Genomic DNA, 54,915 nt, shown 5'->3' with positions numbered 1-54,915 from the left:
CCGCAGCTTGCCGTGGCCATCGACCGCGAGCGTGCCTCCGACCTCGGCATCGACATCACCGGGCTGGCCAACACCTTGCAGGCCATGCTCGACGGCAATGACGTCGTCGACGTCTACATCGCCGACCGCAGCTATGGCGTGAAGCTGGTCTCGACCACCAACCCGATCAACGATCCGACCGACCTGGAAAACATCTTCCTGAAGACCGCAGATGGTCGCTTCGTGCCGATGTCGACCATCGCCACACTGACCGAGCGTGCCGTGCCGCCGTCGCTGTCGCGCGAGCAGCAGCAACCGTCGGTGGCCATCACCTCCAACCTCAATGGCGACTTCGCGCTTGGCGATGCGCTCACCCGCGCCGAGGAGATCGCCACGCCACTGCTGCCCGCGGGCAGCCGCATCCTGCCATTGGCCGAGGCGGCGACACTGGGCGAGACCAACAGCGCCATGGTGACCATCTTCGGTTTCGCGCTGGTCATCATCCTTTTGGTGCTTGCCGCCCAGTTCGAAAGTTTCGTCAGCGCCGTCATCATCATGGCAACGGTGCCGCTCGGCCTCGCCTGCGCCATCTTTGCCTTGCTGCTCTCGGGTACCAGCCTCAACGCCTACAGCCAGATCGGCCTGGTGCTGCTGGTCGGCGTCATGGCCAAGAACGGCATCCTGATCGTCGAATTCGCCAACCAGCTGCGCGATCGCGGGCTTGGCGTGCGCGAGGCGATAGAGCAGGCCTCGATCATCCGCGTGCGGCCGGTGATGATGACGATGATCTGCACCGTGCTCGGCGGCGTGCCGCTGGTGCTGGCGAGCGGCGCCGGCGCCGAGGCGCGCGTCGCGCTCGGCTGGGTCATCGTCGGCGGGCTGGGCCTTGCCACCGTCTCGACGCTGTTCCTGACGCCGGTTGCCTATCTCCTGCTTGGCCGCTTCGTCACGCCGACGACCCATGAGGAGGCCCGGCTGAAGCGCGAACTCGAGGAAGCCGCCTACACCAATGTGGAGCCGGCGGAGTAGAGAGAAATTCCAGGAAAAGTGTGAGCGGTTTTCCGTCCGGAATTTCGTAAGAGCATCTACGGCCTATTTCAGCAAGCGGCCTTCGATCGACCAGCGTGCGGCGAGGAAATTCAGCACCGCAGCCACCACGACACCGCCGATCTTTGCCGGCCACACCCCGACGATACCGGCGAACAGCGCGATCGAAAGGCTGGAGACGCCGAGCGAAATCAGCCCCCCGAGCGAGGCGAAACGAAGGAACGCATCACGCAGCCGGATGGCTTGATTGCGTTCGAACGACCAGAAGCCGTTCGCCACGAAAGAGAAGGTGACGGCGATGAACCAGGCGGCGATGTTGGCGGGCAGCGGCGGCATCTGCAGCTTGAGCAGCAGGAAGAAGCTGGCAAGGTCGATGGCTGTGTTGGCAAGTCCGACAATGGCAAAGCGGACGATCTTGTTGCCCGTCGAACGCCGGGGTTGGTCCGCGCCGCTCATCCCTTGCCATCCATGATTGCGACACCGGCGCGGACCAGGCTGGCGCCGAAATCATCCGATGCGAGGACCGCGAATTCGACCTCGCGCACGGTTTGCATCGGGTCACGCGCGCGCAGCGTCTCGTCGACATGGCCGGGGTGGCACATGAACAGCCCTCGTTCCGGCAATGCCTCGACGGCGGCCTGCAGAACCGAAGCGAACTTCTCGGGTTGCCGCCAGTCGTAGATGCCGGCGAGCGGCTCGAAAATGGTGAAGCCGGCATGCTGCATCGACCGGTTGAAGCCGGCGGCGAGCGCAGCGATCGCGGCAACTTTTGGCGCCGACGCGAATGTGCCCGCCAGTGCCGGAGCGCCGCGCAGCGCCGGCCTGTCGGCTCCTTCATGCAGACGTGCGCGCAGCCATCTGCGCACGACGGGAAGGAAATGCACATGCTGATGCCCGTCGACGAAGTCGGGGCGGCGCCCCAGTGCTTCGACGAAGCGGCCGTACTGAGCGTCGAGTTCTGCATGGACATCGCGATCGTCGACGCGGCCGCGCAGAACAGGCAAGGCCAGCGAGCGGAGCGGCGGCAGCCGGCCTTCCGGCGCCAGGCTCGACCGGCCGGTGATGGCTGGCTGGTCGGTCAAGGTTAGATGCAGCCCGACCGCGACACGGCCGCACAGAGGCTTTATGCGCGCCGCTGCCTCCGCCCATTCCGGAAAGCCGGTCATGCAGCCGGTGCCGGTCAGGCGTCCGTGATCGAGCAGGTCGAGGATCGCGGCGGAAACGCCGGGCGCCAAGCCGTAGTCGTCGGCGATCAGGCGGATGCGCCGCGTCATGCGTCGGGGGCGCCCGGTGCCGGGCTTTCGGAAGCGGTGTCGCTGCGCACGACATCGCGCACGATATAGACCGGCCGATCCTTGCTTTCGCTGAGCGTGACCCAGACATATTCGCCGATCAGGCCGAGAAGGGTCAGGTTGAGGCCGCCGAGCAGGACGACGGCGACCAGGAGGCTGGGATAGCCGGGGACGGCAATGCCGTAGAAGATCACCTCGAAGAACACCTTGGCGCCGTAGACCGCGCCGGCAAACGCGGCAAGCAGCCCGCTGAGGCTGATGAGACGCAGGGGAATGACGGAAAACGAGGTGAAACCTTCCAGCGAGAAGGCGATCAGGTTGAGCCGGCTCCATTTCGATGTGCCGCTGGCGCGACCCTCGGGCGAATAGGGCAACGCCTTCTGGCGGAAGCCGGCCCAGGCAAACAGGCCCTTGTTGAAGCGACGCTTGTCACGCAGGCTGGTCAGCGCGCGCGCCACGGCACCGCGCATGACACGAAAGTCGCCGGCATTTTCGGGAATGTCGAAACGCTGGCTGCTGTTGATCAGGCTGTAGAAAAGCCGAGCCAGCTGGCTGCGCCGCCAGCTGGCCTCGCGCCGGTCGTTCTGTGCGTAGACGACGTCGATGTCCGGATGTTCCACCAGCTCGGCGATCAGCTTCAGGCTGATGTCCATCGAATGCTGGAGGTCGGCGTCCATGATCAGCACCATGTCGCCGCGCGACTGATCGAGGCCGGCGAGCACGGCGACCTCCTTGCCGAAATTGCGGCTGAGGCGGACGATCTGCCACGACCCCGTCAGCACCTGCGAAAACCGTTTGGCGCCATCGTCGCGGCTGCCGTCATCGACCAGGATCTTGTGCACGGTCATGCCGAAGCGCTGTGCCACCGCCGCCTCGAGCGCGGCTAGCAATTCGGCGAACGCCGATGCCGATGGCGCCTCGTTGAAGAACGGCGCGACGATATCGAGTGTCGGCCGCGACTCAGCCATTTGCGACCCCCGCATTCACCACCTTTTCCCGTGCCTTGGCCCAGAACCACCAGATCAGCGAACTAGCGATGAAAGCAACCGCTATCGGCCGGAACCAAGGGTAGAGGAAATCGTGGACATGCTGCTCGACGCCGCTCAGCCCGGTCAGAAACAGCGCCGTCGACAGCACAGAGGCCAGCACGCCGCCTCGTTCCTCGCGCCACAGCAGGGCGATGGCGAGACCGGCAGGCACGGCGATCATCGCATAGGTGTTGGGCTCGACGCGCGGGTTGAAGACGCACATGTAGAAAGCGGCCGTCAGGAAGATCGCCAGCCCCGCCGTCCCCCGCTCGAGCTTGCGGTCGAACCAGAGCACGATCGAGAGCGTCAACAGGCCGACCACGAAGCGCACCACAGTGGCGCCGGATTCCGCGATGGGTATCCCTGCCGTCGCAAAAGGCGCTGTGAAATCGGCGGCAACAAAGTGGGTTGTCTTGTCGACCGCCATCGAGGTCAGCATGCCGGCGAAATCACGATACTGGTCGTTCAGATAACCGGCTGGCGCGAAAGCGTAGGGTAAAGCGAGCACGAACAGCACCGCCAGCACCAGCATCGGGATCAGCCGCGGTCGCAGCGCTCCTGCCAGGAGCAGCATGATGATCGCGGTCGGCTTGGCAATGATGGCAAGCGAAGCCCAGAAGAAAGTTTCGGCACGCCGCCCTTCCAGCGCCGACAAAGTGAGAAGCCAGCAGGCGCCGGTCAGCAAGATGGTCGACTGGCCGTTGCGGATCGCGCCGAGCGCAATGGGCAGTGCGAGGAAGAGACCGAACGAAAGCAGCCAGGTCAGTTCCTGACCGCCGAGTTTGCGCACCTGCCGCATTGCAGCGAAGGTCAACACCGCGAAGCCGAGGACATGCCACACCAGGCCGCCGAGATGCGGGCCAAGCTTCAGCAACGGAACATAGAGCGCGGCAAAGGCGGGTGCGTAGAGATAACCCATCTCGGACTGAAGGTCGTAGAGCGGCCGTCCAGCCAGAAGGTTCTCGCTGCCAAATCTATAGGCCAGCAACACAGTACGCGTGTCGGGCGACCACAGGACCAAGGCAAGAACGACCAGGAACGCTCCGATCCACAGGCCAAACCCCAAACGGTCGAAAACCGGCTTGGAAATCGTCATCTAGTCATCCTACACCCACCCGGAACGGCCCTTGCCTGGACCGCCCGGCATTCGATGGCGGCGGCATATCACGGACGAAGCGGCGTGGCATAGGGGGCTGAAAGACGCGGATGTCCGCCCGACGGGCTGGCGGCAGTCGGACACCAGGATCTTTTTTGGCATCGAGAGCCTGTGATTGCGCATTCGAACGTCTGGCACCTTCATGCTACGGCCGAATGAACACCTTGCCGTTGGGCCTGGCCAGTTCCGTCGGCACCCGCGCCATTGCCTCGGCGAGCGGCACCACCGCCGTCACATCGGTCGACCAGCGCCCATCGGAAAAACGCTTCTGCGCTTCCATGATCGCCGGGCCGCGGCGGTCGCGAAACTGGCGCATCCACTCGCTCAGCCAAAAACCTTCGATATGCTTGTGCTGGAAGATCAGTTGGCCGGGTTCACGGATGATCGTGGCTTCGGGATCGAGCCGCCCGTAGATGATCCAGCGCGAGCGCTTCGGCATGGCGTCGAAGGTGGCGGAAGCCAGCGGCCCGGTGACCGCGTCGAGGAAGATGCGCGGCTGTTCGGCCCTCATCGCCTCGCGCAGCGTCGCCTTGAAATCCGGCGCCTTTTCGTTGAGGACATGCGCCGCGCCAAGCGCTTTGAGCAGCGCGATCTGATCGTCGCGGCGCACGGTGACGATGGGTCGGAAACCCTCTTCCTTAGCCAGGCCGATGATCAGTTTGCACAGCTGGCTGGCGCCGGCGGTCATGACGAACGCCTTTTCGCCTTCCTGTTTGACGATGTCGAACATGGCGAGCGCGGTGAGCGGGTTGACGATCATCGCCGCACCATCCTCGTCGCGGACAGTGTCGAGCAATGGGATGCAGACCACCGCCTCGGCGACGGCATATTCGGCCCATGAGCCCCAGTTGGTGACGCCGGTGGCGAAAGCTACACGCTTGCCGGTCAGGCTTTTGGGATAGGGCTCGTCGCCACTGGCGACGACGGTGCCGACCCCCTCGAAACCGGCCGGCTGACCTTTGGCGCGCGGCTGGCCGTACTGGCCTTTGACGAACATGACATCGGACGGATTGATCGAGGCCAGGCTGACCTTGATCAGCACCTGCGTTGGCCCGGGTGTCGGCACCGCGATGCTGCCCTCCTCGAGATAGGGCTCCATCGCCTCCAGCACGCTGCCGCTCGGCGTCCTGGTGTAGCCGTCGCCGACAAGCAGCAGCGCCTTCATTTTGGAGGGGACGGTCATCGGAACACTCCCTGCTTGGACCGGTCGGCGTCGCCGGATGACGAATGCCGGCGCTCAGACCTTATCCTGCGTGTATTTCTTCAGCTCCGTCCGCGCCACCTGGCGGCGATGCACGGCGTCCGGTCCGTCGGCAAGGCGCAATGTCCGTAGATGCGTCCATGAGCGCGCCAGCGGCGTGTCCTGGCTGATGCCTTGCGCGCCGAACATCTGCACCGCCTCGTCGGTGACCTTGAGCGCGACGCGCGGCGCGATCACCTTGATCTGGCTGATCCAGGGGGCTGCGGCGCGCGGGTCGCCCTGGTCGATCATCCACGCCGCCTTGAGGCAGAGCAGCCGGGCCATCTCGATCTCCATGCGGCATTCGGCGATGATGTCGAAGTTGGCGCCGAGCTTGGCCAGGGGCTGACCGAAGGCCTCGCGGCGCACGGAACGCTGGCACAGCATCTCCAGCGCCATTTCGGCCTGGCCGATGGCGCGCATGCAGTGGTGGATGCGGCCGGGGCCGAGCCGCCCTTGCGCGATCTCGAAACCCCTGCCCTCGCCGAGGATCAGGTTCGCTGCGGGCACACGCACATTGTCGAAGCGAAGATGCATGTGGCCATGCGGGGCGTCGTCCTCGCCATAGACCTGCATGGCCCGGACCTTGGTCACGCCTTTTGTGTCGGAAGGCACCAGGATCATCGAATGCCGCCGATGTGTCGGCTCTTCATCGCGACCGGTCCTGACCATGACGATGTAGATGGCGCAGCGCGGATCGCCGGCGCCGGACGCCCACCATTTCTCGCCGTTGAGCACATAGTCGTCGTCCTGGCGCTCACAGCGCATCGCAATGTTGGTGGCGTCGGACGAGGCGACATCCGGCTCGGTCATCAGATAGGCCGAGCGGATCTTGCCGTCGAGCAGCGGCTCGAGCCACGCCTGCTTGTGGTCAGCCGAACCGTAGCGCTCCAGCACCTCCATGTTGCCGGTGTCGGGCGCCGAGCAGTTGAAGGTCTCGGCGCCGAGATGCGCCTTGCCCATCTCCTCGGCCAGATAGGCGTATTCGACGGTGGAAAGGCCGTAGCCGCGCTCCGAGCCGGTCAGCCAGAAATTCCACAGGCCGCGCTCCCATGCGGTCCTCTTCAGCCCTTCGAGGATCTCGCTCTGGCGCGCGCTATAGACCCAGCGGTCGCCTTGCTTGCCCACTTCGCCCAGGAATTCCCTGTCGAGCGGCATGATCTCGTCGCGCACCATGGCGGCGACGCGCGCATGGATCGGCTTCAGCCGCTCGGTCATGCCGAGATTCATCTCCGTCATCGGTCGCTAACCCTTCATGCACGCCAGGCATTTTACCCGTGGCAAGGATGACCGTACTTCGGATAGCCTTGTCAACGCGAACTGTTTTGCCCTGATGCCGAGGCAAGGCGCGGAGGGTTGTGATGAGCTATCTGGACGAGCTGTTTTCGGTGACCGGCAAGACCGCGCTGGTGACGGGAGCGGCGACCGGCATCGGCCGCATGGCGGCCACCGCGCTGGTGAAGGCGGGCGCCAGCGTGATGATCGCCTCGCGCAAGGGCGAGGATTGCATCAAGGTCGCAGCTGAACTGAACGGGCTTGGTGTACCAGGCCGAGCCGAGGGCTTTGCTGGCGATGTCTCCAGCGAAGCCGGCATTGCGGCACTCGTCGCCGAGGTCAAGGCGCGTACCGACCACCTGAACATCCTGATCAACAACGCAGGCGTGTCCTGGGGCGCGCCGCTGGAGAGCTTCCCCTATTCGGCATGGGCCAAGGTGCTTGGCGTCAATGTCACCGCGGTCTTCCATCTGACGCGCGAATTGCTGCCGTTGCTCGATGCCGGCGCCAGCGATGCCGATCCGGCCCGGGTGATCAATCTGGGTTCGGTGATGGGCACGCAGCCGCTGGCCGACGACGCCTATTCCTACACGGCGTCGAAGGCCGCGGTCCATCATCTGACGCGCACCTTGGCGCTCGAGTTCGCCGCCCGCCGCATCACCGTCAACGCCTTCGCTCCCGGCCCCTTCCAGAGCCGCATGACGGCATTTGCCACCGGCACGCAGGAACAGGCCAGACATGTCGGCAGCCATGTTCCGATCGGCCGTATCGGCGCACCGGATGACATTGCCGGCGCAACACTCTATTTGTGCAGCCGTGCAGGCAGCTATGTCACCGGCGCCATCCTGCCGATCGACGGCGGGCAGTCGGTGCAGCATGGACTGACCTTGTTCAAGGAATGACATTTTCCGGCCAGAGAAGCCGGGGGTGAACTGGAGGACATCCGCGTGGAACCGATCAGTCTCGATTTGCTTCTGGCCAGTGTCGGCAAGGAGGTTGGCGTGTCGCCGTGGCGTGTGGTCACGCAGCGTATGATCGACCAGTTCGCCGACGCCACCGACGACCACCAGTTCATCCACTGCGACCCGGAGCGGGCCATGCGCGAGACGCCGTTCGGCGGCACCATCGCACACGGCTTCCTGTCGCTGTCGCTGTTGTCGGCGATGACCTTCGAGACCATGCCGCCGCTGGAAAACGGCAAGATGGGCGTCAACCACGGCTTCGATTCGCTGCGCTTCCTGGCGCCGGTGAAGACCGGCGCGCGCATCCGCACCCGTTTCGTGCTGGCCGACGTCAAGGTCAGGCCGTCGGGCTGGGTGCAGACCGCGCATGACGTGACGATCGAGATCGAAGGCTCCAAGAAACCGGCGCTGACCGCGCGCTGGCTGACGCTGACCTTGATCGAACGCCAGCCCGAGACGGCATGAGCGATCCGAACGTTCTCGACCAGGCAGCGCTTGCGCCTTACCTCGAGGCGAACATATCAGGCTTTTCCGGGCTCCTCTCCATCGAGAAATTCAAATCCGGGCAATCGAACCCGACATATCTGCTAACGGCGGCAAGCGGCCGCTACGTGCTGCGCGCCAAGCCGCCCGGGCAATTGCTGAAATCGGCGCATCAGGTCGACCGTGAATTCACCGTGATGAAGGCACTTGCCGGCAGCGCCGTGCCCGTGCCGCGGATGCTGCATCTGTCGATGGAGTTTTCGCCGATCGGCCGCATGTTCTACGTCATGGATTTCCTCGACGGCCGCATCTTCTGGGATCCGGCGCTGCCGGAATCTCGCGACAATGAAGAACGCGCCGCCATCTACGATGCCATGAATGCGACGCTTGTGGCCCTGCACGATATCGATGTCGCGGCCGCGGGTCTCGGCGATTTCGGCCGACCGGGCAACTATTTCGAGCGCCAGCTGGCGCGCTGGACCAGCCAGTACCGTGCCTCGGAGACCGGCACCGTTGCCGACATGGACCGGCTGATTGCCTGGCTGGAGACGCACGGGCCTGCCGATGACGGCCGCGTCTCGCTGGTGCATGGCGACTACCGGCTGGACAATCTGATCTTCGCGCCTGATCGGCCTCAAGTGCTGGCGGTGCTCGACTGGGAACTCTCGACGCTCGGCCACCCCTTTGCCGACATCGCCTATCAGTGCATGCAGTGGCGCCTGCCGCACGCCTCGGGCTTTCGCGGCCTGGGTGGCGTCGATCGTCGCGCGCTCGGCCTGCCCTCGGAAGCGGATTATGTCGCCGCCTACTGCCGGCGGCGCGGACTGGACGGCATAGGCAACTGGAGCTTCTTCCTGGCCTTCTCCTTCTTCCGGCTGGCGGCGATCTGCCAGGGCGTCTTCAGGCGGGCGCTGGACGGCAACGCCTCCAATCCGGAAAAGGCCAAAACCTATGGCGAGGCAGTGAAACTGCTTTCGCATCTTGCCGTGAAACTGATCGACAAGGAGACATGATGGGCCGCTTTGAGGGGGCAACCGTGTTGATCACCGGTGCTGCCGGTGGGCTTGGCCGGGGTGCGGCGAAAGGCTTTGCCACCGAGGGCGCGCGGCTGGTTCTGTCGGACATCGATGAAAAGGCGCTGGCCGGTCTCGCAGACACGCTGCAGGCCGAAACGGCGATCCTCGCCGGCAACATCGCCGACGAAAAACTGTCCGAGGACCTGGTCCGGCTGGCGGTCGAGAAATTCGGCCGCCTGGATGTCGCCATCAACAATGCCGGCATCGTCCAGAGCTTCGTGCGCTTGCCGCAAGTCCCCTCGGACGAGGCGCGCCGCGTGCTGGAGGTCGATCTGCTCGGTGTGTTCTATGCCATGAAGCATCAGATCCCGCAGATGGAGCGGCAGTTCAAGGCGACCGGCAAGGGCGGCGCCATCGTCAACATCGCCTCGGCCGCCGGCCTGTCGGGCGCGCCGAAACTTTCGGTCTATGCCGCCGCCAAGCACGGCGTAATCGGCCTGACCCGCTCGGCGGCGGTCGAATACGCCACCAAGGGCCTGCGCATCAACGCCATCTGCCCAGCCCACACGAGGACGGCCATGGTCGACGGCTTCGTGCGCGTCTCCGGCGCGCCGGAAACAGAGGCTTTGGCCGAACTGACGCGTGGCGTGCCGATGAAGCGGGTGGCCGAAGTCGACGAAATCACCACAGCCATCCTGTTCGCCGCCGACCCGGCCAATTCCTTCATGACCGGCCATGCGCTGGCCATAGACGGCGGCGTCGGCGCGATCTGATGCATGCCGTTTGGGAACCTGTCGCGCCCTTGTTCGTTTTCGTACAGCGTATATAATTTAGCCAGGCACCAACCCAACGAAGGCACGAGATCTTGCCGCCGAGCGTCCAGAAACGCCGCGAGAAACAGAAAGCCGAACTGCGCTCCGAACTGGTCGAGGCCGCGCACAAGCTCGTCCAGGAAGAAGGCTATGAAGGCCTGACCATCCGCAAATTGGCCAAGCGGGTCGGCTACGCGCCGATGTCGGTCTATTCGTACTTCGCCGACAAGCAGGACATCCTGTTCGCGCTGGCCGAGGATGCGTTCGAGACGCTTGCCCGCCGCATAGAAGAGCATACCTCCGACGATCCGATCGAGGCATTGCAGGCGGTCATGACCGAATATGCCGCTTTCGGGCTCGGCAATCCCAACGAATACCGCACCGTGTTCATGACCGAGAAGACCAAGCTGCCGGAAGGCAGGAGGTACGAGGACATGGAAGCGAGCAACCCGGCAATGAATGCGCTGATCAGCAGGGTCGAGGCCTGCGTCGCCGCCGGCAAGTTGCAGGGCGACCCGCGCGCCATCGCCACCATGCTGTGGGCGGTCGGCCACGGCACGATCTCGCTGCTGATCACCTTTCCGTTCTATCCCTTCGGCGACGCGCAGGCCTTCGTGAAGCGGATGTGCGATTTCACGCTTGCCACGCTGAGTACGCAGAATGTGCCGCCTCTGACCGAGACGCCAGTCAACTGCTGAGCGACACACTCACGGGCTCTTATCACCACGACCAACGACCGATTGGAGCGCTCGGCTGTGCCAGAACGTCGCGATTTTCGGCGTTCAATAAAAGTTCAATAAAATTTATTGTACATGTACGTTTTCTGACTTGAACGCCGGCATCTCCGCTCGTATATGTACACCGTATCGTACATGTACGAAGAAAATTCAACCGTCGAAATCGGAGACTGACGATGAAAAAGACGCTCCTCACCATCGCCGCCGTGCTGACGCTTTCGGGCTCGGCCTTCGCCGCCAGTGCCACCCAGCCGGTCAAGCAGGCCCCGGCCGCGACCTGCGTCGACACCAGGACCCATGTGAAGCTCGATTGCACTTCGACCGGCTCGGTCGAAAAGAAGGGCTCCACGGAAAACACCGCTGAAGGCAAAGGCCCGCGCCTCGGCATCAGCATCAATCCGTGGATCGTGCCCAGCACATTCTGAGACCGGATAACACGCGCCCGGGGTTTCCCCGGGCACGGATGGGTGTCTACCCCCGACTTCGAGCGGCATATTGGGTTGGCGCACAGCCGACTTTGCCGCTGAAGGCAGTGCTGAAGGCACTGGCCGATTGATAGCCGACATCGGCCGCGATCTGGCTGAGCGGCTTCTGGCTGTGCACAAGCGCGTCCTTGGCAAGCGCCATGCGCCATGCCAGCAGATATTCCACAGGTGCCGCCCCGACGATGTCGACGAAGCGCCGAGCAAATCGCGACCGCGACATGCCAGCACTCTTTGCCAGTTCGCCAATCGTCCACGCCCTGCCGACATCGGAATGAATATGCGCCAAGGCCCTGGCCAATTGCGGGTCGGCAAGGCCGCCAAGCAGGCCTCGGGGCTGTGACGCGCGCCGCGCTCCGTCGCGACGCAGCGTTTCGATCAGCATCACCTCGATCAGCCGCGACAGCACCATGTCCCTTGCCGGCCTGGCGGCACGCGTTTCGTCGACGATGATCCGCATCAGGCTTCCGAGCCTTTCCCCGACATCTTCCGCTGCCCGGATATGCGTGAAGCGTGGCAGCAGGCCGAACAGCAGGTCGGCATTTGCCGGATCGCAGATGATCAGACCGCCGAGAATGCGCGTCGTCGGACCACCTTCGATGCCGTCGCCGACCCTGAGTTCGTTATTGACTGTATTACGTTCCTTGAATGCGGCGTCGGACAGGACGAGCCTGGCGCCGGGGCTGCTGACGAAGCACGGCGAAGATGGCTGCGCGGCCAGAAGGTAGTCCCCCGTGCACAGCCGCACCGCATCGCCGTCATCGGGCTGAAACCAGCATTCGCCCTCGGTCACCAGATAGAAGGTGGGATCGCTCTGATGGGGCGAACGGATGCCCCACGCGCCGGTCGCGGCAAGGTTGCCGAGCAGGAGCGTCCTCGGGCGCAACAGGGTGATGATGTCGGTCAAAGGGTCCAAATGAGACGATCCGTAATCAATTTGGTAGTTTTCATTATAGATCAGACCAATCGTTTTGCCTAGATCAGTCACCTGACCCTCAAGGAGTTATGTGAATGACCAAGACCGTCCTCATCACCGGCTGTTCGTCCGGGCTCGGCAAGACCACGGCAAGGCATTTCGCCGCCGAGGGCTGGAATGTCGTCGCGACGATGCGAAAGCCGGATCCAAGCCTCGCCTCCGACTATGCCGATCAAATGCTTGTCCTGCCTCTCGACGTCACCGACCCCGCAAGCATCGAGACCGCGATTGCCGCCGGCGTCGAGCGCTTCGGCCGCATAGACACCGTCGTCAACAATGCCGGCATCAGTGTGGTCTCGATCTTCGAAGCCACCGCTAAGGAGACGATCCGCGGAATTTTCGAAACCAATGTCTTCGGCATCATGAATGTCGTGCAGGCGATCATTCCGCATTTGCGCAATCACGGTGGCGGAACGATCGTCAACATCAGCTCCGGCGTCGGGCTGGCCGCCGTACCGCTTCTGGCGCTGTACACCGCGACCAAGCATGCCGTCGAAGGCCTCGCGGAATCGCTGTCCTACGAGCTCGAATCGCAAAATATCCTCGTCAAGCTTGTGGAGCCCGGCGCCATGCGCACCACCAACTTCACCTCCAACACCATGGCGGCGTCACAGGCCGTTTCCGTTCCGGGATCGTACAGGCCGTACTTCGATCACATGATGCAGTCGATGATGAATTATCCATTCCCTGATGCCGACGAAGATCAGGTCGTCGCGACGATCTATGCGGCGGCGACCGATCCGTCGCACAGGCTGCGTTACCTCGCCGGCCCTGATACGGAGGAAATGGCAAGGCTGCGCTGGTCGACTTCGGAAGACGAATACCTGACCACCATGAACCGCCTGATGGGTCAAACCGCTTGGCGTGACAGGTGGTCCAACTGATCTCAGGCCCCCATTGAACCAGGCCCCATTAGCTCAAACCCTTGTCGCCATCGGCATGCAGGCGCAGCCCTTTCTGGACGATCTTCTCTTTGGCGGCATCCGTCGGCACGTTCGGCGCATTGGTGATGCCGGACCAGGCCGGCGCCGGGTTGTGCGCCCAGTGCACGGCGTTGCGCAGCACCTGCTGCACGCCCTCATTGTGGTAGATCGGATAGGTCTCGTGGCCGGGCGAAAAGTAGAAGATCCTGCCGGCGCCGCGCTGATAGGTCAGCCCCGACCGGAACACCTCGCCGCCCTCGTACCAGGAGACGAACACCGTCTCGAGCGGTTCCGGCACGGCGAACGGCTCGCCATACATTTCCGTCTCGCCGATCTCCAGGCACTCGCCGATGCCTTGAGCGATCGGGTGGCTGCGGTTGATCGCCCAGACACGCTCGCGCTCGCCCGCCTCACGCCATTTCAACGAACAGGGCGTGCCCATCAGCCGCTTGAAAATCTTCGAGTAGTGGCCGGAATGGAGCACGATCAGCCCCATGCCTTCCCACACCCGCTTCTGCACCCGCTCGACGATCTCGTCCTTGACCTCGCCATGCGCCGCATGGCCCCACCACAGCAGCACGTCGGTGGCGGCCAGACGCTTCTCGCTCAAGCCATGATCGCGCTCTTGCAAGGTGGCGGTGGTCGCCTCGATAGCCTTGTCCTGGTTGAGCGCAGCGGCAATGGTGCCATGCATGCCCTTGGGGTAAAGGCCGCGAACGGCGGCATTGGTCTGCTCGTGGACGTTCTCGCCCCAAACGATGGCTTTTGTCGGCATTTTTCTCTCCCAAAGCGCTTTAAATAGCATGCCCCATGAGATTGAGAAGATCCGATCCGGCCTGGTCCGATGGAAACTACGTCGTGCGCTTCTTGCGCCCTTGCACGGTCTTGGCCTTGCCCGGCTTCGCGGGACCGCCGGAGATGGACGTTCCGGTTATCGACACCGGATCGCTGGCCGGAAAGGTATCCTCGAGGCCTTCCTCGAGTTCCTCTTCGGCGCTCGACTCTTCGTGTTGCTCGTGTTCGAGCGAGCGAACGGCAGCGCTCTTTTTGACCGGCGACTTCGGCGCGGAATTCGACGGCATCGGCATTCTCCCTCGGCGTGCGAATGCAGAACGAGCGCGCCCTGCAAATCGTTCCAAGTTCAGACCGCTGCGTCCCGCGATCCCTCGGACAGGAAAGTAAAGACATAGTCCGAGAAGGAACGCCAGCACTCGACCCGGAAGGCGTCAGGGCCGTTGCGCAGCAGCACGATCTCGGCCTTGCCCAGGATGGTGCGCGAAGCCGCCCCGACCGGGAAGACTTCGAGCGACAGATCCTGCGGGCAGCCCGAATTGATCGTCGCCGCCGCCCCAGCACCCGTAACGGCAATCGCGATGTTGCGATGCGAAATGCCGACCGCCGAATGCAGCAAAGTAACCTTGGTGCAATCGGCGAGCGGATCGCTGCCGGCTTCATCGATGACCAGCCATTCGTCGGGGCCGAGCCACAATGCGGTGCGGCCTGCCTTCGTGGCCGAGGTCTTCGGCTTTGTCGGCAAGGTCACGCCGAGCGCCTTCGACAGTGCTGCCACCGAAGCCTCCGGCGCGCGCAGCGAGATGCGATCGGCAGGCGGCAGAACCTCGACCTTGACGCCGGTGGCGATGGTGGTGCGCCCGGCCAGCGCCGGGCGGCGCTCGACCGATGGCGCGGCAACAGCAGTTTTCTTCGCAGCAGCCTTAGCCATTGAGGCGCCCTCCCGTCTCGTCGAAGAACACCATGCCGGTAACCTCCACTTCGATCACCCCGTTCGGCATCGGCACATAGAGGGTGTCGCCCATCCGGTCGCGACCGCCGGCAACCAGCGCCAGCGCGATCGACCGGCCGCAATTTTCCGACCAGTAGCTGGAAGTGACGTGGCCGATCATCTTCATCGGGATCGCCTGCTTGGGGTCCTCGACGATCTGTGCGCCCTCTTCCAGAACCACCTTCGGGTCCTTGGTCTTGAGACCGACCAGCTGCTTGCGGCCCTTGGCGACCAGATCCGGCCGCGCCATGCCGCGAATGCCGACGAAGTCGGCCTTCTTCTTGCCGACCGCCCAGTCGAGACCGGCGTCGTTCGGCGTCACCGTGCCGTCGGTGTCCTGGCCGACGATGATGTAGCCCTTTTCGGCGCGCAGCACATGCATCGCCTCGGTGCCGTAGGCGGCGGCACCGTGCTTCTGGCCCTCGGCCCAAAGCGCTTCCCAGACGGCCTGGCCGTAGTCGGCCGGCACGTTGACCTCGAAGCCACGTTCGCCGGTGAACGACATGCGGAACAGTCGGGTCGGCACGCCGCAGATCTTGCCTTCGCGCACAGACATATGCGGCAGCGCCTCGTCGGACATGTCGATGCCTTCGACCAGGGGCGCGATGATGTCGCGCGACTTCGGTCCCTGCACGGCGATGACCGCCCACTGCTCGGTGATTGAGGTCAGCCAGACATTGAGATGCGGGAACTCGGTCTGGAGATAATCCTCCATGTGGTTCATGACGCGCGGCGCGCCGCCTGTCGTCGTCGTCACATGGAAGCGGTCGGGCGCCAGCCGGCCCACGACGCCGTCATCATAGATGAAACCATCCTCGCGCAGCATGATGCCATAGCGGCAGCGGCCCGGCTCCAGCTTCTCCCACGGGTTGGTGTAGAGCAGCTCCATGAACTTGGCCGCATCCGGCCCGACCACTTCGATCTTGCCCAGCGTCGAGGCATCGAACAGGCCGGCCGTCTTGCGCACCGCGACGCATTCGCGGTCGACCGCGGCGTGCATGTCTTCGCCGGCCTTGGGGAAATACCAGGCGCGCTTCCACTGCCCGACATCCTCGAACACGGCACCCTGGGCTTCGGCCCACGGATGGATCGCCGTCTTGCGAGTCGGGTCGAACAGCGGACCGCGCGCATGACTGACGATCGCGCCGAAGGTCACCGGCGTATAGGGCGCCCGGAACGTGGTCAGGCCGACCTCCGGGATCGGCTTTCCAAGCGTCTCGGCGGCAATCGCCAGGCCGTGCATGTTGGAGGTCTTGCCCTGGTCGGTCGCCATGCCGTTGGTGGTGAAGCGCTTGACGTGTTCGATCGAGCGCATGCCTTCATGCACCGCCTGGCGGATATCCTTGGCAGTGACATCGTTCTGGAAATCGACGAAGGCCTTGACCGTCGTGTCCGGCCCGGCGCCGGGGGCAGCGCCCAGCATGCCGCGCGACCAGCTCTCCGAGGCGTCGACCTTCGGCTTGTTGCCCTTGGCGGTTTTCGCGCCGGCATCCTTGGCCGCCTTGGCGCCCGCCGCATAGGCTTCGTCGATCGTCGCCGACAGTCCGTCGGTGCCGTTGCAGGCGCCGACCGAGACGCAATCCTGCGCATAGGTGCCCGGCACGAAGCGCTTGGTCTCGTCGTTGAAGGCGACCTTGCCGCGCGACTGCGAGAACAGATGCACGGACGGCGTCCAGCCGGCCGACATCAGGATCGCATCGACCGGGATGGTGCGTTCGCCGCCGCCATTCTTCGGCTGCACGGTCATCGACGACACCCTGAGCTTGCCCCCGGCGCGGATCACCGCGCGGCCGAAATTGACCTCGATGCCGAGCGCCCTCGCCTCATCGATCACCGGCCCTGTCGGATGGTCGCGCAGGTCGACGATCGCCGCCACGTCGACGCCGGCCTTCTTCAGGTCGATCGCCGCCGCATAGGCGGAATCATTGGCGGTGTAGACGCCGACATTTTTGCCGACCGCAACGCCATAGTGGTTGAGATAGGTCCGCGCAGCGCCTGCGAGCATGATGCCCGGCCGGTCATTGTCGGCGAACACCATGTGGCGCTCGATGGCGCCGGAGGCCAGCACCACGCGCTTGGCGCGAACCTGCCACAGCCGCTCACGCGCCAGATCGTGGCCGGGGGTTGCGAGATGATCGCTGACACGTTCGACCAGGCCGACGAAATTCTGTGCGTAATAGCCGAAGGCCGTCGTGCGCGAGAGCACGCGGACATTGTCCATGCCTTGCAGCCTGGCAATCGCCGCCTGTGCCCAGGCAAAGCCGTCCTGGCCATCGATCCCAGCTCCGGTCTCGAAACGTAGGCTGCCGCCGAATTCGGCCTGTTCATCGGCGAGGATGACGCGCACCCCGCTCTCGGCCGCGGCAAGTGCGGCCGCAATGCCGGCCGCACCGCCGCCCAGCACCAGCACGTCGCAATGCGCATAGCGCGACGAATAATGGTCGGGATCCGGCTGATCGGGGGAAACGCCAAGCCCGGCCGCAGCGCGGATCTTCGGCTCGTAGAGGCTCTTCCACGCCGCCTTCGGCCACATGAAGGTCTTGTAGTAGAAGCCGGCCGAAAACATCGGCGAAGCGATGTCGTTGACCGCGCCGACGTCAAACGACAGCGACGGCCAGCGGTTCTGCGACTGCGCGGCAAGCCCGTCATAGAGCTCCTGCACGGTGGCCCGCACATTCGGCGTCTTGCGCGCCGCGTCGCGCCTGATCTCAACCAGCGCGTTCGGCTCTTCCGCGCCCGCCGACAGAATGCCGCGCGGACGGTGATACTTGAACGAGCGGCCGACGAGATGAACGCCATTGGCAAGCAGTGCCGAGGCCAGCGTATCGCCCTCGATGCCGGCGTAGGACTGGCCATCGAAGCTGAACCGCGCGGTTTTCGCCTGTTTGAGGCGACCGGCGCCGGGAATGCGGAACGCGCCGCTCATTTGGCAACTCCAGGCAGCTTAGACGGCTTCGGTTCGCCGGCCTTGTAGGTCATGACGAACTTGTCGGTGACGGTGTCGCGCACCGCATTGAAGAAGCGGGCGCAGCCATGCATGTGCCGCCAGCGCTCATGGATGATCCCTTTGGGATTCGAGCGGATGAAGAAGAACTTTTCGAAATCGTCGTCGGTCTCGCCAGCGATGTTGGCCGAGCGTGCGATATGCGCCTCGCCGGCATTGCGGAACTCGAGCTCCGGGCGCTCTTCCTCGCAATAGGGGCAGCGGATGAGAAGCATCTGGTTCGTTCCTACAATTCGCCGTGGCCGACGTGAGCGCCGGCGGGTTGGTCGCAAAGCTTTTGGCCCATGGTTGCAAAAGGCGCGACGAGCCTGATGCGCTCCTCCACGCTTGCAGCCGGACGAAACAGGTCGCGATACGCCATGTTGCCGATCGTGAGTTGCATCGGATCGGTCGTGACGATGACGCGGCGCGGCTCGAAAATGTCGTCCTCGTCAAGATCGGAAGGCCTGTTCTCGAGGAACATGACCACCTTCTGGCCGCCGCTCCACACGCAGGCCAGCGTGCCGTCGTCGACGGAAAACGGCCATCCGGCCTCGTTCCCGGCGCGGCTGATCGGCTGCGTGCGCACTTCGTCCGCCGAGGGAAAATGGAACATGCCCTGTTCCCCCGCCAGCATCAGCGGCATGGCGACAGCCATCTGCGCCATCATCAGTGCGCCACCGCCGCCGCTGCCGCCTCGTCGATGAGCCGGCCGGTGCGGAAGCGTTCGATGGTGAAGGGCGCGTTGATCGGATGCGGATCGTCCCTGGCGATGGTGTGGGCAAAGACATGGCCCGAGCCCGGCGTCGCCTTGAAGCCGCCCGTGCCCCAGCCGCAATTGACATAGAGGCCGGGCACCGGCGTCTTGGCCAGGATCGGCGAGCGATCCGGCGTGACGTCGACGATGCCGCCCCACGAGCGCAGCATCTTCATGCGCGTGAAGATCGGGAACATCTCGCAGATGGCGTCGAGCGTGTGCTGCAGGATGTGCAGGCCGCCGGTCTGCGAATAGGAGACATACTGGTCGGTGCCGGCGCCGATCACCAGTTCGCCCTTGTCGGACTGCGAGATGTAGGCGTGCACCGTGTTCGACATCACCACGCACGGCACCACCGGCTTGACCGGCTCCGACACCAGCGCCTGCAACGGATAGCTTTCCAGCGGCATGCGCACGCCGGCCATGTTCATGATGACCGAGGAATGGCCGGCGGCAACGACACCGACCTTCTTGGCGCCGATGAAGCCGCGCGTCGTGTCGACGCCCATGACCGCGCCGTTCGGCGCCCGCTTGACGCCCGTGACCTCGCAGTTCTGGATGATGTGGACGCCGCGCGCCGAAGCGCCGCGCGCATAGCCCCAGGCGACGGCATCGTGGCGCGCCGTGCCGCCGCGGCGCTGCAAGGCAGCGCCGACCACCGGATAGCGCGCATCCCTGGAGATGTTGAGCGGCGGGCAGAACTCCTTCGCCTGCTCCGGCGTCAGCCATTCATTGTCGATGCCGTTCAGCCGGTTGGCGTGGACATGGCGCTTCAGCACCTGGATGTCGTGCACATTGTGGGCCAGCATCATGACGCCGCGCGCCGAATACATGACGTTGTAGTTGAGTTCCTGGCTCAGCCCGTCCCACAGCTTCAGCGCATGGTCGTAGATGCCGGCGCTCTCGTCATAGAGATAGTTGGAGCGGATGATGGTGGTGTTGCGGCCGGTGTTGCCACCGCCGAGCCAGCCCTTTTCCAGCACCGCGACATTGGTGATGCCGTGCACCGTGGCGAGATAATAGGCGGTGGCCAGACCATGGCCGCCGGCGCCGACGATGATGACGTCGTACTCCTTCTTCGGCGCAGGCGAGGACCATTGCTCCTCCCAGCCCTTATGGCCGCGCATTGCCTCGCGGGCGATGGCGAATACCGAATATTTCTTCAACGTTCCAGCCTCGCAAATGGCGGCAGGGCGTTCACTCGGCCCCGGCGCGCGAGGTGTATCACTAGCGAAACGCAGCTTCCACCCTTGCGCTGTTTGCGACGGCGCTTGCCGTTTTGCGCCGCGCCGAAAAAGACGCATGCGATCTGGCCGCCATGGCCGCCTTCGGTCACATTGCCCGTCGCGGGATTCAAGGAGCCGACCATGGGCAAAGCCTGGTGGAATTTGACATTGCGGTTCCTGCTGGAGCTTGCCGCCTTGCTTGGCCTCGGTCTGGCGGGATGGGGTCTCTCCGACGGATGGTGGCGTTGGATCCTGGCTCCGGCCCTGCCGCTCATTGCGGCCGTCTTGTGGGGAACCTTTGCCGTGCTCAACGATCCAAGCCGGTCGGGCCGTGCCCCCGTGCCAGTTCAGGGCGCGGTGCGGCTGGTGCTGGAATTGGCGATCCTGTTTGGTGGGCCGCCGGATTCTACGTGGCCGGCTACACGACCACGGGCATCATCGTCGCTCTGCTGATCGTCATCAGCTACGCATTTTCGCTCGACCGCCTGGGATGGCTGTTGCGGCAATAATTCGCCCAACCGCCTCGCTGTTTCGCGAGTGGCGAGCTGGCTCGCCTCGACCGGCGGCAAGATCCAACTGCGCAGGTATCGGGTGTCGGCGGAAGGCATGGCCTGCGATCAAGGGGCCTCGTTGCCGGCACCAGTCGGCCAGACAGGACCGACAGAAGGACGACATCCATGCTCGCACTCGCCAACAAGATCGCCATCGTCACCGGCGCCAGTTCCGGCATCGGCCGCGCCACCGCGAAACTTTTTGCAGAGCAAGGCGCCAAGGTCGTCGTCGCGGCCCGCCGCCAGGCCGAGCTTGATGCGCTTGTCGCCGAAATCGAGGATGCCGACGGAACGGCCGTCGCCCTTGCCGGCGATGTCCGCGACGAAGCCTATGCAAAAGCCCTTGTCGATCTGGCGGTCGAAGAATTCGGCGGCCTCGACATCGCCTTCAACAATGCCGGCGCCGTCGGCCAGATGGGGCCGATTTCGGACCTGTCGCTGGAGGGATGGCGAGAGACGCTGGACACCAACCTGACCAGCGCGTTTCTCGGCGCGAAATACCAGGTGCCGGCCATGATCGAGCGGGGCGGCGGATCGCTGATCTTCACCTCCACCTTCGTCGGTCACACCGTCGGCATGCCCGGCATGACCAGCTATGCCGCGAGCAAGGCCGGGCTGATCGGGCTGACGCAGGTGCTTGCGGCCGAATATGGCCCGAAAGGCGTGCGGGTCAACGCGCTGCTGCCCGGCGGCACCGACACGCCGGCGGCGACCTTCAAGACCCCTGAATCGCGGGCTTTCGTGGAAAACCTGCACGCCTTGAAGCGTGTCGCGGGTCCGGAGGAGATCGCCCGCTCGGCGCTCTACCTCGCCTCCGACGCCTCGAGTTTCACCACCGGAGCGGCATTGCTTGCCGATGGCGGCGTGTCGATCAACCGGACGTGATGGGTTTTCGCGGCCAGGACGCATGTTCATGGCCGCAACATGGGCGTCCGGTCTTGCTTTTTCGCCGCGATTTGGCGATGCCGTTTCGTGTCGAAACGCCAAAACGGGTCCTGGAACCATGATGCTGATCAGAACCTATGTGGCTGCGAGCGCAATCGAGGGCGTTGGCGTGTTCGCCGCCGAGCCGATCAGGAAGGGCGCCTCGATCTGGCGGCTGGATCCGGATTTCGACCGGTTGATCCCGATGGAGAAGTACAAGGCAGCATCGCCGCATCTCAGGGAATTGCTCGACCGCTACGCCTATCCAAGCCCGGACCGGCCAGGCTTCATGGTCTATGAAGTCGACAATGGGCGCTTCATGAATCACGCAGAACGGCCAAATACGGATTTTTCGCAGTATGGCGGCGCGACCGCGACGCGCGACATAGCGGCCGGCGAGGAGATCACCTGCGACTACGGCGAGTTCTTCGAGGATTTCGAGCGGCTGCACCTCGCCACAGCGTAGTCGGCTCCTTGCCTTGCGGCAAACCGGCTGCGGTTTGGCCGCTGATCTTCATTTCGGCTGTGGACAGCGCGGCCTGATTCTGCTATCAGCCGCCACAATTCGTGGTGTAAATCGCCGCGGAGGCTTGTGGCTATGGCCGCTTGCCTGTTGATATCAAACCCGAAAGACAGGATTGCCCGTGCAGGTACTCGTCCGCGACAATAACGTTGATCAGGCGCTTCGCGCTCTCAAGAAGAAGATGCAGCGCGAAGGCATTTTCCGCGAAATGAAGATGCGCGGACATTACGAGAAGCCTTCCGAGAAGCGCGCCCGTGAAAAGGCCGAAGCCGTCCGCCGCGCCCGCAAGCTGGCCCGCAAGCGTGCCCAGCGCGAAGGCCTGCTGCCGATGACGCCGCGTCCGGTTGCTGCTGGCGCCGCCGGCGGTGCAGGTGGTGCTCCGCGTCCGCCGCGGTTCTAACGCCAATTTTTCGTCCTTTTCGAAGGATACTAGAGGTGGCGCGATGCGGAATCGCCGCCACCTTTTTGTTTAGAGCAGCGTGCGCCCACCCGGATGCACAAAGGGCGCTCTAACAATTTGCGACAATTTTTGACCCGGCCCGGAGGGGGGACCCGGACCTGAGTGACGCGGCTGAAGTGAGGACAGGGCAGACATGAACGCAATCAGCGTGGAGCGCAGAACCCCATTGCGCGGTTTCGCCCTGACGGCCGCCCTGCTTTCCGGGCTGGCGCTTGCCGGCTGCCAGACGGCCGGCCCTACAGGCGAATTCAACAACATCGACAAGGCGCAGGGGTCGACCGAGAACATTTCCTCGCTGTCGGCAGTGATCCAGCGCAATCCCCAGGATCCCGAAGGCTACAATGTGCGCGGCTCCGCTTATGGCCGGGGCGGCCAGTACCAGGCGGCGCTCAAGGATTTCAACACCGCCATCGAGCTCAACCCGAATTTCTTCCAGGCCTATTCGAACCGCGCGCTCATCCAGCGCTTCCTCGGCAATCAGAAGGCCGCGCTCGACGACTACAACCGTTCGATCCAGATCAATACCAATTATGACGCCGCCTATATCGGCCGCGGCAATCTCTACCGCAAGGCGGGTCGCACCCAGGACGCCTTCAACGACTTCCAGAAGGCAATCCAGCTCGACACGACCGATGCTCGCGCTTACCACAATCGCGGCCTGATCTATCAGAGCCAGGGCCAGCACAAGTTCGCCATCGAGGATTTCTCGACCGCCATCTCGCTGGCGCCGGACGCCGCCGAGCCCTACAACGGCCGCGGCCTTTCCTATCTGGCTACCAACGACGAAGACAACGCCTTCGCCGACTTCAACATGGCGATCAAGCTCGACGGCAAGAACGCCGAGGCCTGGGCCAATCAGGCGCTGATCTACGAGCGGCGCGGCGACAAGGTCAAGGCCGGGAAATCCTACCGCGAAGCCGTGCATCTTGATCCGACCTACCAGCCGGCCAAGGATGGCCTCGCCCGCGTCAGCGGTGCGACTTAAAGCGCCGCGTCGAAGCGGATTCATGCGACGCGCTTTGAGTCTATGGTTCTATGCATGTCATAGCCTCAAAACCGGGGCCACTTTTGAGTGACGTGCATTAGGCGCGACTCAAAGCGCTGCCCGTTGTGCGCCCAAAAGGGCGCACGGCGCCTCAAACCCGTCAATCCAGCAACCGTGCGTTAACCCCTGCAGCAAGGTTCTGACCCGTGCCTTGTTCGCGCCAAGTTTTCGGGGGAACGGTCTGGCCACCCAAGCCGTTACCCCAGGCAATTTGCGAAAGGACCTCCCATGATCAAGAAACTCGCCTGCGCCGCTGCCCTCGCAACGACGGTGTTCGCCGTCGCCCCTGCCAGCGCCGGCAAGCTGCAGCTCGGCACGCTCGACTGCACCATCGACGGCGGCACCGCTTACATCGTCGCCTCCAACAAGGGCGTCGACTGCACCTTCCGTCCCTATCATCACGGGCCTTCTGAGCACTATACTGGCGTCATCTCCAAGATCGGCGTCGATCTCGGCCAGACGCATCAGGGCCAGCTGGTCTGGGCCGTGCTGGCGGCGACGCGCGACCGTGAGGCTGGCGATCTCGCCGGCGGCTATTACGGCGTCAACGCAGAGGCCAGCGTGGTGACCGGCGGCGGCGCCAATCTGCTGGTCGGTGGCTTCGGCAGCGCCTTCATGCTGGAGCCGCTCAGCGTGCAGGCACAGACCGGCGTCAACCTCGCGGTCGCCGTGACCTCGCTCGAGCTTATTCACTCGTTCAAGTGAGTGCAGGAGCCTTTCAGCTCCGGGCTGAAGGCTCCGTTTCAACGTGACAGCGAGCTTTGTACGTCCGAATCGACGTACGTCGCTCCAAGGTCTCTCTACCTGCGGCGCGGAACCGGATAGGGTGTTCCGCGCCGTATGATTTTGCATCAAACAAAAGAGACAGAGCGGTTCTGCGTTTCCGTGAAATGATGAGCCGTTCGGGGGGACCGCCATGCTCAAGACAGCCATCGCTGCTGCCATCCTCGCCACCGCGCTTGCCGGGACGGCGCATGCGCAGGACAGGGGCGTCGAACTCGGCGTGCTGGATTGCGCCATCGGCGGCGGCACCGGCTTCATCTTCGGCTCGAGCAAGGATCTGAGCTGCACCTTCAACCCCGCCGACAAGAGCTTCGCGCCGGAAGCCTATTTTGGCGCCGTCAACAAATACGGCCTCGACATCGGCACCACCAAGCAGACGGTGATGCAATGGATCGTGCTGTCGCCACTGAAGAACATCTACGCGCCGGGTGCGCTGGCCGGAGACTATCTCGGCGCCAGCGCGGAGGTGACCGCCACTGTCGGCGCCGGTGCCAATCTGCTGGTCGGCGGCTCCTCGCAGGCCTTCACGTTGCAACCGCTCAGCCTGCAGACGCAGACCGGCATCAACCTCGCGATCGGCGTCAGCCAGTTCCAGTTGCGCAGCACCGAGAATTGATCGCTCGGGCACCTGCCGTAATATCCCGAAAAAATTCGCTTGAGCTCAACCCCGGTTGAGGTTTTACAAGCCTGCCCCGGCTGCAGCAGCGCCATCGATGTGGCGCAATGCACGCTCCTGCCTGCGCATGGTCCTGCCGGAAACCCACACTGGCTTCTGGCGCCATGCGCTGGCATCGAGATATGGAAGGCAAGGGGTGGAAATGACCGAAATCAGCACAAACAGGGTCGACTGGCGAGCTTTGTGGGCGAGCGGCGACCTGGCGCGTTTCTGCTTCATCAGCCTCGGCATCCTGCTGCACGCCACCAACGAGACGATGGTGGCGACGGTGATGCCGGCCATGGTCGGCGAACTGGCCGGGGTGCAGCTCGTCGGCTGGTCGCTGGCGATCTATGAACTCGGCGCCATCGTTGCCGGCGCGGCGGCCGGACGGCTGGTGAGTTATGTCCCGCTGCGCACCAACATGGTGGTTGCGGCCCTCCTCTATGCCGCCGGGGCGCTGATCTGCGCCGCCTCGCCTTCCATGCAATTGTTCCTTGCCGGCCGCCTGATCGAGGGGCTTGGCGGCGGCGCCCTGGTGTCGCTGGCCTTCGTCTCGGTCGAGCGGCTGTTCTCGCGCGCCATCTGGCCGCAGCTTTTCGGCATCATGTCGGCGATCTGGGGCGTTGCCGCCTTCAGCGGCCCGATGCTCGGCGCGATCATGACCGAGCTTTTTTCGTGGCGCTGGGCCTTCGGCATCTTCACCTTCGGCGGCACCGCCATGGCGCTGGCAAGCTTCATCGTGCTCAACACACCGGAGGCGACGCAACCCGTCACCAGCGCGGGCAAGCCACCGCCCTTCCCGTTCACGGCACTGGGCTGCCTAGCCGTCGCCGTGGTGCTGATCGCCTCGGCCGGCGTCGACATCGCCTTGCTGCGTTCCTCGCTGCTGATGGTCCTCGGCCTTATCGGCCTGGTGCTGTTCTTCTACATCGACGCGCTGAAGCCGCGCTCCCGGCTTTTTCCGGCACGGCTGTTCTCGTGGCGCACGCCGGTCGGCGCCGGCATGACCATGGTCGCCGCCTTTTCGGTGGCGACCTGTTCCTTCGGCGTCTATGGACCCCTGCTGCTGACCAGCCTGCACGACATCCCGCTGCTCACCACCGGCTACATCATCGCTGCCGAATCGATCGCCTGGTCGATCCTGTCGATCCTGGTCGCCAATGCGCCACCGCAACGCGAGCGGCTAATCATCATTGGCGGCGCGGTGATGATCGCGGCAGGCATCGCCGGCTTTGCCTACACGATACCGCTGGGCTCCATTCCGCTGATCCTGATCTGCGCCCTGTTGCAAGGCGGCGGCTTCGGCATCGCCTGGCCGTTTTTGACGCGCGTCATCGTCGCCTCCGCCCCGGAAGGCGAGCAGACCATCGCCTCGGCGGCGGTGCCGACTATGCAGCGCATTGGTTATGCCGTGGGTGCCGCTCTTGCCGGCATCGTTGCCAATGCCAGCGGCTTTTCGGAAGGATTGAACCATGACGCGGCGGCGAATGTCGCGTCCTGGCTGTTCCTCGCCTTCGTGCCGCTCGGCGTTGTCGGCTGTCTGGCTGCCTTGTGGGCATCGTCGACGGCTAACCGTCTGCAGGAGGCTGTTGGTTAGAGCGTCAAGTCGAACGGCCCTCGCTCTACTCGACCTCGCGCAGGCGATAGCCGACACCCGTCTCGGTGGTGATGTAGCGCGGCTGGTCCGGGGTCTTCTCGATCTTCTGCCTGAGCTGCCGGACATAGACCCTGAGATACTGCACGTCGGTCGAATCGCCCCAGACCTGCTTCAAAAGGAAATGATGGGTCAGCACCTTGCCGGCGTGCTGCACCAGGATGCGCAGGATGTCGTATTCCTTCGGCGACAGTTTTACGTCCTTGCCTTCGACCTTGACGATGCGTTTGACCAGATCGACGGACAGGTCGCCGGTGTGGAACACCGGCTTCTCGCCCTGCTGCTGGAACTTGTGGCGCAGCGCCACGCGGATGCGTGCCACCAGCTCGTTCATGCCGAACGGCTTGGTGACATAGTCATCGGCACCAAGTTCCAGAGCCTGGACGATGCCGGCCTCGTCGGTGCGGCTGGAAAGGATGACCACCGGAATGTCGAGACCGTCGTCACGCCATTTGCGCAACAGTTCATGGCCGCTCATGCCGGGCAGGCCGAGGTCGAGCAGGACGAGGTCCGGCTTCTCCGCCTCCATCAGCTCGATCGCCACCCTGGCGTTCGGCGCCTCGCTGATCGCGTAGCCCTGGCTGCCGAGACCGACGCGCAGCAGCTTGCGGATCGGCGGCTCGTCATCGACAACCAGTATCCTGACGTTCGAGTTTGTCATGCCAAGTCACTCACATCGTCGTCGTCCGTCGAGGCGTCGAGGTCGGGCGGATTCGCCGGCTTCGGCATCTTGATGGTGAAAACCGCGCCCGAATGGTCGGTTCGGTTTGCCGCCGAGATCGTGCCACCCATCGCCTCGATGAAGCCACGGCAGATCGACAGCCCAAGCCCGGTGCCGGCGCGGACCTGATCGCGCTTGCGCACCCGATAGAACGTGTCGAAAATCCGTTCCAGATCGCCGGGGGGAATCCCCGGCCCCTCATCCATGATCTGCAGGATGACGGACCCATTGTCGGTCCAGCCCTGCACCCGGATTGTCGAGCCGGGCGGCGCGTATTTCGCGGCATTGTCGAGAAGATTGAACAGCGCCTGCTCGAACAGGACCGGGTCGACCTTCAACATCGGCAGATCCCGGGGGATGTCGATCTCGGTCTTGTGCTCGCTGATGATTTTCCTGGCTCTCTGCAGCGCGGAGCCGACGACGTCGCCGACATAGTGGAAAGCGTAGTTCGGCTCCATCGCGCCGGACTCGATTTTGGTCATGTCGAGCAGATTGGCGATGAAGCGGTTCAGGCGCTCGGATTCGTCGAGCACGGTCGTCAAGAGCTCCGCCCGGTCCTGTTCGGGAAGTGCCGGCGCGAATTCCCTCAGCGTGCCGGCGGCACCCATGATGGCGGCGAGCGGCGTCTTCAGATCATGCGAGATGGAGGTGAGAAGGGCCGAGCGCAGCCTGTCCGCCTCGGCGGCGAGCTTGGCGCGGTCGACGTCGGCGACAAGCTGGATGCGCTCGATGGCGACCGCCGCCTGGTCGACCAGCGCATCGAGCAGGCGCTGCTGCTCGGGCGTCAGCAGCGGGCCCTGCTTGTCGTTGTCGAGGCCGACGACGCCGATGGCCGTGCGCCCGGTCCGCAAGGGAAGATAAAGGCGCTTGGCGCCCGGAAGCGTGTCGGCGCCGCGCCCCGCGGCTCGGTTGTGCTCCCAGGCCCAACGGGCGGCTGCGATGTCGGCCTCGGCCAGCGTGTCGTCGGGCGGATAGCCGGCCTTGACGGTGATCGTTCCGTCTTCCGGCAGCAGCAGCACGACCCGCAGCTTCAGCATTGAGGCGATCTGGAAAGCGGTGGCCCAGAGAACGTCGTCGAGCGTGCCGGCACCGGCGAGCTTCTTTGAGAAGAGGTAGATGTCCTCCGTAGCCCGCGCCCGTGAGCGGGCGGCGATCGCCTGACGCTGCACGCGCACCGTCAGATTGCTGGCAATGACGGCGACCACCAGGAAGACGCCGAGCGCAACAATGCTCTCCGGATCCCGGATCGTCAGCGTGTAGCGCGGCTCCAGGAAAAAATAGTTGAACGCAAGGGCGCTGAGCAGACAGGCGTACAGAGCCGGCCACAGACCGCCGGTCACCGCCGATGCCAGCACCCCGATGAGAAAGATGATGGCGAGGTTGCGAACGTCGAGAAACTGGTCGAGCAGGACGGCGAAGGCGAGCGAGCCCATGACATAGGCCGTGGCCTTGAGATAGGGCCAGATCTGGAACTGCCACTGCTCGTCAGCCGCCCTGACGTTCCTCGACGCCGTCTCGGTGTTGCGTTCGTTTCCCGAAATGACATGGACGCTGATGTCACCGGCATTGCGGATGAGATCATAGGTGAGCGAGCCTTCGATCAATTCGCGCCAGCGCGACCGGGTCGGCCTGCCGACCACGATATGGGTAAAATTGTTCGCCGTCGCGTAACGCACGATGTCCTGCGCCACGTTCTGACCCGGAATGGTCGTCACCTCGGCACCAAGTTGTTGGGCGAGGCGCAGGTTCGTCGCGAGCCGGTCCTTGTCCTCTTCGGGCATGCTGGCCGAGCGGGTGCTGTCGACATGCAGCGCTGTCCACGGGGCGCGGAGCCGGTCGGCCAGCCTGCGTGCATAGCGCACGCGGGCCGATCCTCCCGGGCGCGCGTCGAGGCAGACGAGGACCCTTTCCCCGGCGGCCCACGGTCCAGGAATTGCATGGGCCTGCATATGGATCAGCAACTGGTCGTCGACGCGCTGGGCGGTGCGGCGCAGTGCCAGTTCCCTCAGCGCCGTCAGATTGCCCGGCGAGAAATAGTTCTCGATCGCCCGCTGTGCGGTGTTGGGGAAATAGACTTTGCCTTCCTCGAGCCGCTTGATCAGGTCGTCGGGGGTGAGATCGATGATCTCGACATCGTCGGCCTGGTCGATGATGGAATCGGGAACCGTCTCGCGGACCCTGACCTTGGTGATCTGGGCGACGACATCGTTCAGGCTTTCGACATGCTGGATGTTGAGCGTCGTGTAGACGTCGATGCCTTGCGTCAGGATCTCCTGGACGTCGAGATAGCGCTTGGGGTGGCGGCTGCCGGGCGCGTTGGTATGGGCGAGTTCGTCGACGAGAATCAACGCTGGGCGCCGGGCGAGGATGGCGTCGATATCCATCTCGTCGAGAATGCGGCCCTTGTAGTCGACCTTGCGGCGGGGAATGACCTCATAGCCCTCGACCAGGGCCAGTGTTTCCTTGCGGCCATGCGTCTCGACGACGCCGATCACCACGTCCACGCCGTCGGCCAGCCTGGCGCGGCCCGACATCAGCATCTCGTAGGTCTTGCCGACGCCGGGCGCCGCACCCAGGAATATCCTCAGGCGGCCGCGCGCCTCCCGCTCGGCATGATCCAGCAGCGCGTCGGGAGAAGGTCTGGTTTCGTTGCGGCTGTCGTCCGGCATCTGCATCGATCATGGATGGCGCCGGGGACCCTGTCGATCCCCGGACCCCACCATTCACTATTTCGTGGCGTCGAGAGCAAGGTTGAGGCCGAGCACGTTGACCACCGGTTCTCCCATGAAGCCGAGTTCCCTGTCCTCGACCTGGCCTTCGACAAGCGCCTTGACCTTGGCTTCATCGATTCCCCTGGCCTTGGCCACACGGGCAACCTGGAAATAAGCTGCTTCGGGGCTGATATCAGGATCGAGGCCGCTGCCGGACGTCGTCACCAGGTCCATCGGCACGGGCTGGTTCGGATTCTCCGCCTTCAGCTTCTCCGCATCGCCCTTGATGCGGTCGATCAGCTTGGGGTTGGTCGGGCCGAGATTCGAGCCGCCGGAGGCGGCTGCGTTATAGCCGTCGCCGGCAGCCGAGGGGCGGCCGTGGAAGTAACGGTCGCTGGCGAAGCCCTGGCCGATCAGTTCGGAGCCGATGACCTTGCCGTCCTTTTCGATCAGGCTGCCATTGGCCTGACGCGGGAACAGCGCCTGCGCGACGCCGGTCATGCCGATCGGATAGATCAGGCCGGTCAGCACCGTGAAGAAGACGATCATGATGATCGCGGGTCTTATCTGGGTGAGCATGGGCATATTCCTCAGAGCAATTCCAGGAAAAGTGTGAAACGGTTTTCCGTCCGGAATTGCGTTAAAACAAAGAGTTAAGCGAGGCCGAGGGCGGTGACGATCATGTCGATCGCCTTGATGCCGACGAAGGGGACGATGATGCCGCCGAGGCCGTAGACGAGCAGGTTGCGGCTGAGCAGCGCGCCGGCGCCGATGGCACGATATTTGACGCCTTTCAGCGACAGCGGGATCAGCGCGATGATGATCAGCGCGTTGAAGATGATGGCCGACAGGATGGCGCTCTGCGGCGTCGCCAGATGCATGACGTTTAATGCCTGCAACGGGCCGGTGGTTTGCCCTGGCGCGATGTAGAAGGCAGCGAACATCGCCGGGATGATGGCGAAATACTTGGCCACGTCGTTGGCGATGGAGAACGTCGTCAGCGAGCCGCGCGTCATCAGCAGCGCCTTGCCGATCTCGACGATCTCGATCAGCTTGGTCGGATCGCTGTCGAGGTCGACCATGTTGCCGGCCTCGCGCGCGGCGACCGTGCCGGTGTTCATGGCGACACCGACATCGGCCTGGGCCAGGGCCGGCGCATCGTTGGTGCCGTCGCCGCACATGGCGACCAGCTTGCCCTTGGCCTGTTCGTCGCGGATCAGCTTGAGCTTGTCCTCGGGCGTCGCCTGGGCGAGGAAGTCGTCGACGCCGGCTTCCGCGGCGATGGCCGCCGCCGTCATCGGGTTGTCGCCGGTGATCATCACCGTACGGATGCCCATCTTGCGCAGTTCGGCGAAGCGCTCCCTGATGCCGCCCTTGACGATATCCTTGAGGTGGACGACGCCAAGCAGGCGACCGTCGCGCTCGACCGCCAGCGGCGTGCCGCCCGACTTGGCGATCTCGTCGGCGATCGCCTGGAGGTCCCTGACGGTATCGCTGCCGGGCCGCGTGGCGTGGGCTGCGACCGTCGACTGGCTGACATGGGCAAGCACGGAATCTACCGCGCCCTTGCGCACCGAGGAGCCGTCGATATCGACGCCGCTCATGCGGGTCTGCGCGGTGAACGGTACGAAGGTGGCGTGCAACGTTGCCATGTCGCGGGCGCGGATGGCGTATTTCTCCTTGGCCAGCACGACGATCGAACGGCCTTCCGGCGTTTCGTCGGCGAGCGAGGCCAGTTGCGCCGCGTCGGCCAGCTCCTGCTCGGTGACGCCCTTGACCGGGCGGAACTCGGTCGCCTGTCGGTTGCCGAGCGTGATCGTGCCGGTCTTGTCGAGCAGCAGCGTGTCGACGTCGCCCGCGGCCTCGACGGCGCGGCCCGACATCGCCAGCACGTTGAAGCGCACCAGGCGGTCCATGCCGGCGATGCCGATGGCCGACAGCAGCGCACCGATCGTCGTCGGGATCAGGGTCACGAACAGGGCGACCAGAACGGTCACCGGGATGTAGCCACCCGAATAGGAGGCGAAGCTCGGGATCGTCGCCGTGGCCAGAACGAAGATCAGCGTCATGCCGACGAGCAGGATGTTGAGCGCGATCTCGTTTGGCGTCTTCTGGCGTTCCGCGCCTTCGACCAGTGAGATCATGCGGTCGAGGAAGGTGTGGCCGGAGGCGGCGGTGATGCGCACGCGGATCCAGTCGGACAGCACCTGCGTGCCGCCGGTGACCGCCGACCGGTCGCCGCCGGATTCGCGGATGACCGGTGCGGATTCGCCCGTTATCGCCGCTTCGTTGACGGAAGCGACGCCTTCGACCACCTCGCCGTCGGACGGGATGATGTCGCCGGCCTCGACCAGCACGGCATCGCCGACCTTGAGGCTGGTGCCGGGCACGAGTTTGTATTTCGTGCGGTCTTCACCGGTTAAAAGCTTGGCCTGGGTTTCGGTGCGCGCCTTGCGCAGCGAATCGGCCTGCGCCTTGCCTCGGCCTTCGGCAACGGCTTCGGCGAAATTGGCGAACAGCACGGTGAACCACAGCCAGATGATGATCTGCAGCGCGAAACCGAGATTGCCGCCGCCGGTCACCAGGTCCTTGACGAACAGCACGGTGGTGAGCGCCGAGACGACGGCGACGACGAACATCACCGGGTTCCTGGCCAGGGTACGCGGGTCAAGCTTGCGGAACGCGCCGCCGATGGCGGGCAAGAGGATGCGGGCATCCATGATGCTCGCTGATTTTGAGTGGCTCATTTTGAAGCTCCGGCTTCGGTGTTGTTGGATGGCACCGAGCGATCGGATGCCGAAAAAGGTGGCCCGTAGACCAGCAGCCAGATCACGATCATGACTGCCGCAATGCCCAGGAATGTGGAGACGCTCGGGAAGGGAGGGGGAGATGCCTCCCCCTCATTGTCGGCTTTGGGCCGAGCCTTGCGACGCGTGGTGTTGAACCAGGACAATGCTTTGATCCAGGCCGTATCAGAATGTTTGCCCGTGGATCATCGCCAGGTGCTCGATGATCGGCCCGACGGCGAGCGCCGGGAAGAAGGTGAGACCGCCGACGATCAGGATGACGCCGACCAGCAGCCCGACGAACAGCGGGCCATCGGTCGGGAAGGTGCCGGCGGAGGCCGGCACCGTTTTCTTCGCCACCAGCGAGCCGGCGATGGCCAGCGCCGGGATGATGACCAGGAAGCGGCCCATCAGCATGCCGATGCCGATGGTGATGTTGTACCAGGGCGTGTCGCCGCTGAGGCCGCCGAAGGCCGAACCGTTGTTCGCCGCAGCCGAAGTATAGGCGTAGAGAACCTCCGAGAACCCGTGCGGGCCGGCATTGCCCATCGACGCCACGCCGGTCGGCAGCACGACCGCGATGGCCGTGAAGATCAGCATCGCCAGCGGCAGGCAAAGGATGGCCAGCATCGCCATCTTGACCTCCTTGGCCTCGATCTTCTTGCCGAGATACTCGGGTGTGCGGCCGACCATCAGGCCGGCGACGAAGACGGCGACGACGATATACATCAGGATGCCGTAGAGGCCGGCGCCGACACCGCCGACGATGACTTCGCCAAGCTGCATGTTGATGATCGGGATCATGCCGCCGAGCGCGGTGAAGGAACCGTGCATGGCGTTGACGGCGCCGCAGGAAGCGGCCGTCGTGATGACGGCGAACAAGGCCGACAAGGCGATGCCGAAGCGCGATTCCTTGCCTTCCATATTGCCGCCGTCGATGCCCAGTGCATGCACCAGCGGATTGCCGGCGGCTTCCGCCCAATAGCAGACGATGACGCCGGCGATGAACATGACGCCCATGGCGGACAGGATCGCCCAGCCCTGGCGCTGGTTGCCGATCATGCGGCCGAAGACATTGGTCAACGCAGCGCCGATGGCGAAGATCGTCACCATCTGGATCAGGTTGGAGATGGCGTCGGGGTTCTCGAAGGGATGTGCCGCATTGGCGTTGAAGAAGCCGCCGCCATTGGTGCCGAGCATCTTGATGGCAACCTGCGACGCGACCGGGCCGACGGCGATGGTCTGCTGCGCGCCTTCGAGCGTCGTGGCGTTGACATAGGCGCCAAGCGTCTGCGGCATGCCGAGCCAGACATAGACCAGCGTCAGCACGATGCAGAGCGGCAACAGCAGATAAAGCGTCGAGCGGGTCATATCGACCCAGAAATTGCCGATCGACTTGCCGGAGGCACGGGCAAAGCCGCGGATCAAGGCAATGGCGATGGCGATGCCGGTGGCCGCCGAAACAAAATTCTGCACCGTCAGGCCGGCCATCTGCACGAGATAGGACATCGTGCTCTCGCCGCCGTAGTTCTGCCAGTTGGTGTTGCTCATGAAGCTGGCAGCGGTGTTGAAGGCCAGCCCCGGCTCGACCGCGGTCATGCCGGCCGGATTGTAGGGCAAGCTGCCTTGCAGGCGCTGGAGGACGTAAAGCACCAAGAAGCCGGCAAAGTTGAACAGCAGCAGAGCCACAGCATAGGTGGTCCAGTGCTGTTCCTCGCGTTCGCTGGTTCCGGAAATGCGATAGAGCCCACGCTCGAGCGGGCCGAAGACTGGCGAAAGCAGCGTGCGGTCGCCGTTGAAGACGCGGTGCATGTAGCCGCCGAGCGGCTTCACCAGCAAAACGACGATCCCGCAGAAGACCAGGATCTGTATCCAACCGTTAAGTGTCATGGCTTTGGCTTTCCGTGCCTTCAGAAGCGTTCTGGACGAACGAGCGCGTAGGTCAGGTAGGCGAGCAGGAACAATGTCACGCCACCACCGAGGATGTAATCGACAAGCATGGTTCGACCCTTCGGCTCAAATTCTGTCGCAGGCTTTGACGTAGACGAAGAACAGGGCAAAAAACAAAACCCCTGTCCCGAGAACAATGATGTCCATTGTGCTTGTTCCTTGTATCCGCTTAGTACTTTGCGCCTTCGAACGGGTCGCAATACCCTGAAAACGGCCCGTCGCATTTTTGGCGGCACCGGATGTGTTTTCTTGAGGGGAATATGGACCCGATCGCCATAAAGGTTCGAGACGGGGCGGAATGGAAAGAAATAGGAATTTTATAAAGATTTTGGGCCCGGCTCGTCGCCTCCCCTGGGCCAATTCTCGGGATGAGAATCTGGTCTCTGGCATTCCGGAAACGCGTAGGGACGCTCCTTGCAGAAAGGGCGGAACAAATCCTTCAACACGAGATTGTCGACCTGAGGGCCCACCAAAGGAGATGACAATGGCAAAGCAAAAAATGCTCGACGATCTGTTTCACGATACGCTGAAGGACATCTATTTCGCCGAAAAGAAGATCCTGGCGACGTTGCCGAAAATGGCCAAGGCCGCGCAAAGCGCCGATCTGAAAGCCGCCTTCGAAAAGCACCGCACCGAGACCGAAGACCATGTCGCGAGGCTGGAGAAGGTCTTTGGCGTCATCGGCAAGAAGCCGGTTGGCAAGACGTGTGCGGCCATCATGGGCATCACCGAGGAAGGCGCCGAGATCATGGAGGAGTATAAGGGATCTCCCGCGCTCGACGCCGGCCTGCTGGCCGCCGCGCAGGCTGTCGAACACTACGAGATCTCGCGCTACGGCACGCTGCGTACCTGGGCCGGTGAACTCGGCCTGAACGAAGCCGTGACCCTTCTCGAAGCGACGCTGAAGGAAGAGAAGGCCACCGACGAAACGCTGACGCAGATTGCGGAATCGACGGTGAACGTCACAGCGGAAGCAGCGTAGATCCAAGGAAACGAGCGAGGGCCGCGCTGAACCGTCATTGCGCGGTTCCCGCATCATGCAGTTTGGCGCGGTGCCCATGGCGATGATCCGCTCGCGACGGGCGCATGGCTCCCTGTGATTTCCTAGAGGTTACAGAAAAGCGAAAGCCCGGCTGGGGAGGACCAAGCCGGGCTTTTCGTTGTGGCTGGTGCAGCTTAGCCACCACAATGGAAGATGGCGTCGGTTAGGCGGCGTAGCCGCCGTAACCACGGGCAACGGCGTGTACGCCCGCGGCTGGCTCGAGGTCCGGCCACAGGATACCGGCAGCCTGCGCGAATTCGACCAGCGCACGGCGCGCCTGCTCGATGGTCACATAACCCGGAACGGCGAGATCACATGCCTTCACCGCGTTGCGATAAAGCGGGCCCCGGCGGGACGTCGTCCAGTCGGTCAGGAAATCGTGCATTTCGGCCAGCGAGACAATTTCGCGCTTGAAGCCTAGGCCGACGGTCAGTGCGACCGGTGAATGAAACAGCTTGTCGTGCATGAAACGGGCTCCTGATTTATCGCAGCGCCGGGAGAGATATCCGGGCTGGTCCACGGACGGGACGCCGTGAAACGCACCGCGAGGCAGGAGGTTCCGAGCCGCGAGCTTTTATATGAAATGCGGCGGTCATCCGTTGATCGCGATGCCCGCACTATCCATCGTTCGCGTCAGCCCTGCCCACGCGCCTCTCTCCCCGACGGGCAGAATGCTTCCAAGGTGCGTGAGAGTCCAGATATTCTCAGCCAGGCTCGTTGATCAGCGGCGTTGTATCTTTCGGTCGCCTGAACGTCTTCACCAGTTCGACGGTGCTGGTATCGACGGTGACGCGGCCGAGCACCTGCACCGTGACGCGGCCCAGATCCTCGTCGACATGCACGACTTCGCCTTCGAACCTCATCCTGTCGCCTGGCTTGGCTTTCGGATCGATGATCGAATAGGGAAAATTGGCCGTCAGAATGTGCAGTGCGACGCGATCCCCGACGCGTTCGCCCACCGTGGCGCTGAGCGCCACCCTGTCACCGATATTGATTTCCCGCGCCATGCATAGGATTCTGGAGCGGCGGAACTGATTGTCAAGAGATTGCTAATATTCCCTCGTTGGCGCCCCATCAGTTCGTAATTTCGTACGTGACGTTGTCGAATTTGCCTTTCGCCAGTTCATTTCGGTTTATGAACAGGACGATCGAATACGTGTCGCCCCACATCCATCCAACCATACTGCTTGTCCGAAGTTCCAGCAAAACCACGTTCGGTGTCGCCGGCCCGTGAGGCGTGTAGACATGGCCAGCCGGGGCATTTCCCATGGCGCCCCGCTCGTGCAGGGCATCGAATTGCCAGATCACTTCCATGCGAGAGCGCAATTCGGGATGAAGCGACTCGGGAGCGTATGTGTAAGCGCAGAGGGCATGCCGATAAAGCAGGTCAGCATAGGTATACCACCATTGCCCGACCGGCTTGTCGCACAGTCTCAAGGTCGAAGAACTGAAGACGGCATAGCCATCTTCGTCATTTTTCAAATAGCGCAAATAGCAGAAAGGGATGTCCGCGATCTGCGCCACCAGGTCTTGGATCGGTGCGCGCTGAAAGTCCTTTGTGAAAGGTATGAGCAAATCCCTGATGTGTGAAAACCGCGCAATCGATCGGGACGCTTCCAGCTGAATGCTCTCCAGTTCCGTTCTATCCCCGTCGCGGTGTTTCCTTTTGAGCATTTCGTCTATGTGCGTCTTTCCTAAGCTGACCTGATCCTCGATGGCATTGAGAAGCGCCGCCAGCGTCGCCTCGTTGAACGGCTGAAAGGCCGCGTTGGATAGGTCCGGGACCTGAGCCTGGCGGGGATCGGGAAAGCCGGGCGCCTCACCCTTGCGCCAACCCGCGGGCGGAGGAGGTTGGCCGACGTGCCCGGTGATCATGATAGGCCACCTCGGCGAATGGGCTTGCACCGGCGGTCTGCGTTCGGTTGACAGCGGCCGGAACCAGGCCGCATCCGCTTGCCCAGGTCCGTCGCGCCCCTTCAGGTCTCCATCGACGTGGAGCACCTTGGGAGCCGTTTCCTTGGCATGAGCCGTTTCGTCGGCATGAAGGAAAACAGCAAGCCAGCCTTTCCTGGGGCCGAGGCCAGACCAGATATTCTGGGGCAAGGCGGACAAGTCTATCTGACATACGAAGCGAAGGGGTTCGCCGTCGATCTCTGGCCACGCAACATCGTCGGGCAAGCAAGGCATGCCGCCAAACCAGCCGGCGCTCTGCTGTGCCGGGAGCGGTACGACGGGAGTGAGCAGGACATAGGGTTCACTGCTGTTTCTCGCTTCAGCCAGCATCTCGAAGGTCGCGATTTCGTTCTCCAAGATGCGCCCAACAAGGTCGGCAGAACCGGCCGGCGATTTATTTCTGTTTTTTTTCTTGAATAGGGCTCCGAACAGCCGGTGAACCATGAGAAAGACAGTTCCCGTCACCTTTATCATTCGAACCAATCTCCGCCCCCTTTTTAACCCGCTGTTCAGCGCGCTCATCTTAAGCCGCTTCCTCTCGCGGGCCGTTTTGCTTCACCATTCCGGTACACCCAAGATAGAAGTGAAGGACTCCCAGCAAGCCCAGAATGGACCACAGGACATAAGCGAGCCCCCGGGACTTCGCTTCATTGGCAACGCGCTGCTCGATTGGAATTTGTTGTTGTGTCGAAAATCTCATCGAAATCTCCCCCCGAGATCTGTCGAAGATTCCTCAAGATTTGACAATCGCGCAATCGATACCCGCATGCAAGCTTCGCCATCGCAAGGGTGTACTTGATAAAAAGTCCGCCACCGCGAGGCAGCGGGCTTCATTATTCTCGTCGGCAAGAATGATCAGGGCCGGGACGACTTGGTTTCCTCAGCAAGGTCGCGGTTCAGCATCTCCCGAGGCTTGAGAATTATCCATCGTAAAGATCAGGTCGTAGCCGACCGCGTCCATATCCTCTTCGAGCCGTTCGACGGGTCGGGCTGGTAAGCGCAGACTCGCTGCCTGGCCGAAGCCGTCGAGCGCATGCGCGACAACCGGAGTTCCTTGTCGAGCACGAGGCCGCGCTCGCTGCCCGGGGACATAGTTGCCGCAGCGGGGAATTGTGGAGGGGTGGCCGGAAGGCCGCGACGAATGACCGGGATGGAGAGGGTCACAATCTCAGCCACCGCGGCGTCGCCGACCGTGGCGTGCGGCCCTACGACTGATGCCGCATGAGCGCGTTTGCTTCAGCCAACGTGGCCAGCGCTTGCTCGACTTTCTGCGCCGAGGCGTCCGTGCGCTCGATGTGCCGCAGCGTTTGCTGCGTCAGCATCGCAAGCCTTGCGGCGCGATAGACGTTGCCGTTTCTCGCAGTTTCAAGGTCGAAGGTCGCGATCATCTTGGACAGCAATCCCAAAAATCATGGTGCATTGGAATTGGAACGTGCTGACGGATCGATCGTCGCCAGGCGCTCCCTGGCCTCGATCACACGCCGCTGAGCGGCTCTTATCCTCCCGCAGAGCGCGATATTGATCCCGACTCCGCAGTCTTCGTCCAGCATTTCCTTGGCGCGCGTGAGGGCGAGTTCCGCCCGCTTGACGCGCTGTCTGGCCTTGGCCAGTTCCAAAATCACGAGATCGGCCATCGCGCCGCGTCCGTTGTGCTCCAGGGTGTACATCATGCAGTGCTAACTCATGACGGAGCGGTTCGTTCCCCTGAGGCCGGGCACCGAGATCACGAATATGATCCTTCGTTGCGACGAACCCCTCAACGGAGATCGCCTTTCCCCATGACCATGAGATCACGCTGGCGGGCTTTCTATTGCGCTGCAGTCAGGACGAGCGTGCGCTCTCTCGCCTCAGTTCGTTTCAGGCAGTGTTCTGGAATATCTGGCCACGTCGCTTGGCGCACTCTTTCTCAGTGCCGAAACAGTTTCGCCGGGCTGCTCGCGGCTTGGGTAGTGGTGGATAACGTGAAGAGCACTGTCTGAGTTATGAGAGCCGCAACGGCGGCGACTTGGATTAGGACTTCTACTCGGCCTCGCGGCAGAACCACCGCTCGCGTTTCAACATGTCGATCAGGGTCTGACCTGGGACACGGTAGAATCGTGGAGTGGAGTTGTGGCTAACACTGCAGTCCAAGAACGCCACAACTTGGCGGGATAAGAGACCACCGATCACTGCAATCGCAGCAACAATCTTCACCCAGGGTTTGGGTGCGAAGGGCGGGAGGGTGCCACGCGAGAATTGCCATTCGACATCGATGCAGATGCCGTGATTGCAGTCGGCCGGTATCTTGATGATCACGCGAAGACCACCGCAGTTTCGATATCAGAAGCGCTCCGTGTAATCAGGCGTCGCATCACCACAGCTCGGGTCGGCGATATGTGGCTGGAGGAACTGATTGTAGAAAGCGCCGCAGCCAGAAAGCTTGCCCTCTTGTTGGACAACCACAATTAAGGGGCGTCGGCAAGCTTCGTATTCCTAGCAAGAACACAGGCTGGCGCCAGGGCGCGCGGGACGCTTCCCCGGTGTTAGGACAGCGGCCGGCGGAAACGCGCGCTGGCGAGGCTCTTGGGGTCGCGCTAATATAAGCTCCATCGGGAGGACTAGGGACCTATGTAATGGTCTGGACATTGAAGGGGCGAAGCGCTCTCGGGTTGGGCGCTGTCATCGCCGCGGCTTGCGATTTCGGACTGCCCTCGGCATCGGCACATGATGACTGGTACGAAAAACAGTGCTGCCATGACGAGCATTGCGAGCCGATCGCAAATGGCACCGTTCAGGAAACAAGCAAGGGCTTCAAGGTGCCGTCCGGCGAGTTGCTGCCTTACGCCGACGGCAGGGTGCGTCAGTCACACGACATGCGTTTCCATTGGTGCCATGCCCCAAAAGCAACGGCTGCAAACCGGTATCATAACCGCTTACCACACGGCCTTGACATTACGATCTGCCTGTACGTGCCGCGGAAGTCATTCTGACACTAACCTCTATGCCGCTCTCGCCTGCCGTAAACCCAACCCTCACGCCACGGCCCCATGCAGCCAGCTTATGAATTCCGGGACATTCGCCTCTGTTAGGCGAGAAATCTGGCGGAGAGAGCGGGAAACGCAGATTGCATAATAACGACAATTATTTCAATGGCTTATGTCGTGCCCGTGCCGGAAGTTTGTAGCAGACAATGGGTCCAATTTTGTAGCGGATACACGACCACCTACCGTTGGATTGATGTGCTGGCGCCCCTGTGGAAAACTCAACGAGTTATCCCCAGCTTGCGCGGGAAACAGCATCGCTTTGCGCCTGGGCAGCAACCGACTGCTATGTAGCGGCACTAGAGATCCGTGTGCGGCCTTCCGACATGCAAGTTCTAAGTCGGGCCGCTGCGAGACGTGGACGACCACGAAAAAATAAAATCCACGCGCGATTTTTCGCCTCTCAAATCAGACCGATCTCTTTTTCGACAACGCTGCCGAGCTATTGGCCGGACCTTACAAGATCGCTTTGACCTTCGCGCGGCATACAGGCTCCGACTACGAATATGCGATCTCGACCGATGGCGGCACGGCGGCGACGGCGACGGCGACGGTCACCTATGCGCCATTCTCGGCAGTGGACACGATCACGCTGTTCCATGATGGCGATGACAACGTCTACGTGCTCGACAATTCGCACGTTCGATCGATTACGCTCTATCCAGCCAAGCTGCCGGCGCTGACGGCCTAGCCTCGGTCACTATGACTTTTTTGATAGACCCGAGTGCCAGGATCGATCATTGTTGACATAGCAGCATCGCCTCTAACGGTGCTGCATGTTGGGGGTGACCCAATCGGCCCGCGCCCCGCTAGCCTTTGAGGGCGCGGCAGCGATCCACGTCAACTTCTTTCTGGATGCCGAACGCTCGTGACGAGCAAGCAGCAGCGGGATAACATCGGCATACGGAGGGCGCGGCATGGGGATACTTCGATCTCAACCGAAGCCAAAGCGGGCTTACCCAAATAGTGACCGCTTCGAGGAAGACGGCCGGCGCGCTTACAGCGTCTACGATGCCGCCAAAGCCGCGAAGGTCGCCAAAGCCGTGAAGTTTGCCAAGGCTATCGACGCTGCCCATGCTGAGGCTACCAAGGGGAGCAAGCCGATCCTCCGCGTTAAACGGCGCCGCCGCGCAATGCTCATAGGTGGTGCCTCACTGGCTGCTGTTTTGGGCCTCTTAATGTATTTGATCGGGGCGGGCTAAACCCGGCCCAAGCAAGGCCAGACGGGCCGCCCACGCGACAGCGCAGTGAGGTCCAGGCATCATCCAAACTAGGCGGTTGAGTTCATTCGCCGAGTGATTATGCTTCGGTGCCGGATATCCAGGCGCAACGGAAATGCGTTTAGTGTCAGCCGCATTCATTGTCTTGGCTAGTAGCCAGATGGCTACTGCGGCCGATGAAGCCCTTCTTGTTCCCAACGCCGAGGGTGGGCAACCTTGGATCGAGTTTGGGGGCCAGACCGGCCCCGTCCTTGGGACATTTTCAGATCAACCCGCTTCTTGCTGGAATGGCGCGTACTGGCGCACCAATCAAGGTACTTTTGTTAGTTGTGAGTATGGGGTCACGTTCCGCATTGCAGGAGACGTACGCCCCCCAGACAAAGGGATCAAAAGACTCTCGATCATCGGCGTGCGTAAACCAGCTGACTCGCGAGAAAAAGAAACAGATGAACCTCCGCCGATGAGATGGATTCCGCAGGGTAAGGAGGGGATATGACCCAAGAGCCGAAGACCGAAGCAAGCCCCCCGATTTTCGATGAAAAGCTCGAGGATCGAAGGGAGCGCCTTCATGGTTTCAAGACAGACGTTACCGCAAAACTAAGTGACATTGTTCGATTCATAGGCCTCGGCCTGATTGCTGTCTTCTACACCATCAAGACCGGGCCCACCTACGGCTCATTTGTCCATTGGCAGATCGCACTTCTATATTTCGTAGCTCTATGTGGCGTAGGTTCCATTCTGCTGGACTATGTCCAGTATGCGAGCAACTACGTCAGCGTTGATGCGGCTTTGAAACGGTCGTCCCTGCGCTACGATCGAGAGTCCGCATCCTATCGACGGGCCGAACTTGCGTTCGCCTGGAAGCAGCGTCTTACCTTAGCCGGGGCTCTAGCGCTGATCGCCTTAGTGGTGCTGACGTAAGGGTGCGGCCCCCCTTGGGAGCGCGTCCGGGAACACGCCGGACCGCCACCCAAGGGCATGAAGCGGCCAGCGACACAGTGGGTCAAGCCGGGTCTCATTGGCCGGGTAAAGCACTTGCGAGGCGAAGAAGATCTGCGCCACGCCTCACTGCAGGATTTCAGGGAAGAGTAAGGTCGGCGCGCGTGCCGCTGCTCCCGCCGTCGCTGTTACATCCGCAGTCGACGGCGGGACTTATCCCCGCTGGCTCCGGCCGGCGGGCTTTTTTGTTTCGGGCGATCGCCGATGGCGCCCTAGAATAGTCCGGTGGTAAGCCGCTTGTGGGTGCACTAGTTTCGCGGTTCAAACATTAGCACATTCCTCGGTGCTCGTCCGTGACCGTTGACCCAACCCATCCGCCGGTCGCTGCTGGTTGATCCCAGCACTCTGCCTGACTTGGCCCGCTGCCGAAAGGTGGCGGGTTTTTCAGCACTTTGATTTAGATATTAGAGATGTCTGATATAAACCAGAAGGCCTCTTTCGAGGAATGCTCTGCCGTTGAGGACCCAAGAAGCTCGGCCTGTCGTTATTGTAGTCGCACAGCCAATTCGTGGCTGTCGAGGCAACGCAACAGGAGTGTATCATGAAGAATTTCGTGAAGACCTTCGCCAGGACGCTGGCTAGCGGCGCATTCGTTATTGCATTGTCGCTTCCAGTGACAGCGGATGGCATTGGCGTCGGCGCCGGTGCCTCTGTGGGTGGAAGCGGCGGTGTGAACGCTGGTGTTGGTGCATCGATCGGTGGATCAGGTGGTATCGGGGTCGGCGCAGGAGCTTCCGTCGGTGGCAGCGGCGGCATTAACGCCGGAGCCGGCGCCAACGTCGGCGGATCAAGCGGCGTCAGCGCAGGGCTCGGCGCTTCGGTCGGAGGCAGCGAGGGCATCAATGCCGGGGCCGGCGCAAATGTTGGTGGGGCCGGTGGCGTCACTGCTGGGCTTGGCGCCAATGTTGGCGGGACGGGCGGCGTCACCGCCGGTGTCGGTGCGACTATCGGAGGCGCCGGTGGCGTCGGCGCGGGGGTAGGCACCGGCGTTGGCACCGATCCAACCAATCCCACGAACCAAAGCAACGCGCCCAACGCCAGCACCGCAAGGCTGACAAGTGTCGTCGCCGACATGTCGGACAGCCAGGTGGCGCGGATGAAGAAGCGCTGTGTGGACGTGCTGAACAGCTCCGGTTCTTATGACCGCGACCTCCGGCAGCTTTGCCTGATGATCGCGCGCCGTTAGCTGGTCGATCATATGTCAGAACAGCCCGCCCCGGCTTCATCCGTGGCGGGCTTTTCTATTGGATCAACCAACCTCCAGCCGCGCCGTTTGTGTCGGGCGCTGCCGGAAACTTGCACACAGGTCCTTCCGGCCCTGCATTTGCCCGCTGCTTCCCCCCGAGGCAGCGGGCTTTGCTTTTGGCCGCGACCGTGGCAAGGCTGCATTTCGCGAGCTACTAGCGGCCCAGCGGTCAGGGCGGGGGTTGGGATGATTTGACCACTGGGCCTAACCGGCAAAGGAGAGGGTGCCGGCTGGCGAATTTGTACGCCGTTCTCGCCTCATTGGTAATTTGGCTAAAAGGGCACCCCCATCCGGCCATCAGTAGGCAGATATCCCCGAAGTTATGCACAGGTAGTCCCCATTAGTGAAGCGGAAGGAGTCCGCTCAACGACAAGCGCACCTTTTGCGTCTAATATTATCGCGGGCTTAATTGCCCCTCCAACGTTAGCCCGTTGCCATGATCCTTCAGGCAGCGGGCTTTTTGCGGATTGGAGGCGCTTCTCGTTTGCGCGCTATCTTTACGGGAGAACGTGATGCGCGCTCTGCCACGCAATATTGATGCTGATGCGGTGCTGGCTATTGGGCGAATGCTCGATGATCACTCGAAGATGGCTTCCGTCTCTCTCGCGGATGCTCTGAAAGAGATCCGAAAAGACCATCACACACAGCTCAGCGATTGCGACCTGGAAGAGTTGGTGATCGAAATGGCCAAGTCTCGCGGCCTCGCAGTCCTGCTCGATCGGCGGGCGGTATAATCGCCGCTTCGCTCGCGCGCTTTTGGCAAAACGAAAATGGCCCCGGCGCTGGGTCGATGCGCTAGCCGCTTCTATCGCCAAGCAGCGACCATTACAGAGCGCTCCAGCGTACCCACGAAGCGCTCTTGAAGACGGTCGGGACATCACCCGGAAGGATGCGCCGTTCATTCAATGGTTCGGGACAGGACCGGTGCGGCCCCCTACGGCTGGGTAGCGCAGGACTTCAGTCTTGGTCCCGCCAATAGGATTAGTTGCGCAGTTACTAATATGCCCATAATTTAATCAGCGCAGGGGACAGTCAAACCTTTGCGGTCCGCCACCCCAAAGAGCCCAACCGCACCGGCCATTACTCTATGGCGCGCTGGCTACTTGCGCACGATCCACTCCAGCAAGCCGGATCAATGTCATCGCTGCCGGTAAAGTCGGCGATCAAAAGCGCGGCGTGCGCCCGCCATTGGTCTTCATCGTCGGGCGTCTTCGAGACGCCGCATTGGCGCACCTTCGGCGAGATCTCCTCGACCCGCACCTTGTCGCCGATCTGTTTGGCCATCGCGAAGGCCTTTGCTTTGTCTTTTGGTGGTCAGCACCGTGAAGCGGTCGAGGCCTGCCGGGCGACGCAATGGAACATTAGAGGCTTCTAATAGTTCTTTAATCAGCAGGGGCAAACCAACACCCCAAGCAAGACGACGCTTTTAGCGGTTGTGCTCAATTGCGCTTAATCGCACCCAAACCGGGAGAAATATCATGCAACGGCTTATTTTCACATCAGTTGTAATCGCTTTGTCGGCTGGCCTGTCGTTGTCACAAGCCGCCACACCCGTTCAATATAAACACGGTATCAGAACGAATTATGGTGCGGCCGGCGGCATGAAGCTTGACCCCACCATAACGGGCGACACATCGAAACCGAATGCGGCAAAAGATTGTGCCACCGGCCAGCAGACTGGCAGTGCACAGTCCTCCGCGCCTGGTCAGGCGCCAGTCGACGCGAAGGGCGCCGCCCCTGGCCAGATGGAAAAGACAGCTGCGCCCTGTTGAAACCATCGCCGCGCAAAGCCGTCGGCCGTGACCGCCGGCCGGTGTTCTTCACGGTCATTCCCGAATACGAAGGGATACAGGCGAAGCGCAACCTCGACTGGAAGCTGACGTTCGACAAGCGCTAGCGCAACAGGAGATAGCCGCCCATGCCAGCGAGGCGGTGATGGCGGTGATGTAGAGGAGGGCGATGCTCAACCCTTCTTGCCCAGCTTTTCCGTTAGATCCCTCCCATGGCTGGCACGGACGCGATTGCGCCGAAAAAAATGGCGACGGGAGAATCTGCCGATGATCTGGCTTTCGGTCTGGTCAGAAAAGCGGTGCATAATCCAAGTCTCCTTCGGTTGCATTTTCCTTGGGAAAGGCATTGGGAAGGAGGGGAGGCAATTGGAGTCGACAAATACCTACAAAATCAGCCTGTTATTCGAGAAATCTGGCGGAGAGAGCGGGATTCGAACCCGCGTTACGGTCTCCCGTAAACACACTTTCCAGGCGTGCGCCTTCAACCACTCGGCCACCTCTCCGTCCATGCATGTCGCGCCGGCCGGTTTCGCCGCACGGGTTGGGGAGATGCACCTCCCTTGGGGCTGCGGTGCGGAATCTCCACGCCATCGGCGCCGCCAACCAGCGAACGCCCTTCCCCTGCACCTGAGCCGTCGAAGCAACAGGCGCGGGGCTCATCTAGTCGATCCGGCGCCGAATGCCAAGCCATAACGGCAGTCTATTCGCTTTGCCGGCCACACAGCGTTTCGCGAGGCTGCCGGCGCCCCGTTTTGAGGCGCCGCCATCCGAATGATGTGCACAGGCAAGGCCGCAAGGCCGGCAGCGCTTGACTTCGCCCGGGGTCGCCTGTCGAGTGGCGGAAAGGCTTTGCGGGGGCATCGTCCGGACATGACATCGAGCAATGGACAGACGCCAGCCAGACGGCCGGACAGCGGCCTGTCCTTCGTGCCGCCGGGCTGGCTCGTCTTCGTCATGGCGTGGTCGGTCTACGGCCTGATATCCGCCTGGCGGCTGGTCGGCGACTACGACCTGCCGGGCAGCGTCTTCTATCTCATCTATGGCGGGCTCGCCGTCGACATCATCACCATCCTGTGGGGGCTTTATCTGCTCGGCCTCGCCTTCGGCCGCTCGGCACGGTTTCCGCGCCATTTCACCATCTGGCAGATCGCCACCATCATCTGGCTGCTGGCCAGGCAGGCCTATGTGCTCACGGTGCCCGACTTCGTCTTCTCAGGGCAAGGGCTTGTCGTCACCGGCGCGGAAATCGCCATCGGCCTTCTCTGCATCTATCTGCTGCGCCGTGGTTCCGAAGCCGAGACCGCCTATGCCAATCCGGCGACCGAAAGCCCGCCCGTCCTGGTTTCGGTCATCGCCGCCCTGCTCGGCATCGTCCTCGGCGCGGTCATCGGCGCCGCGGGCGGGTTCTTCGCCGGCTCGGTGATTGCGGATGCCACCGATATGAGCTGCTTCGAGGGTGCCTGCGGCTATTTTGCCCTGTTCATCGGGCTTGCCGGTCTGGTCGTCGGCGCCATCGCCGGCGGCCTTTTCGCCGTCTGGCGCGTCCATCGGCGCAAACGCAAGCCGGTCGCGTAGGCCAGGCTTCAAATTCGCGCAGGGGCAACGAACCCGGGTTAGGGAGTTCCTTCGGAGCCTTCGCCGACGCTTTGGTTGACGAAGCATCAAACGAAAAACCCGCCTGTGCGGCGGGTCACTGGCGCAGGTCAGCACCGTGGACGAATATATAGCATAGCTGCCCTCACCCTGTCAAGAATAAATTCCTATCGAACGGACCAGCGGAACAAAGCTGCCGACGCCGCTGGACTGGCCGTCATCAGGCCTTTTTTGTTCACCTGAGTTCGGAGCCCTGCAAATTCGCGTATGGCGATTGCGAACCAGGCATGCGCATTCTATCTCTCATGCTGGAACCGGAAGGCCCTCGGGAGGAGCTTGAGGACTGGCCGGAGGAAGGTCCCCTAATGTTTCGCTTGGTCTTTCGTCTTGCCGCGATGGTCTCGCTGTCGATTTCCGTCATCATGGCGGTGCTCGACGCGACGCGCACCGTGGCGGCTTCGGCGTTGGTGCTGACCCCGCTCAACACCAGCTGGCTGGCCGTCTCGCCGGACACGCGGGCCGCCTTCGAAAGCTTCGTGCGAATCAAGGCCAGCCCGTTGCTGTGGGACATCGCCATCGCCTGGGTGCTCAACCAGCCGGGCTTCGCCGTGTTCGCGGTGCTGGCCTTCCTGCTTTATGCGATCGGCTACAGGCGGCAACGACGCACGGGCCAGTTCGCCGCGACCTAGAGCACTTCCAGGAAAAGTGTGAAGCGGTTTTTCTGGAATTGCGTCAAAACAGAGAGATAGAGCAGAGGGAAGACCGCGCATGTTCTTTCTCAGCGACATGCTGAACAAGAAGCTCAATCTGCCGAAGCCATCCGAGGCGTTGCCGGGCCGCGCCCGGGCAATCCCGACGACATCCAGGCACCATGTGCTGAAAAAGCCGCTCAAGGGTCCCTATCCCGAGGGGCTGGAGACGGCGATGTTCGGACTCGGCTGCTTCTGGGGCGCGGAGCGGCTGTTCTGGCAGCTCGATGGCGTCTGGGTCACCGCGGTCGGCTATGCCGGCGGCTTAACGCCCAACCCGACCTATCAGGAAACCTGCACCGGCCTCACCGGCCATGCCGAAGTGGTGCTGGTCGTCCACGACCCCAAGATCGTCTCCTATCCAGCACTTCTGAAGCTGTTTTGGGAAAGCCACGATCCGACGCAAGGCATGCGCCAGGGCAATGATGTCGGCACCACCTACCGCTCCGCGATCTACACGCTCAGCGATGCGCAATTGCAGGCGGCGCGCGCCTCGCGCGATGTCTATCAGGCCGCCCTGCGCGGTGCCGGCCATGGCAAGATCACCACCGAGATCGCGCCGGCATCCGAATTCTACTTCGCCGAAGGCGACCACCAGCAATATCTGGCGAAGAACCCTTACGGCTACTGCAACCTCAAAGGCACCGGCATCGCTTGCGTCATCCCGGCTGCCGCCGCCTGAAGCCTTTGGCGCAACGATCAAGCCGCGGCGCGGCTTGCCCGCGCCATGCTTTTCCAAAAGGTCAAAATTCCGCGTGAATTTTGTTTCGGGTCGTGCCAGATTGCCGCCGAGCGGGAGGGGAGTACACTCCTGGCTGACGTCGCATGCCTGCCGGAGAACCGGGCCGGCAGGCGGTGCGTAACGGAAAAAATAACCGACAGGGTGTGGATCACATGAAACGTATCGTTCTCGGCCTCCTGGCCGCAACCGCAATGGTTCTTCCGGCTTTCGCCGCGGATGTCCAGCCGGCCATCCTCTATGATCTCGGCGGCAAGTTCGACAAATCCTTCAACGAGGCTGCCTATCATGGCGCCGAGAAGTTCAAGACCGAGACCGGCACGGCCTACGTCGAATTCGAGGTCTCCAACGCCTCGCAGCGCGAGCAGGCGCTGCGCCGTTTCGCCGAGGACGGCCGCAACCCGATCGTCATGGCCGGTTTCGCCTGGGAGGATGCGCTGAAGAAGGTCGCGGCCGAATATCCTGACCTCAACTTCGCCATCATCGACGACGCCGTCGATTTGCCCAATGTCCGCTCGCTGGTATTCAAGGAGAATGAAGGCTCCTACCTCGTCGGCATCCTGGCGGCGATGGCGTCCAAGTCGAAGAAGGTCTCCTTCATCGGCGGCATGGACATCCCGCTGATCCGCAAGTTCGAATGCGGCTATGTCGGCGGCGCCAAGTCGGCCGGTGCGACCGACGTGATCCAGAACATGACCGGCGACACGCCGGCTGCCTGGAACGACCCGGCCAAGGGCGGCGAGATCGCCAAGACACAGATCGATCAGGGCTCCGACGTGGTCTACGCCGCGGCCGGCGGCACCGGCGTCGGTGTGCTGCAGGCGGCGGCGGATGCCGGCAAGCTTGGCATCGGCGTCGATTCCAACCAGAACGGCCTGCAGCCCGGCAAAGTGCTGACCTCGATGATGAAGCGCGTCGACGTTGCCGTCTACAACGCCTTCATGGACGGCAAGAACGGTACCTTCAAGGGCGGCCTGCAAAATCTCGGCCTCAAGGAGGGCGGCGTCGACTACGCCATGGACGACAACAACAAGGCGCTGGTCACCGACGAGATGAAAGCCGCCGTCGAAAAGGCCAAGGCAGACATCATCTCCGGCAAGATCGAGGTGCACGACTACACCACCGACAACGCTTGCCCCTATTGAGCGGCACGGACATTCAACCATATCTGCAAACCGCCGGGCGCAAGCCCGGCGGTTTTGCGTTGGCCTATGATTTGCCCGCCAGATAGCCCAACACGAAGGCCATGATCAGCCCGACGGCAACGGCAAATCCACGCCGGCCGCCAAGCGTATGCAGGCCGACGCCGTGCGGTCGCTGCGTCAGGCTTCGGATCACCGTCGGCGATTTGCCATCGTTGCCGGCCAGGCCAGAGCTGCGCATCTGCGGCAGCTCGGCAATGCGCTGGGTGATCTCCGTCCAACGCTCTTCGCCGCCCGCCGGCTCAGTGCGGTCGAACATGTGCATGCGTTCGGCAAGTTGCACCACCGCGTCGCGGAAGGCAGGGTCGATCTCCAGGTCGCGCTCGGCCCGTTCGCGCTCCATATCGTTCATCAGGCCGAGCACATAGTCGCCGGCGCGCGCGATGCGATCGCTTTCACTGGCCATGGCTTGCGCCCTCCCCCTCTTTCCCTCACCAGTGCGGCGGCTTGGTTACAGGCACGTCAGGTGCTGCTTGCTCCTCCAGCGCCAGGAAGCGATCGGTCAGCGCGTCGAGCTTGCGCTGCATGCGCTCGATTACCTTCCACTGCTCGGCGATCTGGCCGGACAGTTCCTCGATGGTCTTCTCCTGTTCGGCGGCGCGGATCTCCAGCGTCGTCAGCCGGTCGGCGGGCATGATCATGTAAAAATCCCCAGTCTTGCACCGCAATGCCTTGCGCCGCGATACCAATTTCGGCTTCGCCAGTTTAGCGAATGTGAAGGCCCCGGCCACGTTGGAAATTGACAAGCGCACCGGGATTTGTCGAGAGTGACCAATGCTCCGCCAATTGGCACGGACGGAGTGTCATGCTAGGCGTTTTGACCAAGCGATAAAAAAATAAGAGTGGGACAGGCTGCATGGCGCAAGCCGCAATCGAGCTGATCGGCATCAACAAGAGTTTTGGCGCCGTGCGCGCCAACCGCGACATCAATCTGGAGATAGCACGCGGCACCATCCATGGCATTGTCGGCGAGAACGGCGCCGGCAAGTCGACGCTGATGTCGATCCTCTACGGCTTCTACCAGGCCGACAGCGGCGAAATCCGTGTTGGCGGCCAGCCGGCATCGATCAAGACGCCCAATGACGCCATCGCGCTCGGCATCGGCATGGTGCATCAGCATTTCATGCTGGTCGACAATTTCACGGTGCTGGAAAACATCATTCTCGGCGCCGAAAGCGATGCACTGCTGAAGCGCAGCATCGCCAAGGCGCGCTCCGAGCTCGAGCGTCTCGAACGCGAATACGGGCTGGAGGTGGATCCCGATGCGATCATCGAGGAACTGCCGGTCGGCCTGCAACAGCGGGTCGAGATCCTCAAGGCTCTCTATCGCGGCGCCGAGATCCTGATCCTCGACGAGCCGACCGGCGTGCTTACCCCGGCCGAGGCCGACCATCTGTTCCGCATCCTCAAGCAGTTGAAGGAACAGGGCAAGACGGTGGTTCTGATCACCCATAAATTGCGCGAGATCATGGCCATCACCGACACGGTGTCGGTGATGCGCCAGGGCACGATGGTGGCGACGCGCGAGACAGCCAAGACCACCGTCGAGGAACTGGCCGAGCTGATGGTCGGGCGACGCGTGCTGCTCAGGGTTGAAAAGGGCGAGGCGGAAGCCGGCGCAGTCAAGCTCGCGGTCAAGAACCTGACGGTGAGGGACACCCGCGGCGTCACCATGGTCGACGACATCTCCTTCGACATTCGCGCCGGCGAGATCGTCGGCATCGCCGGCGTCGCCGGCAACGGACAATCGGAACTGCTCGAGGCGATTTCCGGCATCAGGCGCGCCGTGTCCGGCTCGGTCATGCTCGACGGCAAGCCGATCGACCTGACGGGTGCCGCCGACCCGGGCGAGTTGCGCGACCGCGGCCTGGCGCACGTGCCGGAGGATCGCCACCATGTCGGGCTGGTGCTGGCCTTCGAGGAGAACGAGAACTCGATCCTCGGCTATCACGACGACCCCCGCTATTTGAAAGGGCCGTTCCTCAACATCGATGCCATCCGCAACGATGCCAAGGACAAGATCGGCAAATACGACATCCGCCCCGCCGACTGCCGGCTGAAGACCGCCAATTTCTCCGGCGGCAATCAGCAGAAGATCGTGCTGGCGCGGGAAATGGAACAAGACCCGGGTGTTCTCATCGTCGGCCAGCCGACGCGCGGCGTCGATGTCGGCGCCATCGAATTCATCCATAAGCGCCTGATCGCCATGCGCGACCAGGGCAAGGCAGTGCTGGTGGTTTCCGTCGAGCTGGACGAGATCCGTTCGCTCTCCGACCGCATCCTGGTGATGTTTGCCGGCCGCATCGTCGGCGAGCGCGGCCCGGAAGCGACCGAGGGCGAACTCGGGCTGCTGATGGCAGGCGTCGAGCATCAGGAGGCCGCACAATGAGCACGCCTTACGCCAAACTGCCGGCCTGGGCAGACTACGGCCTGATCCCGGTGATCAACCTCTTCGTTGCTTTCGTCGTCGCCGGTTTCGTCGTGGTTCTGGTTGGCGAGAACCCGTTCCGCGCCGCGGTCATCCTGGTCGAGGGCGCCTTCGGCAAGGGGACAGGCATTGCCTTCACCCTGTTCTATGCCACGACTTTCATCTTCACCGGCCTGTCCGTGGCGGTGGCAGCGCATTGCGGCCTGTTCAACATCGGCACCGAGGGGCAGGCCTACATTGCCGGCCTCGGTATCGCTATCGTCTGCCTTTCCTTCGACAGCGTGCTGCCATGGTGGCTGACGTTCCCGCTGGCCATCGTCGCTTCGGCGGTCGTTGGCGCCATGTGGGCACTAATCCCCGCCTATCTGCAGGCCAAGCGCGGCTCGCATATCGTCATCACCACCATCATGTTCAACTTCATCGCCGCCTCGATCATGGTTTACCTGCTGGTCGGCCCCCTGAAGCCGGCAGCCTCGCAAGCGCCGCAGACGCGCAACTTCCTCGCCGGCGCGGAATTGCCGAAGCTCAACTGGATCATCGAGCTGTTCGGCGCCAAGATCCGTTCGGCACCGCTCAACATTTCCTTCCTGCTGGCGCTGATCATGGCCTTCCTGGTCTGGCTGCTGATCTGGCGCACCAAGCTCGGCTACGAGATGCGCACCTACGGCCACAGCCCGAAGGCGGCGCGCTATGCCGGCATTTCGGAAACCCGCATCATCATCACCGCGATGATGATCTCGGGCGCGCTGGCCGGCATGATGGCGCTCAATCCGGTGATGGGCGACCAGCACAATGTCGCGATCGACTTCGTTTCCGGCGCCGGTTTCGTCGGCATCGCCGTGGCGCTGATGGGCCGCCTGCATCCTGTCGGCATCGTTCTGGCGGCGATCCTGTTCGGCATGCTCTACCAAGGCGGCGCCGAGCTTGCCTTCGAGATGCCGGCGATCAGCCGCGACATGATCGTCATCATCCAGGGTCTGGTGATCCTGTTCGCCGGCGCGCTCGAGCACATGTTCCGGCCTTACATCCAGGCGTTGTTCGCCTCTTTCAGTCCGCGATCGGTCGGCATGGAAGCGGTCAAGGGGAAGGGTGCCTGAAATGGATGTGTTCAACGCCATCGTCCAGACACTGGACTCGACCATCCGCCTCTCGGTGCCGCTGCTGCTCGCATGCCTCGCCGGCCTCTATTCGGAACGCGCCGGCATCTTCGACATCGGTCTCGAAGGCAAGATGCTGGTCGGCGCCTTCGCCGGTGCGGCGGCCGCTTCCGTGTTCCATTCGGCCTTTCTCGGCCTCGGCATGGCCATCCTGATCTCTGTCGCGTTTGCCCTTGTCCACGGCTTTGCCTCGATCACCCATCGCGGCAACCAGATCGTCTCCGGCGTGGCGATCAATTTCATCGCCGCCGGATCGACCATCATCCTCGGCCAGGCCTGGTTCGAGCAAGGTGGCCGCACGCCGGCACTACAGCCGGGCGAACGCTTCGAGGCCATCACCTGGCCCGGCGCCGATGCCATCCACAATGTGCCGATCATCGGACCGATCTATGCCGAGCTCCTGTCGGGCCACTCGATCCTGGTCTATCTCGCCTTCCTGATGGTGCCGTTCACCTGGTGGGTGCTGTTTCGCACCCGCTTCGGCCTGCGCCTGCGCGCCGTCGGCGAGAACCCGGCCGCCGTCGACACCGCCGGCATTTCCGTCGCCTGGCTGCGCTACCGGGCGCTGATCTGCACCGGCGTGCTGACTGGCATCGCCGGCGCCTATCTGTCGATGGTGCAGAATGGTGGCTTCGTGAAGGACATGACCGCCGGCAAGGGCTACATTGCGCTGGCCGCGCTGATCTTCGCCAAGTGGAAGCCGGTCAACGCCATGTTCGCGTGCCTGTTGTTCGGCTTCCTCGACGCGCTGTCGATCCGCCTGCAGGGCTCGCCGCTGCCCATCATCGGCAAGGTACCGGTGCAGTTCATGCAGGCGCTGCCTTACATCCTCACCGTCATCCTGCTCGCCGGCT

61 protein-coding genes and 1 tRNA gene (2 of these 62 only partly in view) are annotated in these 54,915 nt (G+C 62.8%); 31 read left to right on the top strand and 31 right to left on the bottom strand.

Going from position 1 to position 54,915, the window contains the following annotated elements; translation table 11 throughout:
- Nucleotides 1-1,008: the end of an efflux RND transporter permease subunit gene (locus AC1RZR_RS10930; RefSeq protein ID WP_481828512.1), read on the top strand. 2,124 nt of this gene lie to the left of the window's left edge; 1,008 of the gene's 3,132 nt are visible here — the last part of the coding sequence; its start codon lies off the left edge, out of view; the stop codon is at nt 1,006-1,008.
- Nucleotides 1,009-1,071: 63 nt separating this feature from the next.
- Here the strand turns inward: AC1RZR_RS10930 and AC1RZR_RS10925 are convergent, their stop codons facing one another.
- The 6 genes from AC1RZR_RS10925 to AC1RZR_RS10900 form a co-directional block, all read right to left on the bottom strand.
- Complete coding sequence (locus AC1RZR_RS10925; protein ID WP_481828511.1) at nt 1,072-1,482, bottom strand: GtrA family protein; 411 nt, start codon at nt 1,480-1,482, stop codon at nt 1,072-1,074.
- Nucleotides 1,479-2,300, bottom strand: coding sequence for a ChbG/HpnK family deacetylase (locus tag AC1RZR_RS10920; protein WP_481828510.1), 822 nt, complete (start codon nt 2,298-2,300; stop codon nt 1,479-1,481). The genes AC1RZR_RS10925 and AC1RZR_RS10920 overlap by 4 nt, the downstream gene beginning before the upstream one ends.
- On the bottom strand, nt 2,297-3,286 hold the full coding sequence (locus AC1RZR_RS10915; RefSeq protein WP_481828509.1) for a glycosyltransferase family 2 protein: 990 nt from the start codon (nt 3,284-3,286) through the stop codon (nt 2,297-2,299). Before AC1RZR_RS10915 ends, AC1RZR_RS10920 begins: the two co-directional genes overlap by 4 nt.
- A complete protein-coding gene (locus AC1RZR_RS10910; protein WP_481828508.1) occupies nt 3,279-4,442 on the bottom strand; it encodes a glycosyltransferase 87 family protein in 1,164 nt (387 codons plus the stop codon). Before AC1RZR_RS10910 ends, AC1RZR_RS10915 begins: the two co-directional genes overlap by 8 nt.
- Nucleotides 4,443-4,647: 205 nt before the next feature.
- The gene (locus AC1RZR_RS10905) at nt 4,648-5,685 is read right to left on the bottom strand and encodes a zinc-binding dehydrogenase (protein WP_481828507.1); all 1,038 of its coding nucleotides are present in this window, start codon (nt 5,683-5,685) and stop codon (nt 4,648-4,650) included.
- Nucleotides 5,686-5,739: 54 nt separating this feature from the next.
- Nucleotides 5,740-6,981: an acyl-CoA dehydrogenase family protein gene (locus tag AC1RZR_RS10900; RefSeq protein WP_481828506.1), complete on the bottom strand. Its 1,242-nt coding sequence runs from the start codon at nt 6,979-6,981 to the stop codon at nt 5,740-5,742.
- A gap of 122 nt (nt 6,982-7,103) precedes the next feature.
- Here AC1RZR_RS10900 and AC1RZR_RS10895 point away from each other — a divergent pair, with 122 nt between their 5' ends.
- The 6 genes from AC1RZR_RS10895 to AC1RZR_RS10870 all read left to right on the top strand — a co-directional run bounded on the left by AC1RZR_RS10895 (nt 7,104) and on the right by AC1RZR_RS10870 (nt 11,452).
- A complete protein-coding gene (locus tag AC1RZR_RS10895) occupies nt 7,104-7,919 on the top strand; it encodes an SDR family oxidoreductase (RefSeq protein ID WP_481828505.1) in 816 nt (271 codons plus the stop codon).
- A gap of 39 nt (nt 7,920-7,958) precedes the next feature.
- Nucleotides 7,959-8,444, top strand: coding sequence for a MaoC family dehydratase (locus tag AC1RZR_RS10890; RefSeq protein WP_379103251.1), 486 nt, complete (start codon nt 7,959-7,961; stop codon nt 8,442-8,444).
- Complete coding sequence (locus AC1RZR_RS10885; protein WP_481828504.1) at nt 8,441-9,475, top strand: phosphotransferase family protein; 1,035 nt, start codon at nt 8,441-8,443, stop codon at nt 9,473-9,475. The genes AC1RZR_RS10890 and AC1RZR_RS10885 overlap by 4 nt, the downstream gene beginning before the upstream one ends.
- Entirely contained in the window at nt 9,475-10,251 is a 777-nt protein-coding gene (locus AC1RZR_RS10880; RefSeq protein ID WP_481828503.1) for an SDR family NAD(P)-dependent oxidoreductase, read from the top strand. Before AC1RZR_RS10885 ends, AC1RZR_RS10880 begins: the two co-directional genes overlap by 1 nt.
- A 92-nt stretch (nt 10,252-10,343) precedes the next feature.
- Nucleotides 10,344-10,988, top strand: a complete 645-nt coding sequence (locus tag AC1RZR_RS10875) for a TetR/AcrR family transcriptional regulator (protein WP_481828502.1) — start codon at nt 10,344-10,346, stop codon at nt 10,986-10,988.
- 215 nt (nt 10,989-11,203) lie between these two features.
- Entirely contained in the window at nt 11,204-11,452 is a 249-nt protein-coding gene (locus AC1RZR_RS10870; protein ID WP_481828501.1) for a DUF680 domain-containing protein, read from the top strand.
- A gap of 46 nt (nt 11,453-11,498) precedes the next feature.
- Here the strand turns inward: AC1RZR_RS10870 and AC1RZR_RS10865 are convergent, their stop codons facing one another.
- Entirely contained in the window at nt 11,499-12,425 is a 927-nt protein-coding gene (locus AC1RZR_RS10865) for an AraC family transcriptional regulator (protein WP_481828500.1), read from the bottom strand.
- Nucleotides 12,426-12,520: 95 nt separating this feature from the next.
- Here AC1RZR_RS10865 and AC1RZR_RS10860 point away from each other — a divergent pair, with 95 nt between their 5' ends.
- Complete coding sequence (locus AC1RZR_RS10860) at nt 12,521-13,369, top strand: SDR family oxidoreductase (RefSeq protein ID WP_481828499.1); 849 nt, start codon at nt 12,521-12,523, stop codon at nt 13,367-13,369.
- Between the two features lie 28 nt (nt 13,370-13,397).
- Here AC1RZR_RS10860 and AC1RZR_RS10855 read toward each other — a convergent pair whose 3' ends face one another.
- From AC1RZR_RS10855 to AC1RZR_RS10825, 7 genes are all read right to left on the bottom strand, one after another.
- Nucleotides 13,398-14,183 (bottom strand): ThuA domain-containing protein, encoded by a 786-nt coding sequence (locus tag AC1RZR_RS10855; RefSeq protein WP_481828498.1) that lies wholly within the window; start codon nt 14,181-14,183, stop codon nt 13,398-13,400.
- 76 nt (nt 14,184-14,259) lie between these two features.
- A complete protein-coding gene (locus AC1RZR_RS10850) occupies nt 14,260-14,490 on the bottom strand; it encodes a hypothetical protein (RefSeq protein WP_477277766.1) in 231 nt (76 codons plus the stop codon).
- A gap of 59 nt (nt 14,491-14,549) precedes the next feature.
- The gene (locus AC1RZR_RS10845) at nt 14,550-15,131 is read right to left on the bottom strand and encodes a sarcosine oxidase subunit gamma (RefSeq protein WP_481828497.1); all 582 of its coding nucleotides are present in this window, start codon (nt 15,129-15,131) and stop codon (nt 14,550-14,552) included.
- Nucleotides 15,124-18,117: a sarcosine oxidase subunit alpha gene (locus AC1RZR_RS10840; RefSeq protein ID WP_481828496.1), complete on the bottom strand. Its 2,994-nt coding sequence runs from the start codon at nt 18,115-18,117 to the stop codon at nt 15,124-15,126. The genes AC1RZR_RS10845 and AC1RZR_RS10840 overlap by 8 nt, the downstream gene beginning before the upstream one ends.
- Nucleotides 18,114-18,410: a sarcosine oxidase subunit delta gene (locus AC1RZR_RS10835; RefSeq protein ID WP_477277772.1), complete on the bottom strand. Its 297-nt coding sequence runs from the start codon at nt 18,408-18,410 to the stop codon at nt 18,114-18,116. The genes AC1RZR_RS10840 and AC1RZR_RS10835 overlap by 4 nt, the downstream gene beginning before the upstream one ends.
- A gap of 11 nt (nt 18,411-18,421) precedes the next feature.
- Nucleotides 18,422-18,844 carry a hypothetical protein gene (locus tag AC1RZR_RS10830; protein WP_477277774.1) on the bottom strand — a complete coding sequence of 141 codons (423 nt, stop codon included), beginning with the start codon at nt 18,842-18,844 and terminating at the stop codon, nt 18,422-18,424.
- Entirely contained in the window at nt 18,844-20,097 is a 1,254-nt protein-coding gene (locus AC1RZR_RS10825; protein ID WP_481828495.1) for a sarcosine oxidase subunit beta, read from the bottom strand. Before AC1RZR_RS10825 ends, AC1RZR_RS10830 begins: the two co-directional genes overlap by 1 nt.
- A 201-nt stretch (nt 20,098-20,298) precedes the next feature.
- On the opposite strand from AC1RZR_RS10825, the gene AC1RZR_RS10820 reads away from it, so the two are divergent.
- From AC1RZR_RS10820 to AC1RZR_RS10785, 8 genes are all read left to right on the top strand, one after another.
- A complete protein-coding gene (locus tag AC1RZR_RS10820; RefSeq protein ID WP_477277778.1) occupies nt 20,299-20,610 on the top strand; it encodes a YrdB family protein in 312 nt (103 codons plus the stop codon).
- Between the two features lie 224 nt (nt 20,611-20,834).
- Nucleotides 20,835-21,593 carry an SDR family oxidoreductase gene (locus tag AC1RZR_RS10815; RefSeq protein WP_477277780.1) on the top strand — a complete coding sequence of 253 codons (759 nt, stop codon included), beginning with the start codon at nt 20,835-20,837 and terminating at the stop codon, nt 21,591-21,593.
- Between the two features lie 118 nt (nt 21,594-21,711).
- The gene (locus AC1RZR_RS10810; protein WP_477277782.1) at nt 21,712-22,098 is read left to right on the top strand and encodes an SET domain-containing protein; all 387 of its coding nucleotides are present in this window, start codon (nt 21,712-21,714) and stop codon (nt 22,096-22,098) included.
- Nucleotides 22,099-22,276: 178 nt separating this feature from the next.
- A complete protein-coding gene (gene rpsU, locus AC1RZR_RS10805) occupies nt 22,277-22,555 on the top strand; it encodes a 30S ribosomal protein S21 (RefSeq protein ID WP_023810129.1) in 279 nt (92 codons plus the stop codon).
- 193 nt (nt 22,556-22,748) lie between these two features.
- Entirely contained in the window at nt 22,749-23,600 is an 852-nt protein-coding gene (locus AC1RZR_RS10800) for a tetratricopeptide repeat protein (RefSeq protein WP_477277786.1), read from the top strand.
- Between the two features lie 288 nt (nt 23,601-23,888).
- Entirely contained in the window at nt 23,889-24,365 is a 477-nt protein-coding gene (locus AC1RZR_RS10795; RefSeq protein WP_379102835.1) for a DUF992 domain-containing protein, read from the top strand.
- A 211-nt stretch (nt 24,366-24,576) separates the two neighbouring features.
- Nucleotides 24,577-25,059: a DUF992 domain-containing protein gene (locus AC1RZR_RS10790; RefSeq protein WP_477277788.1), complete on the top strand. Its 483-nt coding sequence runs from the start codon at nt 24,577-24,579 to the stop codon at nt 25,057-25,059.
- A gap of 202 nt (nt 25,060-25,261) precedes the next feature.
- Nucleotides 25,262-26,698, top strand: coding sequence for an MFS transporter (locus tag AC1RZR_RS10785; protein WP_477277790.1), 1,437 nt, complete (start codon nt 25,262-25,264; stop codon nt 26,696-26,698).
- A gap of 25 nt (nt 26,699-26,723) precedes the next feature.
- On the opposite strand, the gene AC1RZR_RS10780 is transcribed toward AC1RZR_RS10785, so the two are convergent.
- The 7 genes from AC1RZR_RS10780 to kdpF form a co-directional block, all read right to left on the bottom strand.
- On the bottom strand, nt 26,724-27,416 hold the full coding sequence (locus tag AC1RZR_RS10780; protein WP_481828494.1) for a response regulator transcription factor: 693 nt from the start codon (nt 27,414-27,416) through the stop codon (nt 26,724-26,726).
- On the bottom strand, nt 27,413-30,145 hold the full coding sequence (locus AC1RZR_RS10775) for a DUF4118 domain-containing protein (RefSeq protein ID WP_481828493.1): 2,733 nt from the start codon (nt 30,143-30,145) through the stop codon (nt 27,413-27,415). The genes AC1RZR_RS10780 and AC1RZR_RS10775 overlap by 4 nt, the downstream gene beginning before the upstream one ends.
- A 57-nt stretch (nt 30,146-30,202) precedes the next feature.
- Nucleotides 30,203-30,766: a potassium-transporting ATPase subunit KdpC gene (kdpC, locus tag AC1RZR_RS10770; protein WP_481828492.1), complete on the bottom strand. Its 564-nt coding sequence runs from the start codon at nt 30,764-30,766 to the stop codon at nt 30,203-30,205.
- A gap of 74 nt (nt 30,767-30,840) precedes the next feature.
- Nucleotides 30,841-32,934: a potassium-transporting ATPase subunit KdpB gene (gene kdpB / locus AC1RZR_RS10765; RefSeq protein ID WP_481828491.1), complete on the bottom strand. Its 2,094-nt coding sequence runs from the start codon at nt 32,932-32,934 to the stop codon at nt 30,841-30,843.
- Nucleotides 32,931-33,140: a hypothetical protein gene (locus AC1RZR_RS10760; protein WP_477277800.1), complete on the bottom strand. Its 210-nt coding sequence runs from the start codon at nt 33,138-33,140 to the stop codon at nt 32,931-32,933. Before AC1RZR_RS10760 ends, kdpB begins: the two co-directional genes overlap by 4 nt.
- A gap of 19 nt (nt 33,141-33,159) precedes the next feature.
- Nucleotides 33,160-34,863 (bottom strand): potassium-transporting ATPase subunit KdpA, encoded by a 1,704-nt coding sequence (kdpA, locus tag AC1RZR_RS10755; protein WP_481828490.1) that lies wholly within the window; start codon nt 34,861-34,863, stop codon nt 33,160-33,162.
- 20 nt (nt 34,864-34,883) lie between these two features.
- A complete protein-coding gene (gene kdpF / locus AC1RZR_RS10750; protein WP_081609884.1) occupies nt 34,884-34,973 on the bottom strand; it encodes a K(+)-transporting ATPase subunit F in 90 nt (29 codons plus the stop codon).
- Nucleotides 34,974-35,407: 434 nt separating this feature from the next.
- Between kdpF and AC1RZR_RS10745 the strand changes: the two genes are divergently transcribed.
- Nucleotides 35,408-35,905 carry a YciE/YciF ferroxidase family protein gene (locus tag AC1RZR_RS10745; RefSeq protein ID WP_481828489.1) on the top strand — a complete coding sequence of 166 codons (498 nt, stop codon included), beginning with the start codon at nt 35,408-35,410 and terminating at the stop codon, nt 35,903-35,905.
- 223 nt (nt 35,906-36,128) lie between these two features.
- On the opposite strand, the gene AC1RZR_RS10740 is transcribed toward AC1RZR_RS10745, so the two are convergent.
- The 6 genes from AC1RZR_RS10740 to AC1RZR_RS10715 form a co-directional block, all read right to left on the bottom strand.
- Nucleotides 36,129-36,431 (bottom strand): DUF982 domain-containing protein, encoded by a 303-nt coding sequence (locus tag AC1RZR_RS10740; RefSeq protein WP_477277807.1) that lies wholly within the window; start codon nt 36,429-36,431, stop codon nt 36,129-36,131.
- 238 nt (nt 36,432-36,669) lie between these two features.
- Nucleotides 36,670-36,972, bottom strand: a complete 303-nt coding sequence (locus AC1RZR_RS10735; protein ID WP_481828488.1) for a hypothetical protein — start codon at nt 36,970-36,972, stop codon at nt 36,670-36,672.
- A gap of 67 nt (nt 36,973-37,039) precedes the next feature.
- The gene (locus tag AC1RZR_RS10730; protein ID WP_481828487.1) at nt 37,040-38,440 is read right to left on the bottom strand and encodes a DUF1963 domain-containing protein; all 1,401 of its coding nucleotides are present in this window, start codon (nt 38,438-38,440) and stop codon (nt 37,040-37,042) included.
- A 683-nt stretch (nt 38,441-39,123) separates the two neighbouring features.
- Nucleotides 39,124-39,306 carry a hypothetical protein gene (locus AC1RZR_RS10725; RefSeq protein WP_481828486.1) on the bottom strand — a complete coding sequence of 61 codons (183 nt, stop codon included), beginning with the start codon at nt 39,304-39,306 and terminating at the stop codon, nt 39,124-39,126.
- A gap of 21 nt (nt 39,307-39,327) precedes the next feature.
- Nucleotides 39,328-39,588 carry a hypothetical protein gene (locus AC1RZR_RS10720; RefSeq protein ID WP_481828485.1) on the bottom strand — a complete coding sequence of 87 codons (261 nt, stop codon included), beginning with the start codon at nt 39,586-39,588 and terminating at the stop codon, nt 39,328-39,330.
- Nucleotides 39,589-39,937: 349 nt separating this feature from the next.
- Nucleotides 39,938-40,213, bottom strand: coding sequence for a hypothetical protein (locus tag AC1RZR_RS10715; RefSeq protein WP_481828484.1), 276 nt, complete (start codon nt 40,211-40,213; stop codon nt 39,938-39,940).
- A 317-nt stretch (nt 40,214-40,530) separates the two neighbouring features.
- Between AC1RZR_RS10715 and AC1RZR_RS10710 the strand changes: the two genes are divergently transcribed.
- The 5 genes from AC1RZR_RS10710 (at nt 40,531) to AC1RZR_RS10690 (ending at nt 45,137) form a co-directional block, all read left to right on the top strand.
- A complete protein-coding gene (locus AC1RZR_RS10710; RefSeq protein ID WP_481828483.1) occupies nt 40,531-40,887 on the top strand; it encodes a hypothetical protein in 357 nt (118 codons plus the stop codon).
- Between the two features lie 496 nt (nt 40,888-41,383).
- Nucleotides 41,384-41,629, top strand: a complete 246-nt coding sequence (locus AC1RZR_RS10705; RefSeq protein WP_481828482.1) for a hypothetical protein — start codon at nt 41,384-41,386, stop codon at nt 41,627-41,629.
- Between the two features lie 1,021 nt (nt 41,630-42,650).
- The gene (locus AC1RZR_RS10700; protein WP_481828481.1) at nt 42,651-43,079 is read left to right on the top strand and encodes a hypothetical protein; all 429 of its coding nucleotides are present in this window, start codon (nt 42,651-42,653) and stop codon (nt 43,077-43,079) included.
- 619 nt (nt 43,080-43,698) lie between these two features.
- Entirely contained in the window at nt 43,699-44,343 is a 645-nt protein-coding gene (locus tag AC1RZR_RS10695; protein ID WP_379102868.1) for a hypothetical protein, read from the top strand.
- A 572-nt stretch (nt 44,344-44,915) separates the two neighbouring features.
- Nucleotides 44,916-45,137, top strand: a complete 222-nt coding sequence (locus tag AC1RZR_RS10690) for a hypothetical protein (protein ID WP_481828480.1) — start codon at nt 44,916-44,918, stop codon at nt 45,135-45,137.
- Nucleotides 45,138-45,483: 346 nt separating this feature from the next.
- Here AC1RZR_RS10690 and AC1RZR_RS10685 read toward each other — a convergent pair whose 3' ends face one another.
- On the bottom strand, nt 45,484-45,687 hold the full coding sequence (locus AC1RZR_RS10685) for a hypothetical protein (RefSeq protein ID WP_481828479.1): 204 nt from the start codon (nt 45,685-45,687) through the stop codon (nt 45,484-45,486).
- Nucleotides 45,688-45,881: 194 nt separating this feature from the next.
- On the opposite strand from AC1RZR_RS10685, the gene AC1RZR_RS10680 reads away from it, so the two are divergent.
- Together AC1RZR_RS10680 and AC1RZR_RS10675 are read left to right on the top strand one after the other, a co-directional pair.
- Nucleotides 45,882-46,175 (top strand): hypothetical protein, encoded by a 294-nt coding sequence (locus AC1RZR_RS10680; RefSeq protein WP_481828478.1) that lies wholly within the window; start codon nt 45,882-45,884, stop codon nt 46,173-46,175.
- Complete coding sequence (locus tag AC1RZR_RS10675) at nt 46,172-46,300, top strand: hypothetical protein (RefSeq protein WP_481828477.1); 129 nt, start codon at nt 46,172-46,174, stop codon at nt 46,298-46,300. The genes AC1RZR_RS10680 and AC1RZR_RS10675 overlap by 4 nt, the downstream gene beginning before the upstream one ends.
- Before the next feature lie 306 nt (nt 46,301-46,606).
- Here AC1RZR_RS10675 and AC1RZR_RS10670 read toward each other — a convergent pair.
- A tRNA-Ser gene (locus AC1RZR_RS10670) sits at nt 46,607-46,696 on the bottom strand.
- Nucleotides 46,697-47,063: 367 nt separating this feature from the next.
- On the opposite strand from AC1RZR_RS10670, the gene AC1RZR_RS10665 reads away from it, so the two are divergent.
- The 4 genes from AC1RZR_RS10665 to AC1RZR_RS10650 all read left to right on the top strand — a co-directional run bounded on the left by AC1RZR_RS10665 (nt 47,064) and on the right by AC1RZR_RS10650 (nt 50,419).
- Complete coding sequence (locus AC1RZR_RS10665) at nt 47,064-47,768, top strand: hypothetical protein (protein ID WP_481828476.1); 705 nt, start codon at nt 47,064-47,066, stop codon at nt 47,766-47,768.
- Nucleotides 47,769-48,151: 383 nt separating this feature from the next.
- Nucleotides 48,152-48,475, top strand: coding sequence for a hypothetical protein (locus AC1RZR_RS10660; RefSeq protein WP_477277827.1), 324 nt, complete (start codon nt 48,152-48,154; stop codon nt 48,473-48,475).
- A 79-nt stretch (nt 48,476-48,554) separates the two neighbouring features.
- Nucleotides 48,555-49,217 carry a peptide-methionine (S)-S-oxide reductase MsrA gene (msrA, locus tag AC1RZR_RS10655; RefSeq protein ID WP_481828475.1) on the top strand — a complete coding sequence of 221 codons (663 nt, stop codon included), beginning with the start codon at nt 48,555-48,557 and terminating at the stop codon, nt 49,215-49,217.
- Nucleotides 49,218-49,429: 212 nt separating this feature from the next.
- Nucleotides 49,430-50,419: a BMP family lipoprotein gene (locus AC1RZR_RS10650; RefSeq protein WP_477277831.1), complete on the top strand. Its 990-nt coding sequence runs from the start codon at nt 49,430-49,432 to the stop codon at nt 50,417-50,419.
- A gap of 64 nt (nt 50,420-50,483) precedes the next feature.
- On the opposite strand, the gene AC1RZR_RS10645 is transcribed toward AC1RZR_RS10650, so the two are convergent.
- Entirely contained in the window at nt 50,484-50,882 is a 399-nt protein-coding gene (locus AC1RZR_RS10645) for a hypothetical protein (protein WP_481828474.1), read from the bottom strand.
- 25 nt (nt 50,883-50,907) lie between these two features.
- Entirely contained in the window at nt 50,908-51,114 is a 207-nt protein-coding gene (locus tag AC1RZR_RS10640; RefSeq protein WP_123151274.1) for a SlyX family protein, read from the bottom strand.
- A gap of 218 nt (nt 51,115-51,332) precedes the next feature.
- Here AC1RZR_RS10640 and AC1RZR_RS10635 point away from each other — a divergent pair, with 218 nt between their 5' ends.
- The 3 genes in view from AC1RZR_RS10635 to AC1RZR_RS10625 are tightly spaced (at most 1 nt apart) and all read left to right on the top strand, a layout consistent with a single transcriptional unit that may run on beyond the window.
- Nucleotides 51,333-52,865 carry an ABC transporter ATP-binding protein gene (locus AC1RZR_RS10635; RefSeq protein WP_477277837.1) on the top strand — a complete coding sequence of 511 codons (1,533 nt, stop codon included), beginning with the start codon at nt 51,333-51,335 and terminating at the stop codon, nt 52,863-52,865.
- On the top strand, nt 52,862-54,001 hold the full coding sequence (locus AC1RZR_RS10630; protein WP_481828473.1) for an ABC transporter permease: 1,140 nt from the start codon (nt 52,862-52,864) through the stop codon (nt 53,999-54,001). The genes AC1RZR_RS10635 and AC1RZR_RS10630 overlap by 4 nt, the downstream gene beginning before the upstream one ends.
- 1 nt (nt 54,002) lies before the next feature.
- On the top strand, nt 54,003-54,915 hold the 5' portion of the coding sequence (locus AC1RZR_RS10625) for an ABC transporter permease (protein WP_481828472.1). 59 nt of this gene lie beyond the right edge of the window; the window shows 913 of its 972 coding nt (coding positions 1-913); the start codon lies at nt 54,003-54,005; the stop codon falls past the right edge of the window.

Source organism: Mesorhizobium bavaricum (assembly GCF_056781655.1).
Note: the sequence above shows the minus strand (reverse complement) of the source record. Positions and strands in the feature narration are given on the sequence as shown.

Bases quoted from the DNA above. Each gene is read 5' to 3' on its own strand.
- AC1RZR_RS10830 (WP_477277774.1), bottom strand. From the start codon at position 18,844: ATGATGGCGCAGATGGCTGTCGCCATGCCGCTGATGCTGGCGGGGGAA.
- AC1RZR_RS10660 (WP_477277827.1), top strand. From the start codon at position 48,152: ATGTTTCGCTTGGTCTTTCGTCTTGCCGCGATGGTCTCGCTGTCGATT.
- AC1RZR_RS10815 (WP_477277780.1), top strand. From the start codon at position 20,835: ATGCTCGCACTCGCCAACAAGATCGCCATCGTCACCGGCGCCAGTTCC.
- AC1RZR_RS10740 (WP_477277807.1), bottom strand. From the start codon at position 36,431: ATGCACGACAAGCTGTTTCATTCACCGGTCGCACTGACCGTCGGCCTA.
- AC1RZR_RS10745 (WP_481828489.1), top strand. From the start codon at position 35,408: ATGGCAAAGCAAAAAATGCTCGACGATCTGTTTCACGATACGCTGAAG.
- AC1RZR_RS10650 (WP_477277831.1), top strand. From the start codon at position 49,430: ATGAAACGTATCGTTCTCGGCCTCCTGGCCGCAACCGCAATGGTTCTT.
- AC1RZR_RS10915 (WP_481828509.1), bottom strand. From the start codon at position 3,286: ATGGCTGAGTCGCGGCCGACACTCGATATCGTCGCGCCGTTCTTCAAC.
- AC1RZR_RS10920 (WP_481828510.1), bottom strand. From the start codon at position 2,300: ATGACGCGGCGCATCCGCCTGATCGCCGACGACTACGGCTTGGCGCCC.
- msrA (WP_481828475.1), top strand. From the start codon at position 48,555: ATGTTCTTTCTCAGCGACATGCTGAACAAGAAGCTCAATCTGCCGAAG.
- AC1RZR_RS10895 (WP_481828505.1), top strand. From the start codon at position 7,104: ATGAGCTATCTGGACGAGCTGTTTTCGGTGACCGGCAAGACCGCGCTG.
- kdpC (WP_481828492.1), bottom strand. From the start codon at position 30,766: ATGCTCACCCAGATAAGACCCGCGATCATCATGATCGTCTTCTTCACG.
- AC1RZR_RS10630 (WP_481828473.1), top strand. From the start codon at position 52,862: ATGAGCACGCCTTACGCCAAACTGCCGGCCTGGGCAGACTACGGCCTG.
- AC1RZR_RS10900 (WP_481828506.1), bottom strand. From the start codon at position 6,981: ATGACGGAGATGAATCTCGGCATGACCGAGCGGCTGAAGCCGATCCAT.
- kdpF (WP_081609884.1), bottom strand. From the start codon at position 34,973: ATGCTTGTCGATTACATCCTCGGTGGTGGCGTGACATTGTTCCTGCTC.
- AC1RZR_RS10840 (WP_481828496.1), bottom strand. From the start codon at position 18,117: ATGAGCGGCGCGTTCCGCATTCCCGGCGCCGGTCGCCTCAAACAGGCG.
- AC1RZR_RS10850 (WP_477277766.1), bottom strand. From the start codon at position 14,490: ATGCCGTCGAATTCCGCGCCGAAGTCGCCGGTCAAAAAGAGCGCTGCC.
- AC1RZR_RS10710 (WP_481828483.1), top strand. From the start codon at position 40,531: ATGGTCTGGACATTGAAGGGGCGAAGCGCTCTCGGGTTGGGCGCTGTC.
- AC1RZR_RS10785 (WP_477277790.1), top strand. From the start codon at position 25,262: ATGACCGAAATCAGCACAAACAGGGTCGACTGGCGAGCTTTGTGGGCG.
- AC1RZR_RS10695 (WP_379102868.1), top strand. From the start codon at position 43,699: ATGAAGAATTTCGTGAAGACCTTCGCCAGGACGCTGGCTAGCGGCGCA.
- AC1RZR_RS10680 (WP_481828478.1), top strand. From the start codon at position 45,882: ATGCAACGGCTTATTTTCACATCAGTTGTAATCGCTTTGTCGGCTGGC.
- AC1RZR_RS10905 (WP_481828507.1), bottom strand. From the start codon at position 5,685: ATGACCGTCCCCTCCAAAATGAAGGCGCTGCTGCTTGTCGGCGACGGC.
- AC1RZR_RS10700 (WP_481828481.1), top strand. From the start codon at position 42,651: ATGACCCAAGAGCCGAAGACCGAAGCAAGCCCCCCGATTTTCGATGAA.
- AC1RZR_RS10720 (WP_481828485.1), bottom strand. From the start codon at position 39,588: ATGATGTACACCCTGGAGCACAACGGACGCGGCGCGATGGCCGATCTC.
- AC1RZR_RS10730 (WP_481828487.1), bottom strand. From the start codon at position 38,440: ATGAGCGCGCTGAACAGCGGGTTAAAAAGGGGGCGGAGATTGGTTCGA.
- AC1RZR_RS10780 (WP_481828494.1), bottom strand. From the start codon at position 27,416: ATGACAAACTCGAACGTCAGGATACTGGTTGTCGATGACGAGCCGCCG.
- AC1RZR_RS10870 (WP_481828501.1), top strand. From the start codon at position 11,204: ATGAAAAAGACGCTCCTCACCATCGCCGCCGTGCTGACGCTTTCGGGC.
- AC1RZR_RS10635 (WP_477277837.1), top strand. From the start codon at position 51,333: ATGGCGCAAGCCGCAATCGAGCTGATCGGCATCAACAAGAGTTTTGGC.
- kdpA (WP_481828490.1), bottom strand. From the start codon at position 34,863: ATGACACTTAACGGTTGGATACAGATCCTGGTCTTCTGCGGGATCGTC.
- AC1RZR_RS10855 (WP_481828498.1), bottom strand. From the start codon at position 14,183: ATGCCGACAAAAGCCATCGTTTGGGGCGAGAACGTCCACGAGCAGACC.
- AC1RZR_RS10880 (WP_481828503.1), top strand. From the start codon at position 9,475: ATGGGCCGCTTTGAGGGGGCAACCGTGTTGATCACCGGTGCTGCCGGT.
- AC1RZR_RS10685 (WP_481828479.1), bottom strand. From the start codon at position 45,687: ATGGCCAAACAGATCGGCGACAAGGTGCGGGTCGAGGAGATCTCGCCG.
- AC1RZR_RS10645 (WP_481828474.1), bottom strand. From the start codon at position 50,882: ATGGCCAGTGAAAGCGATCGCATCGCGCGCGCCGGCGACTATGTGCTC.
- AC1RZR_RS10790 (WP_477277788.1), top strand. From the start codon at position 24,577: ATGCTCAAGACAGCCATCGCTGCTGCCATCCTCGCCACCGCGCTTGCC.
- AC1RZR_RS10775 (WP_481828493.1), bottom strand. From the start codon at position 30,145: ATGCCGGACGACAGCCGCAACGAAACCAGACCTTCTCCCGACGCGCTG.
- kdpB (WP_481828491.1), bottom strand. From the start codon at position 32,934: ATGAGCCACTCAAAATCAGCGAGCATCATGGATGCCCGCATCCTCTTG.
- AC1RZR_RS10665 (WP_481828476.1), top strand. From the start codon at position 47,064: ATGACATCGAGCAATGGACAGACGCCAGCCAGACGGCCGGACAGCGGC.
- AC1RZR_RS10835 (WP_477277772.1), bottom strand. From the start codon at position 18,410: ATGCTTCTCATCCGCTGCCCCTATTGCGAGGAAGAGCGCCCGGAGCTC.
- AC1RZR_RS10820 (WP_477277778.1), top strand. From the start codon at position 20,299: ATGGGCAAAGCCTGGTGGAATTTGACATTGCGGTTCCTGCTGGAGCTT.
- AC1RZR_RS10810 (WP_477277782.1), top strand. From the start codon at position 21,712: ATGATGCTGATCAGAACCTATGTGGCTGCGAGCGCAATCGAGGGCGTT.
- AC1RZR_RS10795 (WP_379102835.1), top strand. From the start codon at position 23,889: ATGATCAAGAAACTCGCCTGCGCCGCTGCCCTCGCAACGACGGTGTTC.
- AC1RZR_RS10925 (WP_481828511.1), bottom strand. From the start codon at position 1,482: ATGAGCGGCGCGGACCAACCCCGGCGTTCGACGGGCAACAAGATCGTC.
- AC1RZR_RS10860 (WP_481828499.1), top strand. From the start codon at position 12,521: ATGACCAAGACCGTCCTCATCACCGGCTGTTCGTCCGGGCTCGGCAAG.
- AC1RZR_RS10885 (WP_481828504.1), top strand. From the start codon at position 8,441: ATGAGCGATCCGAACGTTCTCGACCAGGCAGCGCTTGCGCCTTACCTC.
- AC1RZR_RS10725 (WP_481828486.1), bottom strand. From the start codon at position 39,306: ATGATCGCGACCTTCGACCTTGAAACTGCGAGAAACGGCAACGTCTAT.
- AC1RZR_RS10800 (WP_477277786.1), top strand. From the start codon at position 22,749: ATGAACGCAATCAGCGTGGAGCGCAGAACCCCATTGCGCGGTTTCGCC.
- AC1RZR_RS10690 (WP_481828480.1), top strand. From the start codon at position 44,916: ATGCGCGCTCTGCCACGCAATATTGATGCTGATGCGGTGCTGGCTATT.
- AC1RZR_RS10845 (WP_481828497.1), bottom strand. From the start codon at position 15,131: ATGGCTAAGGCTGCTGCGAAGAAAACTGCTGTTGCCGCGCCATCGGTC.
- AC1RZR_RS10735 (WP_481828488.1), bottom strand. From the start codon at position 36,972: ATGGCGCGGGAAATCAATATCGGTGACAGGGTGGCGCTCAGCGCCACG.
- AC1RZR_RS10910 (WP_481828508.1), bottom strand. From the start codon at position 4,442: ATGACGATTTCCAAGCCGGTTTTCGACCGTTTGGGGTTTGGCCTGTGG.